General features: G+C 73.8%; 53 protein-coding genes (1 of these 53 only partly in view). 19 read left to right on the top strand and 34 right to left on the bottom strand.

The genetic code is table 11. From position 1 onward, the window contains the following. Together argJ and argC are read right to left on the bottom strand one after the other, a co-directional pair. On the bottom strand, positions 1 to 492 hold the beginning of the coding sequence (gene argJ, locus IF19_RS0111130) for a bifunctional glutamate N-acetyltransferase/amino-acid acetyltransferase ArgJ (protein WP_030114066.1). Its footprint begins 663 nt before the window's first position; the window shows 492 of its 1155 coding nt (coding positions 1-492); the start codon lies at positions 490 to 492; its stop codon lies off the left edge, out of view. Continuing rightward, a complete protein-coding gene (gene argC, locus IF19_RS0111125) occupies positions 489 to 1517 on the bottom strand; it encodes an N-acetyl-gamma-glutamyl-phosphate reductase (RefSeq protein WP_030114067.1) in 1029 nt (342 codons plus the stop codon). Before argC ends, argJ begins: the two co-directional genes overlap by 4 nt. Positions 1518 to 1650: 133 nt before the next feature. Here argC and IF19_RS0111120 point away from each other — a divergent pair, with 133 nt between their 5' ends. The 4 genes from IF19_RS0111120 (at position 1651) to IF19_RS0111105 (ending at position 5987) form a co-directional block, all read left to right on the top strand. Then, positions 1651 to 3039: a Fic family protein gene (locus IF19_RS0111120; protein WP_030120555.1), complete on the top strand. Its 1389-nt coding sequence runs from the start codon at positions 1651 to 1653 to the stop codon at positions 3037 to 3039. A gap of 400 nt (positions 3040 to 3439) precedes the next feature. After that, positions 3440 to 4048 (top strand): GOLPH3/VPS74 family protein, encoded by a 609-nt coding sequence (locus tag IF19_RS0111115; RefSeq protein ID WP_030120554.1) that lies wholly within the window; start codon positions 3440 to 3442, stop codon positions 4046 to 4048. Positions 4049 to 4307: 259 nt separating this feature from the next. Next, entirely contained in the window at positions 4308 to 4988 is a 681-nt protein-coding gene (locus IF19_RS0111110; RefSeq protein WP_030114071.1) for a HEAT repeat domain-containing protein, read from the top strand. A gap of 3 nt (positions 4989 to 4991) precedes the next feature. Beyond that, positions 4992 to 5987 carry a MerR family transcriptional regulator gene (locus IF19_RS0111105; RefSeq protein WP_030114072.1) on the top strand — a complete coding sequence of 332 codons (996 nt, stop codon included), beginning with the start codon at positions 4992 to 4994 and terminating at the stop codon, positions 5985 to 5987. Here IF19_RS0111105 and IF19_RS01000000134650 read toward each other — a convergent pair. Together IF19_RS01000000134650 and IF19_RS0111090 are read right to left on the bottom strand one after the other, a co-directional pair. Beyond that, a complete protein-coding gene (locus tag IF19_RS01000000134650; protein WP_030114073.1) occupies positions 5898 to 7352 on the bottom strand; it encodes a hypothetical protein in 1455 nt (484 codons plus the stop codon). The two genes, IF19_RS0111105 and IF19_RS01000000134650, sit on opposite strands and share 90 nt — an antisense overlap. A 217-nt stretch (positions 7353 to 7569) precedes the next feature. Further along, positions 7570 to 8382: a LysR family substrate-binding domain-containing protein gene (locus IF19_RS0111090; protein ID WP_030114074.1), complete on the bottom strand. Its 813-nt coding sequence runs from the start codon at positions 8380 to 8382 to the stop codon at positions 7570 to 7572. Between the two features lie 58 nt (positions 8383 to 8440). On the opposite strand from IF19_RS0111090, the gene IF19_RS0111085 reads away from it, so the two are divergent. Next, positions 8441 to 8842, top strand: a complete 402-nt coding sequence (locus tag IF19_RS0111085; RefSeq protein ID WP_030114075.1) for a DUF5997 family protein — start codon at positions 8441 to 8443, stop codon at positions 8840 to 8842. A gap of 94 nt (positions 8843 to 8936) precedes the next feature. Here IF19_RS0111085 and IF19_RS0111080 read toward each other — a convergent pair whose 3' ends face one another. The 4 genes from IF19_RS0111080 to IF19_RS0111065 all read right to left on the bottom strand — a co-directional run bounded on the left by IF19_RS0111080 (position 8937) and on the right by IF19_RS0111065 (position 12444). Then, a complete protein-coding gene (locus IF19_RS0111080; protein ID WP_030114076.1) occupies positions 8937 to 9476 on the bottom strand; it encodes a hypothetical protein in 540 nt (179 codons plus the stop codon). A gap of 189 nt (positions 9477 to 9665) precedes the next feature. Beyond that, positions 9666 to 10163: a peptidylprolyl isomerase gene (locus IF19_RS0111075; protein WP_030114077.1), complete on the bottom strand. Its 498-nt coding sequence runs from the start codon at positions 10161 to 10163 to the stop codon at positions 9666 to 9668. A 98-nt stretch (positions 10164 to 10261) separates the two neighbouring features. Next, a complete protein-coding gene (locus IF19_RS0111070; protein WP_030114078.1) occupies positions 10262 to 10837 on the bottom strand; it encodes a histidine phosphatase family protein in 576 nt (191 codons plus the stop codon). Between the two features lie 152 nt (positions 10838 to 10989). Continuing rightward, entirely contained in the window at positions 10990 to 12444 is a 1455-nt protein-coding gene (locus tag IF19_RS0111065) for an aminotransferase-like domain-containing protein (protein ID WP_030277829.1), read from the bottom strand. On the opposite strand from IF19_RS0111065, the gene IF19_RS0111060 reads away from it, so the two are divergent. Next, positions 12443 to 13528: a DMT family transporter gene (locus IF19_RS0111060; protein ID WP_030277827.1), complete on the top strand. Its 1086-nt coding sequence runs from the start codon at positions 12443 to 12445 to the stop codon at positions 13526 to 13528. The genes IF19_RS0111065 and IF19_RS0111060 overlap by 2 nt on opposite strands. A gap of 130 nt (positions 13529 to 13658) precedes the next feature. Further along, entirely contained in the window at positions 13659 to 13874 is a 216-nt protein-coding gene (locus IF19_RS0111055) for a DUF1918 domain-containing protein (protein WP_030114082.1), read from the top strand. A gap of 50 nt (positions 13875 to 13924) precedes the next feature. Here IF19_RS0111055 and IF19_RS0111050 read toward each other — a convergent pair whose 3' ends face one another. Continuing rightward, positions 13925 to 15223, bottom strand: a complete 1299-nt coding sequence (locus tag IF19_RS0111050) for a glycoside hydrolase family 10-like protein (protein ID WP_223857872.1) — start codon at positions 15221 to 15223, stop codon at positions 13925 to 13927. 202 nt (positions 15224 to 15425) lie between these two features. On the opposite strand from IF19_RS0111050, the gene IF19_RS0111045 reads away from it, so the two are divergent. Continuing rightward, positions 15426 to 16283, top strand: coding sequence for a 3-hydroxybutyryl-CoA dehydrogenase (locus IF19_RS0111045; protein ID WP_030114083.1), 858 nt, complete (start codon positions 15426 to 15428; stop codon positions 16281 to 16283). 89 nt (positions 16284 to 16372) lie between these two features. Here the strand turns inward: IF19_RS0111045 and IF19_RS0111040 are convergent, their stop codons facing one another. The 10 genes from IF19_RS0111040 to infC form a co-directional block, all read right to left on the bottom strand. After that, positions 16373 to 16618, bottom strand: a complete 246-nt coding sequence (locus IF19_RS0111040; protein WP_030114084.1) for a hypothetical protein — start codon at positions 16616 to 16618, stop codon at positions 16373 to 16375. Between the two features lie 50 nt (positions 16619 to 16668). Further along, the gene (locus tag IF19_RS0111035; RefSeq protein WP_030277823.1) at positions 16669 to 17199 is read right to left on the bottom strand and encodes an NUDIX domain-containing protein; all 531 of its coding nucleotides are present in this window, start codon (positions 17197 to 17199) and stop codon (positions 16669 to 16671) included. 88 nt (positions 17200 to 17287) lie between these two features. Then, positions 17288 to 18637 carry an NsdA family TPR-like regulatory protein gene (locus IF19_RS0111030; RefSeq protein WP_030114086.1) on the bottom strand — a complete coding sequence of 450 codons (1350 nt, stop codon included), beginning with the start codon at positions 18635 to 18637 and terminating at the stop codon, positions 17288 to 17290. Between the two features lie 417 nt (positions 18638 to 19054). Continuing rightward, a complete protein-coding gene (gene pheT, locus IF19_RS0111020; protein ID WP_030277821.1) occupies positions 19055 to 21568 on the bottom strand; it encodes a phenylalanine--tRNA ligase subunit beta in 2514 nt (837 codons plus the stop codon). Next, positions 21568 to 22707, bottom strand: a complete 1140-nt coding sequence (pheS, locus tag IF19_RS0111015) for a phenylalanine--tRNA ligase subunit alpha (protein ID WP_030114089.1) — start codon at positions 22705 to 22707, stop codon at positions 21568 to 21570. The genes pheT and pheS overlap by 1 nt, the downstream gene beginning before the upstream one ends. A gap of 144 nt (positions 22708 to 22851) precedes the next feature. Next, complete coding sequence (locus IF19_RS0111010) at positions 22852 to 24009, bottom strand: sensor histidine kinase (protein WP_030114090.1); 1158 nt, start codon at positions 24007 to 24009, stop codon at positions 22852 to 22854. Positions 24010 to 24243: 234 nt separating this feature from the next. Next, positions 24244 to 25089 (bottom strand): TrmH family RNA methyltransferase, encoded by an 846-nt coding sequence (locus IF19_RS0111005; protein ID WP_030114091.1) that lies wholly within the window; start codon positions 25087 to 25089, stop codon positions 24244 to 24246. A 130-nt stretch (positions 25090 to 25219) separates the two neighbouring features. After that, positions 25220 to 25603 (bottom strand): 50S ribosomal protein L20, encoded by a 384-nt coding sequence (rplT, locus tag IF19_RS0111000; protein WP_030114092.1) that lies wholly within the window; start codon positions 25601 to 25603, stop codon positions 25220 to 25222. A 107-nt stretch (positions 25604 to 25710) separates the two neighbouring features. Beyond that, entirely contained in the window at positions 25711 to 25905 is a 195-nt protein-coding gene (gene rpmI, locus IF19_RS0110995; RefSeq protein WP_003970213.1) for a 50S ribosomal protein L35, read from the bottom strand. A gap of 121 nt (positions 25906 to 26026) precedes the next feature. Next, positions 26027 to 26686, bottom strand: coding sequence for a translation initiation factor IF-3 (infC, locus tag IF19_RS0110990; RefSeq protein ID WP_050493775.1), 660 nt, complete (start codon positions 26684 to 26686; stop codon positions 26027 to 26029). A gap of 401 nt (positions 26687 to 27087) precedes the next feature. Here infC and IF19_RS0110985 point away from each other — a divergent pair, with 401 nt between their 5' ends. Continuing rightward, the gene (locus IF19_RS0110985; RefSeq protein WP_030114094.1) at positions 27088 to 27450 is read left to right on the top strand and encodes a DUF1844 domain-containing protein; all 363 of its coding nucleotides are present in this window, start codon (positions 27088 to 27090) and stop codon (positions 27448 to 27450) included. Positions 27451 to 27548: 98 nt separating this feature from the next. On the opposite strand, the gene IF19_RS0110980 is transcribed toward IF19_RS0110985, so the two are convergent. The 4 genes from IF19_RS0110980 to IF19_RS0110965 form a co-directional block, all read right to left on the bottom strand. Continuing rightward, the gene (locus tag IF19_RS0110980) at positions 27549 to 28262 is read right to left on the bottom strand and encodes an MIP family channel protein (RefSeq protein WP_030114095.1); all 714 of its coding nucleotides are present in this window, start codon (positions 28260 to 28262) and stop codon (positions 27549 to 27551) included. A 103-nt stretch (positions 28263 to 28365) separates the two neighbouring features. Beyond that, on the bottom strand, positions 28366 to 29139 hold the full coding sequence (locus IF19_RS0110975) for an SseB family protein (RefSeq protein ID WP_030114096.1): 774 nt from the start codon (positions 29137 to 29139) through the stop codon (positions 28366 to 28368). Between the two features lie 338 nt (positions 29140 to 29477). Then, entirely contained in the window at positions 29478 to 30662 is a 1185-nt protein-coding gene (gene mycP / locus IF19_RS0110970; RefSeq protein ID WP_030114097.1) for a type VII secretion-associated serine protease mycosin, read from the bottom strand. Continuing rightward, the gene (locus tag IF19_RS0110965; RefSeq protein WP_050493774.1) at positions 30659 to 31480 is read right to left on the bottom strand and encodes a hypothetical protein; all 822 of its coding nucleotides are present in this window, start codon (positions 31478 to 31480) and stop codon (positions 30659 to 30661) included. Before IF19_RS0110965 ends, mycP begins: the two co-directional genes overlap by 4 nt. Before the next feature lie 849 nt (positions 31481 to 32329). On the opposite strand from IF19_RS0110965, the gene IF19_RS0110960 reads away from it, so the two are divergent. Continuing rightward, positions 32330 to 33532 carry an amino acid deaminase/aldolase gene (locus IF19_RS0110960; protein WP_030114099.1) on the top strand — a complete coding sequence of 401 codons (1203 nt, stop codon included), beginning with the start codon at positions 32330 to 32332 and terminating at the stop codon, positions 33530 to 33532. A 45-nt stretch (positions 33533 to 33577) separates the two neighbouring features. Here IF19_RS0110960 and IF19_RS0110955 read toward each other — a convergent pair whose 3' ends face one another. Then, positions 33578 to 34531 carry a DUF2510 domain-containing protein gene (locus tag IF19_RS0110955; protein ID WP_030120544.1) on the bottom strand — a complete coding sequence of 318 codons (954 nt, stop codon included), beginning with the start codon at positions 34529 to 34531 and terminating at the stop codon, positions 33578 to 33580. 163 nt (positions 34532 to 34694) lie between these two features. Beyond that, on the bottom strand, positions 34695 to 35627 hold the full coding sequence (locus tag IF19_RS0110950) for a LysR family transcriptional regulator (RefSeq protein WP_030278040.1): 933 nt from the start codon (positions 35625 to 35627) through the stop codon (positions 34695 to 34697). Between the two features lie 70 nt (positions 35628 to 35697). On the opposite strand from IF19_RS0110950, the gene IF19_RS0110945 reads away from it, so the two are divergent. Beyond that, complete coding sequence (locus IF19_RS0110945) at positions 35698 to 36972, top strand: TDT family transporter (RefSeq protein ID WP_234310463.1); 1275 nt, start codon at positions 35698 to 35700, stop codon at positions 36970 to 36972. Here the strand turns inward: IF19_RS0110945 and IF19_RS0110940 are convergent. The 4 genes from IF19_RS0110940 to IF19_RS0110925 all read right to left on the bottom strand — a co-directional run bounded on the left by IF19_RS0110940 (position 36911) and on the right by IF19_RS0110925 (position 42036). After that, on the bottom strand, positions 36911 to 37621 hold the full coding sequence (locus tag IF19_RS0110940; RefSeq protein WP_030114104.1) for a helical backbone metal receptor: 711 nt from the start codon (positions 37619 to 37621) through the stop codon (positions 36911 to 36913). The two genes, IF19_RS0110945 and IF19_RS0110940, sit on opposite strands and share 62 nt — an antisense overlap. A 15-nt stretch (positions 37622 to 37636) precedes the next feature. Beyond that, entirely contained in the window at positions 37637 to 38182 is a 546-nt protein-coding gene (locus IF19_RS0110935; protein ID WP_030114105.1) for a helix-turn-helix domain-containing protein, read from the bottom strand. Between the two features lie 163 nt (positions 38183 to 38345). Beyond that, a complete protein-coding gene (locus IF19_RS0110930) occupies positions 38346 to 40970 on the bottom strand; it encodes an ABC transporter permease/substrate binding protein (protein ID WP_030114106.1) in 2625 nt (874 codons plus the stop codon). Further along, the gene (locus tag IF19_RS0110925) at positions 40963 to 42036 is read right to left on the bottom strand and encodes a quaternary amine ABC transporter ATP-binding protein (protein ID WP_030114107.1); all 1074 of its coding nucleotides are present in this window, start codon (positions 42034 to 42036) and stop codon (positions 40963 to 40965) included. The genes IF19_RS0110930 and IF19_RS0110925 overlap by 8 nt, the downstream gene beginning before the upstream one ends. A 320-nt stretch (positions 42037 to 42356) precedes the next feature. On the opposite strand from IF19_RS0110925, the gene IF19_RS0110920 reads away from it, so the two are divergent. The 5 genes from IF19_RS0110920 (at position 42357) to IF19_RS0110900 (ending at position 47336) form a co-directional block, all read left to right on the top strand. After that, on the top strand, positions 42357 to 43265 hold the full coding sequence (locus IF19_RS0110920; protein ID WP_030114108.1) for a 5'-3' exonuclease: 909 nt from the start codon (positions 42357 to 42359) through the stop codon (positions 43263 to 43265). A 53-nt stretch (positions 43266 to 43318) separates the two neighbouring features. Further along, positions 43319 to 44170: a siderophore-interacting protein gene (locus tag IF19_RS0110915; RefSeq protein WP_030114109.1), complete on the top strand. Its 852-nt coding sequence runs from the start codon at positions 43319 to 43321 to the stop codon at positions 44168 to 44170. A 382-nt stretch (positions 44171 to 44552) separates the two neighbouring features. Continuing rightward, on the top strand, positions 44553 to 45137 hold the full coding sequence (locus IF19_RS0110910; protein WP_030114110.1) for a sigma-70 family RNA polymerase sigma factor: 585 nt from the start codon (positions 44553 to 44555) through the stop codon (positions 45135 to 45137). Continuing rightward, a complete protein-coding gene (locus IF19_RS0110905) occupies positions 45134 to 45886 on the top strand; it encodes an anti-sigma factor (protein WP_030114111.1) in 753 nt (250 codons plus the stop codon). The genes IF19_RS0110910 and IF19_RS0110905 overlap by 4 nt, the downstream gene beginning before the upstream one ends. An 82-nt stretch (positions 45887 to 45968) precedes the next feature. Next, complete coding sequence (locus tag IF19_RS0110900; protein ID WP_030114112.1) at positions 45969 to 47336, top strand: cryptochrome/photolyase family protein; 1368 nt, start codon at positions 45969 to 45971, stop codon at positions 47334 to 47336. A 61-nt stretch (positions 47337 to 47397) separates the two neighbouring features. Here IF19_RS0110900 and IF19_RS0110895 read toward each other — a convergent pair whose 3' ends face one another. From IF19_RS0110895 to IF19_RS0110875, 5 genes are read right to left on the bottom strand one after another with little or no spacing between them, the layout of a single operon-like run. Then, positions 47398 to 48201 (bottom strand): DUF1295 domain-containing protein, encoded by an 804-nt coding sequence (locus tag IF19_RS0110895; protein ID WP_030191925.1) that lies wholly within the window; start codon positions 48199 to 48201, stop codon positions 47398 to 47400. Beyond that, positions 48198 to 49550, bottom strand: a complete 1353-nt coding sequence (locus IF19_RS0110890; protein ID WP_030120537.1) for an SAM-dependent methyltransferase — start codon at positions 49548 to 49550, stop codon at positions 48198 to 48200. The genes IF19_RS0110895 and IF19_RS0110890 overlap by 4 nt, the downstream gene beginning before the upstream one ends. Further along, a complete protein-coding gene (locus IF19_RS0110885; protein ID WP_030114117.1) occupies positions 49547 to 50812 on the bottom strand; it encodes an SAM-dependent methyltransferase in 1266 nt (421 codons plus the stop codon). The genes IF19_RS0110890 and IF19_RS0110885 overlap by 4 nt, the downstream gene beginning before the upstream one ends. Continuing rightward, complete coding sequence (locus IF19_RS0110880) at positions 50809 to 51534, bottom strand: DUF1365 domain-containing protein (protein ID WP_030114118.1); 726 nt, start codon at positions 51532 to 51534, stop codon at positions 50809 to 50811. The genes IF19_RS0110885 and IF19_RS0110880 overlap by 4 nt, the downstream gene beginning before the upstream one ends. Then, entirely contained in the window at positions 51528 to 52799 is a 1272-nt protein-coding gene (locus IF19_RS0110875) for an NAD(P)/FAD-dependent oxidoreductase (protein WP_030114119.1), read from the bottom strand. Before IF19_RS0110875 ends, IF19_RS0110880 begins: the two co-directional genes overlap by 7 nt. A gap of 493 nt (positions 52800 to 53292) precedes the next feature. Between IF19_RS0110875 and IF19_RS0110870 the strand changes: the two genes are divergently transcribed. From IF19_RS0110870 to IF19_RS0110860, 3 genes are all read left to right on the top strand, one after another. After that, positions 53293 to 53940 carry a fasciclin domain-containing protein gene (locus IF19_RS0110870; RefSeq protein WP_030114120.1) on the top strand — a complete coding sequence of 216 codons (648 nt, stop codon included), beginning with the start codon at positions 53293 to 53295 and terminating at the stop codon, positions 53938 to 53940. 92 nt (positions 53941 to 54032) lie between these two features. Further along, positions 54033 to 54992, top strand: coding sequence for an ADP-ribosylglycohydrolase family protein (locus IF19_RS0110865; RefSeq protein WP_030278039.1), 960 nt, complete (start codon positions 54033 to 54035; stop codon positions 54990 to 54992). Between the two features lie 161 nt (positions 54993 to 55153). Further along, the gene (locus IF19_RS0110860) at positions 55154 to 55591 is read left to right on the top strand and encodes an SPW repeat protein (RefSeq protein WP_030114123.1); all 438 of its coding nucleotides are present in this window, start codon (positions 55154 to 55156) and stop codon (positions 55589 to 55591) included. Positions 55592 to 55941 lie beyond the last annotated feature (350 nt).

Here is a 55941-nt window from a genome sequence, read left to right as displayed (position 1 = left end):
GACGGTCCAGCCCTCGCCGCCCGCGACGGCCGTCTTGTGCACGGTGTCGGTGGTCTTGATGGCGATGGCGGCCTTCTCGCCGCCGTGCTCGCTGAGGGCGGCGGCGGCCTGCTCGATGCCGGGGAGCAGCTTGTCCATGGGGAGCGGGATGCCGATGAGGCCGGTGGAGGCGACGGCGATCTCGCCCGCGCTGTGGCCCTCCAGCACCTCGGCGGCCTTCTCGGCGGTGGCGTGGGTGTCCTGGAAGCCCTGGGGGCCCGTACAGGCGTTGGCGCCACCGGAGTTGAGGACGACGGCGGTGACCTCGCCGCCCTTGAGGACCTGCTCGGACCAGAGGACGGGGGCGGCCTTGACGCGGTTGGAGGTGAAGACGCCCGCGGCGGCGCGGCGCGGCCCGTGGTTGACCACGAGGGCCAGGTCCGGGTTTCCGCTCTCCTTGATTCCGGCGGCGATGCCCGCCGCCGAGAACCCTTGTGCTGCCGTGACGCTCACGGTGCGACTCCGATCGTCGAAAGTCCGGTGTCCTCGGGGAGTCCGAGGGCGATGTTCATGCTCTGGAGGGCGCCGCCCGCGGTGCCCTTGGCGAGATTGTCGATGGCGCAGACGACGACGATCCGGCCGGCGGCGGGATCGTGGGCGACCTGGACCTGTACGGCGTTGGAGCCGTACACCGCGGCGGTGGCGGGCCACTGCCCCTCGGGCAGCAGGTCGACGAACGGCTCGTCCGCGAACGCCTTCCCGTAGACCGCGCGCAGACTGTCGGAGCTGACGCCGGGCCGCGCCTTCGCGCTGCACGTGGCGAGGATGCCGCGGGGCATGGGGGCGAGGGTGGGCGTGAAGGAGACGGTGACCCGCTCCCCGGCGGCGGCGCTGAGGTTCTGGATCATCTCGGGCGTGTGGCGGTGCCCGCCACCGACGCCGTACGGGGTCATGTTGCCCATCACCTCGGAGCCGAGGAGGTGCGGTTTGACCGCCTTGCCCGCGCCCGAGGTGCCCGAAGCGGCGACGACGACGGCCTCCGGCTCGGCGATGCCGGCCTCGTACGCCGGGAAGAGCGCGAGGGACACGGCGGTCGGGTAGCACCCCGGCACGGCGATCCGCTTCACCCCGGCGAGCGCGGCCCGCGCGCCCGGCAGCTCGGGCAGCCCGTAGGGCCAGGTCCCGGCGTGCGGGGACCCGTAGAAGGCCTCCCAGTCCCCGGCGTCCTTCAGCCGGAAGTCGGCCCCCATGTCCACGACGAGGACGTCGTCCCCGAGCTGCTCGGCGACGGCGGCGGACTGCCCGTGCGGCAGCGCGAGGAAGACGACGTCGTGCCCGGCGAGCGCCTCGGCGGTGGTGGGTTCCAGCACCCGGTCCGCCAGGGGCCGCAGGTGCGGCTGGAGCGACCCGAGGGCCTGCCCGGCGTTGGAGTGCCCGGTCAGCGCGCCGATCTCGACGCCGGGGTGCGCCAGCAGCAGACGGAGCAGCTCCCCGCCGGCGTATCCGCTCGCCCCTGCCACTGCTGCTCGTACCACCATCGGTGAACCCTCCTGATCGATGGCATGACTATACGCATGCATGCAGTTTTATGCAAAGGTCGGTGGGCCGCTCCCCGGTCGCAGAGGAAAAAAACCGGTGGGGCGCGCCCGAGGAGGGTGGCAGGCTGGCGCGGTGATACCGGACTTCGTTCCTGGCACCCTGAACTGGGGCGATGTGAACCCCGCCCTGCATCCCCTCGACGAGGCGGCGCTGGCGGACACGGTGCGCTCCCTCGGACCTGCCCGGTGTGTGCCCACCCGCCCGGACATCCCCTTCGCCGACCCCGCGATGAGCGAGTGGAGCCACGGGGAGGCGCGGTCCTGGGCCGACGCCATGTCGTACGCCCTGGTCGACCGGTACGGGCCGTGGACCCTCGGCTGGCGCTGGGCTCACGACGAGGGGGACTTCGACGGCGGACCGGTCGGGCACTGGTGCTGTCCGCGCGATTCGGTCACGACGCCGGACGAGACGCTGGACCGGGTGGAGGCGGCCCTGCGGGAGTGGCGCGAGTGGCTGGAGTTCCTGGCCCGCTGCTTCGACACGTACCCGCTCGAACTGGCCGACGTCGACGAGCAGCGCATCCTGTGGGAACGCACGGCGAGAAGCCTCATCCTGCACGTCGTCGACCGCACCGGGTGCGGCAGCGGCTGGTACGGGCACTGCCGTCAGGTGCTCACCTGGTTCCTCGACCACCGGGGAGTCGCGCCCGATGTGGCCGGGGACCTGGTCGACCAGGCGATCGACGGCCGGTTCCACAGCTGGACCGGTCCCAGGACCCCGGTGGTCGACGACATCGCGGAGCGGCTGGCGCTCTCCCTGGAGCCGGCCGACGCCCGTGTGCCCGCGCTCGCGGCGGCGCCCCCGGACCACCTGCGGCGCTGGCTCGATCTGCGCGCGTCGGTGGCCTGGGACGGCGTCCCCGACAGCGGTGCGCCGGGGCCGTTGGTCCCCCTCCGCGACGGTGCGGCGGAGGACTTCCGGGACTACGACGCCGCCATCGACCCGGCGCGGGCCGAGGGGCTGCTCCGCGCCCTGGACCTGCTCCGCGCCGACGCGAAACGCGGGGCACGGCTCGACTTCGCCCTGCTCAGCGGTTGGCAGCGGCACGTTCTCGACACCCCCGGGCCACCGCCGTTCCGGGACGCTCCCGCCTTCGCGAAGGGAGGCCGGGAACGCTACGGCATCGAACCGGACACCCGGGCCCGTCTCGACGCGTGCCTCGCCGGGAGCGCGCCCGACGCCGGACGGCCGCTCGGCCTGACCGCGCGCGCCGCGCGCGCCTACCTGGACGTCTGCTTCTTCCACCCCTTCGACGACGGCAACGCCCGGTCCGCGTTCCTCGCCCTGGTCTTCGTCCTCGCCCGGGAGGACGTCGCACTCGACTCGACCACCCTGCTGCGCCGCGTCGGCTTCGAAGCCGACAACCCCGAGGACCCGCTGACGCTGGTCCGCTGGCTCAACCTCCACCTCGACGAGGCCCGTCGCCGCGCCGAGGAGGCGACGGACCGGACGACGGGGTGACCGGCTCCGGCCGACGGCGGGCCGGACGCGGTGGCTGCCGGCCCCGGCACTCCAGTCCCCCGTGCCTCACGCCCCGCACATCACGTCTCGCGCCCGGTCTCCCCGTACAGCCCCTCCACCTCCGCGCAGGCTCCCCGGTCGTGACCGTCCTCCGCGTCCGTGAACCGGTACCGCCCCCGGCCTCGCCCGGCCTTCTCCCCGTGCTCGCGCGTACGGCCGTCATGTCGCGCCGGGCACGGCCCGAGAAGCGGGTTCCGGGCCTGTGGCGGGCGCCGGTCCGGCGGGGGTGAAGGCGATACTGGTCGTAGCAGTCGCCCGCCACCCGCCACGCCCCGTCCGGGGCGGCCCGGTAGCGGTCCGGCCGCACCGGTTGCGTCGATGCCTTCGAGGGGAGCCGTTCATGACCACGGCGAGAGACCTGTTCATCATCGCGATGGACCCGGCGCCGGAGCGGACGGTGGGGCAGGGCGACCTGTCCCTCGCGCTCGCCGGCGCCGAACTGCTCGACCTCCTGGACGCGGGGGCCGTCACCGTGGACGGCGACCTCGTCGTACCGGGCGGGTCGTCCGTGCCGGACGACCGGCTGCTCGCCGCGGCCGCGGCGGAGATCACCCGGCAGCCGCCGCACGAGCGGGTCGAGGACTGGCTGTGGCGCCGGGGCCGGGACCTCGCCGCCGCCTACCAGGACGCGTTGGAGGAGGACGGTGAGCTGACGCGGAAGCGGAGCGGGCTGCTGCCCTTCGGCCCGAAGGAGGTGGAGCTGGTGGACACGCCCGCCCGCCGCCGCGCCACGGCCCGCCGGGAGCAGGGTGATCCGGTGCTGGCCTCCCTCGCGTCGGCCGTGGGGCTCGACGGCGAGCGGCCGGAGGGCGAGGAGCCCGGCCTCGGCGACGAGACGGTGACCACGGTGGTCGCCACCGTCCACGAGGCGGTGATGGAGCTGGAGGCCGTACGGCAGCGGCGGACCATCGAGAACACCGCCTTCGCCAACGTCTGGCGCGGGCCCTGAGCCGGCTCAGCGGTCGATCGCTGAGCCGAGGCACGGTCACCCGGTGAGCCGGGGCGCGGCCTCGGGGTGAGCCGGGGCGCGGTCGTCCGGGCGGGTCCGGGCCGGACCCAGCGTGGGAGCGGCCCGTGGCCCCGGCCTGGCGCCGCCACGACCCCGTCCGTACTCGTCCGCGGCCCCGTCCAGGCCCGGCCGCCACGGCTCCCGGTTTGACCTTGACACGGTGGCAAGCTCTTCACTGCCCGTCGAGGAGGTGGTCTCGATGACGGTCACGGGACGACGGAAAACGGACGGGGCGCGAGCGCTGGAGGCGCTGCGGGACGAGAGCGCGTCGGTACGGCTGCGCGCCGCTCTGGCGGTCGGCTCGGCACCGGACCCGCGCTTCGTGGCGGAGCTGGTCGAGCGGTGCGCGGTCGAGCCGGAGTTCTTCGTCCGCGACATGCTGACCTGGGCGCTCACCCGGCATCCGGTCGCCGACACCCTGCCACTGCTGCTCGACGAGGCCCGCTCGGAGCGCGCGCAGGCACGGAGCCAGGCGCTGCACTCCCTGTCCAAGGTCGGGGACCCCCGGGGGTGGCGGGCGGTCACCCGGGGCGTGCTGACCGATGCCGACGACGAGGTGGCGCGGAGCGCCTGGCGGGCGTCGGTCCTGCTCGTACCTGAAGAGGAGGAGGCCGCGTTGGCGGCGGTACTGGTGACGCAGCTCGGGCGCGGCGGGCACGCGACGCAGCTCAGCCTGAGCCGGGCCCTGATCGCGCTGGGGGACGCGACGGCACCGGCCCTGGACCTCGCGAAGCGGGCCGCCGACCCGGTCGTGCGCGCGCACGCGCTCGTCACCGAACGGCTGCGGCACGACCCGGACACCGGGTTCGCGTTCGCCCTGGAGGAGGCCAAGCGCACGGTGGCCCTCGGCCCGGCGGCCGACGGCGCGGGAGGGACGTGAGACGTGCTGATCGGTGAGGTCGCGCGGCGGTCCGGCGTCAGCGCCCGCATGCTCCGGCACTACGAGTCGCTCGGCCTGGTGCGGCCCTCCGGCCGTACCGGCTCGGGCTACCGCGAGTACGCGGGCGAGGACATCCGGCGGATCTTCCACATCGAGAGCCTGCGGGCGATGGGGCTCTCCCTGCGGGAGATCGGACGCGCCCTCGACGACCCCGGTTTCGCGCCGTCGGCGCTCGTCGACGACCTCATCCGCCGCACCCGCGAACGCATCGCGGCGGAGACCGAACTGCTCACCCGGCTGCACCGGGTGCACGCCCGGGAGCCGGCCGGCTGGGAGGAGGTGCTCCAGGTCCTCGCCCTGCTGCGGGGCCTCGGCGACGATGACGCCGCCGCCCGCCACCGGGCGGCCCTGGCGTCGGTGGACGAGGTCCCGGCCGAGGCGTTGGCCGAGGCGGCGCTCGGCGAGAGCGATCCGTATGTAGCGGGGGCCCTGCGGTGGGCGCTGGCGCGGTCGGGCGGCGGTACGGCGGCGCTGGCGGAGGGGCTCGGCTCGCCGGACGCGGCCGTACGGGACCGCGCCGTACGGGCTCTCGCCGAGCTGCCCGGCGGCGAGGCGGACGCCCTGCTGCGGGACGCCCTCGCGAGCCCCGACGCCGTGGTCCGGGGCCGGGCGGCCCTGACGCTGGGAACGCGGGGCGAGGCGGACGCGGCCCCGGCCCTGGTCGATCTGGTGGTGGCCGGGCGGAACGACACCGACGCGGCCGACGCGCTGGGCGTCCTGGCCGGTGACGACGGAGCGGCGGACCGGATCGCGTCCCTCCTCGTCGGCCGCCTGGCCGACGAGGCCACCGGGGCTTCCGCGCGCGGGCGGCTGACCCAGGCGCTGGCGGGCATCCCGGGGGCTACGGCCTCACGTGCCCTCACCGGCCTGCTGGACGACCCGGACCGTGCCGTCGCGCTGACCGCCGCCTACCTTCTTCGGCTGCGCGGGGAGCGGTGAGGGGCCCCCGGGCCGCGGCCGGTCCAGGAGCAGCGGCACCGCGAGGACGGGCAGCAGCCAGACGAACACGATGAGGCGGTGGCCCAGCAGCTGGTCCAGGTTCGGGTGGCCCGCCTGGTTGAGGAGGCCCGCCACTCCCGCCCCGAGGGCCACCGGCAGTACGGCGGAGCGCCGTTTCCCCAGGGCCAGGGCCGAGAGGGCGAGCAGGACGGGCAGGAACGGATACGTCGCCTGGCGCTTGAGCCACGCCCACCAGAAGACCCGTTCCCGGGCGAAGAACTCGGGCCAGGGGTCGGGCCGGTCGGGGCGCTGGTAGTGGTGGGTCAGCAGGTCCTGGGCGCTGTCCTGCCCCATCGGCCAGGACAGCAGGTGCGCCCCCGCGTAGACGAGCGCGGCCAGCAGAGCGCACAGCCCGGCCGCCCGGAGTACGGGAGTCGACCGGCGCCCCTTCCGGTGCGACCAGGCGGCCCGGACGGCGAGGACGCCCGCGAGCGCCGCCGCCAGCAGCAGGGCCTGGGAGTAGCGGACGAGGAACATCAGGGCGAGCCCGCCCACGACGAGGGCCGCGCCGGTACGGGTCCCGGCCGCGTCCGCCCATCGCCCCGCGCCGACCCGGGGCCCGGCGGCCTCCGCCCATCTCCCCGCGCGCGTACGGGTTCCGGCGGCCTCCGCCCCTCGCCCGGCACCCGCGCCGGACGTGTCGGAGGGCCGTTCCCGCAGCAGCAGCGTGCAGCCGAGGACGACCACGGTGCCGAGCGCCAGGGAGAGCCCGTCGCTCAGCGGGTTCATCGCGACGGTGCCGGTCGGTAGGGCCAGGTAGAGCGCCGCTCCCGCCAGGCCGGCGCGCCGGGACGCACCCGCCGCGCGGAGGGTGAGCAGGACGCAGACGGCGCCGGCCAGCGCGACGAGGAGCCCGGCCAGCCAGAGGCCCCACACCGCGCCGAACGCGGTCACGAAGGGGACCAGGAACAGCGGATAGCCCGGCCTGGCCTCGAAGATGGCCATGAACCGCTGGTTGGCGAACGGCGCCGTCATCCCGGACGTGTTGCCGTTCCGGGTCCAGTAAGCGACCGAGTCGGTGAGCCGGCGTACGCACTGCGCCTCAGTCTCCCCCGCCGCCTTCCTGCTGGTCCAGGGGATGGTGTCCAAGGGTGCGTGCTGCCCGCTCTCGCACGAGTACGCGATCGCGCGGCGGCCCGCCTCGGCGCGGCTCTCACCGCTGAGGCTGAGGGCGTAGGAGAGGTAGTTCTTGGAGTCGGGCGAGGCCCGTCCGGTGACCGCCGTCAACTGGAGTGCGGTGAAGGCGACGGCGATGACCAGCAGGCCGGCGAGGCCGAGGTGCTGGGTTCTGCGGATGTGCGGCATCGGACGGGCGCTCCCCTGCGGACGGCGGTTGCCCGGTCAACGAGCGAACCGGCGCGGGGTGGCGTTCACGGTTCAGCGCGTGCCGTGCGTCCGAAAACGCCGGATGCTCCGGATGCTCCGGATACCGCTGGATGCCGCTGGATGCCGCTGGATGCCGCTGGATGCCGCTGGATGCCGCTGGATGCCGCTGGATGCCGCTGGATGCCGCTGGGCGGGCCTACCGGCCGCGCGGCTTTCCGCGCTTGCCGCTCTGGCCGCCCGCGCGCTTGCCACCCTGACCGCCCTGGCCGCCGGCGCGCTTGCCGGGCCGGGCGCCCTGCGCGGGCTTCTGGCGGGCGCCGCCCGCGCCACCTGCCCGCTGCTTGCCCTTGGCCTTCTCCTTGGCCTTGTCCGTGGGCCGCTGCTGCGCGGCGGCCACGCGGCCCCGGGTGCTGTTGACCGTGCGCCCCCGGACGATCCCGATGAACTCCTCCACCAGGTCCGGGGTCTCCTCCGCCGTGGGCCAGGACAGCGCGACCCGGGACTCGGGGGCCTCCCGGACCGGCCGGTAGGTGAGGTCCTTGCGGTGGTGCAGCCGGGCCAGGGACTGCGGGACCAGCAGGACGCCCACGCCCGCCGCCACCAGCTCGATCGCGTCCGCCGTGGTCTCCGGGCGCTCGAACGCCGGTCGGCCGGGCAGGGCCTCCCAGCCGAGGACGTCGTCCAGCGGGTGCAGCACGATCTCGTCGGCCAGCTCGGCCGGCGCCACCTCGTCGGCGGCGGTGGCCACATGGTCCTTGGGGATCACGACGACGGTCGTCTCGGTGTAGAGGGGGATCGCGCTCAGGACGTCGCGGTCGACCGGCAGCCGTACGAGACCGGCGTCGGCGCCGCCGTCCACCAGCAGCCCCGGGGCGTCGGCCGCGGTGGCCTGGACGAGTTCCAGGGGGGTGTGGGGCAGCCGCTCGTGCCAGACCCTCACCCACTTGGTGGGCGTCACGCCGGGGACGTACGCGAGCCTGAAGGATGAGGGAATGTCCGAGCCTGTCACGGGGCCAGGCTACCGGTCGGTGGTCGGAGGTATGTCCTGTGGTCGATACCCTGGACCCATGACGTCGCACAAGACCGCCCAGACCATGAAGCCCGCCACCGCGGCGAAGAAGCTGGGTGTGTACCTCCAGGCCACCCCCGCCGAGTTCCAGGAGGGTGCCGTCTCCCGCACCGAGCTGAACACCCTCCAGACCGATCCGCCGGCCTGGCTCGTGGAGCTGCGCCGGACCGGTCCGCACCCCCGCCCGGTCGTCGCCGCGAGGCTCGGCGTCTCCATCGCGGGGCTGGCCCGCGGCGGGGTCACCGAGCCGCTCACCACCGAGCAGATCGACGCGCTGAAGGACGAGATGCCCGAGTGGCTGCGCAAGGAGCGCGAGACGCAGGCGGAGGTGCGCAAGGAGGCCGCCCGCATCAAGGAGCGCAACGCCGAGCGGGCCGCGCGCGCCGCCGGCCAGGAGTAGCGACCCGGGGCCAGGAGCAGGGGCCCGGCAGGGCGGTACGCCCGCGGGGGCGTCGAACCCCTCCGGTCGGGCGGTCCGTCCCGGCGGCCGACCGTCAGGGTCGGCGCCCCCGGCCCCTCGGCAGCTCGCCCAGGTGCACGGCGCGATGGATCGTCTCGGCCAGCTCCTTCGCGTCCTCGGTGAACGTGTCCACCCGGAGGCCGCGACCGTCGCGCAGGGCGATGGTGTAGCGCAGCCCCATCCCTCGCGCCTCGGCCAGCAGGCGGCCGTCGTCGGCCGTGACGGCGCCGATGCCCTCGATGTCCGTCCAGGGGATGAGGGTGGCGTGTCCCGCGACCCGGTGGGTCAGCCCCCGCTCGTGGACGTCGAAGCACTGCTCGCGGGTGCGGAGCGCCTGCGTCAGCCGCCACACCCCGAGCCCCAGTCCGATCAGCCCCACGCCGAGCAGCAGGCCCGCCAGCTCCGGCGCCCCGTCGGTGGTGCCGATCGAGGCGACCGTCACCGGGATGCCGAAGGCCAGGCCGACGACGCCGGTGACCAGCAGGGCTCCGGCCGTCCGCAGCCTTCTGCCGCCGTCGGTGCGGTGTTCGCGGACGAACCCGCCCAGTTCCCGTGCCGCCTCGGTGCGCCGCATCGCCGTATCCCCCCGTCGCCGCCCCTCGATTCTGCCCGAACGAGGGCCCGGTGTCAGGGAGTTGGGGTGGACGCATACCGCGGGCCCGCGGCCGGTCCGCCCCCTCGCGCATACGCGTACGCGTGAGGGAAACGGTCCTGCCACGGGCCCGGGGAAGACCTGACCGGCCAGGGCCGGCCGGAGGCGGGGTCAGAGAACGCCGGACTCGGCGATGGTGACCTTGGCGCGGGTGCGGCCGCTGGAGGAGCCGAGCGCCTCGATCTTGCGGACGAGCTTCATGCTGTCCTCGTCGGCGACCTCGCCGAAGACGACGTGCTTGCCGTCCAGCCACGGGGTGAGCACCGTGGTGATGAAGAACTGCGAGCCGTTGGTGTTCGGGCCGGCGTTGGCCATCGAGAGCAGGCCCACGCGGTCGTGCTTGAGCTTGAAGTTCTCGTCGGCGAACTTCTCGCCGTAGATGCTCTTGCCGCCGGTGCCGTCACCGCGGGTGAAGTCGCCGCCCTGGAGCATGAAGTCCGTGATGACGCGGTGGAAGGACGAGCCGGCGTAGCCGAAGCCCTTCTCGCCGGTGGCGAGCGCGCGGAAGTTCTCCGTCGTCTTGGGGACGACGTCGTCGAACAGGTTGAACGAGATCCGCCCTGCGGGCGCGTCGTCGATGGTGATGTCGAAGTAGACCTTGGTTGTCATGGTGACATCCTCACATTCCTGGCAACCGCAGGCGAAACCCGGGTTGGGTCGGCACGCCGGACGAACGGCTTCCGCCGCCCTCCCGTCCGCCTCCCGGCTCAGCGGCCGCCCGCCTCCAGGCACAGGCTCCAGCGGCCCGGCAGGCCGGTCAGCGTGACGGTGGACAGCGGGCGCACGTCCACGTTCCAGTACGCGGAGGGCGGGGCGCTCAGGGCGTAGACGAGAGCGGCCCGGATCACGGCGGGTTCGGCGACGGCGACGGCGAGGATGTCGTCGACGGGGCGGGTGTCGAGCCAGCCTCCGACCCGTCCGATGAAGTCGAGCATGGTCTCGCCCCCGTGCGGGGCGCTGCGCGGATCGGAGAGCCAGAGGTCGACGGCGGCGGGCTCCCGGGCGGTCACCTCGCCCAGGGTCATCCCGCGCCAGCGCCCCATGTCCCAGTCACGCAGGGCCGGTTGGGCCATCGGGCCGAAGCCGAGGGCGTTCCCGGTGGCCCGGCTGCGCGGCGTGGGCGAGCAGTAGCGCAGCTCGGCCGCGCCGAGCGGGACGAGTGCGTGGGCGACGAACCGCACCTCGTCCCGGCCGGCCGCGTCGAGCGGCCGGTCGTCGTCGAAGCGTTCGGCCTGCCGTAAGGAACCGCGTGCCGCTGCGACCAGAGTGACCCGAAGCGTCATGGCGGGATCGTGGGGCCGAACGCCTGTTTGGTCAAGAGGGCCTGCGCCCCGGGAAGGCTCCCCCGGCGCCGGGGAGCCGGCCCCTCCGAGCCGAGGAGCCGCCGCCCGCGCACCGGAGAGCCGGCCTCTCAGCGGCCCCGCCCGTCGCCCCTTCAGCGCCCGAGGAGCCGGTCGAAGGCGGTACGGAGGCGGCGGACGCCCTCCGCGATCTCGGCGGCCCCGGAGACGGCGGCGAAACTCAGGCGGACGTGTCCGGCCGGGGGCTCGGCGCAGAAATAGGGGCGGCCGGGGGCGACGGCGACCGAGGCGCCCAGGGCGGCCGAGACGACACCGGCCTCGTCGGCGTCCGTCCCCGTGCCGCCGCCGGGCAGCCGGAGCCAGAGGCTGCCGCCGCCCGCCGGGAGGTGCGGCAGCGTCAGCTCCGGGAGGTCGGCGGCCAGCGCGGTCGCCATGGCCGTACGGCGGTGGCGCAGCTCCGTGGCGACGGCGGCCAGGTGGCGGCCCCAGGACGGGGAGCCGACGAGCTCCAGCGCGGCTTCCTGGAGCGGCCGGGGCACGAAGAAGCTGTCGACGACCTGGATGCCCCGCAGGCGTTCCAGCACGGGCCCCCGGGCGGCCAGCGCGCCGACCCGCAGGCTGGGCGAGGCGACCTTGGTCAGCGAGCAGACGTGGACGACGACGCCGTCGGGGTCGTCGGCGGCCAGCGGCGGGGGCAGCGGTCCGGCGTCGTCGTGGACGAGCCTGCGGGCGAAGTCGTCCTCGATCACGAACGCCCCGGCCGCGCGGGCGATGGCCAGCACCTCCGGGCGGCGGGCCGGGGCGAGGACGGCCCCGGTGGGGTTCTGGAAGAGCGGCTGGGTGACGAGGACCCGGGCGCCGGTGGCCCGGAAGGCGTCGGCGAGCAGCTCCGGGCGGATCCCGTCGGCGTCCACCGGGACGGGTACGGGGCGCAGTCCGGTGGCGCGGGCGGCGGCGAGCATGCCGGGGTAGGTGGGCGACTCCACCAGGACCGGCGCGCCGGGCGGGGCGAGCGCGCGCAGGGCGGTGGCCAGCGCGCTCTGGCCGCCCGCGGTGATCAGGACGTCGGCGCCGGAGAGGGCGGGCCCGATCTCGCGGGCGAACCAGGACCGCAGCTCGGGCAGTCCGTCCGTCGGGGGGCGGCCCCAGGCGCCCGGCCTGCGGCCGGCGCGGGCCAGCGCGGCGGAGAGGGCCCGCTCGGGCTGGAGCGAGGCGTGGAGGTAGCCGCCGTTGAACTCGATGACGCCGGGCGGCGGGGCGGCGAGGGTGACCAGCACCCCGGAGGCGTCGACCGTACGCGGCACCACCTCGGGCCCGCCGTCGCCGCTCAGCGACACCTCTTGCCAGGACGTGTCGCCGGGGGCGGGCAGCGCGGTGCGGGGGCGGGCGCGGAAGGCGCCGGAGCCGGGGCGGGTGGTGACGAGCCCTTCGGCGGCGAGCTGGGCGATGGCGCGGGAGACGGTGACGGGGCTGACCCGGAACCGTTCGACGAGAGCCCGGCTCGACGGGAGCTTTCCACCCGGTGAGTAGCGGTCGAGCTCGGCCCGCAGGGAAGTGACCAGTTCGGCGACGCTGCTACGCTCTTGCATGAGAGCACAGGATAGCGCTACCGCATCTTCTCCGATAGCGGTCGCCGAGCCGCCCGCCACCTCGCCCACCGCTTCGGCGGCCTCGCGGACGGAGGCGCCGGCCGCTGCCGCACACGGGCCCGCCGCCGCCTCGCCCGCGCACCAGCCCCCCGCCGCCGCCCCCTCGCCCGGGCCCGCCCCCGGCCGGAGCGGCACCGTGCTCGCCGGGCTCGGGGTCGTCGCGTTCTCGCTCACCTTCCCCGCCACGGCCTGGGGGCTGGAGAGCTTCGGCCCCTGGTCCCTGGTGGCCCTGCGCAGCGTGCTCGCCGCACTGGTCGCGGGCGGGGTGCTGCTGGCCGCCCGGGTACCGCTGCCCGCGCGCCGCCACTGGGCGGGGCTCGCGGTGGTCGGGGGCGGGGTCGTGGTGGGCTTCCCGCTGCTGACGACGCTGGCCCTGCAGACCTCCACCACCTCGCACGCGGCCGTGGTCGTGGGCCTGCTGCCGTTGACCACGGCGGTACTGGGGTCCCTGCGGACCGGCGAACGGCCCTCGCGCCTGTTCTGGGGCGCGGCGCTGGCCGGTGCGGCCGTGGTGATCGTGTTCACCGTGCGGGAGAGCGGCGGGGCCCTCGCGGCCGGCGATCTGTATCTGTTCGGCGCGCTGCTGGTGTGCGCGGCCGGGTACACCGAGGGCGGCCGGCTGGCCCGGGTGATGCCGGGGTGGCAGGTGATCGGCTGGGCGCTGGTCCTGTGCCTGCCCCTCGCGGTCGCGGGCAGCCTGGTCGCGCTGCCCCTCGAACCGGTCCGCCTGACCGCGCACGGCGTCGTCGGCCTGGTCTGGGTCGCCGCCGGGTCGACCTTCCTCGGGCTGTACGTCTGGTACCGGGGCATGGCCGCGATCGGTGTCGCCCGCGCCAGTCAGCTCCAGCTCGCCCAGCCGCTGCTGACGCTCGTGTGGTCCTTCCTGCTGCTCGGCGAGGAGATCTCGGCCGCGGCCCCGGTCGCGGCGGTGGCGGTACTCGTCTGCATCGCCGCCACCCAGCGGGCCGGCCGCCGCGGGGCGCGCACCTCCCGGGCCGTACGGACGCCGGCCCGGCGGCCGTAGCGGAGCGGAGGCCCGGGACGTCCGGTCGCGGCGGCGCGGGAAGCCCGGCCCGTACGGTCATAGACTTGTCGACAAGGGGACGCCGTCACCCGACGGGCCCCGGCCACCCGTTGCGAGGAGGTCGCTCCCGATGGAGGCACGCAAGGGCGACCGGCTGCTGACACACGGCAGGACCGTGGGACAGCACGACCGGGTCGCGGAGATCGTCGAAGTGCTCGGTGACGGGGGCGCTCCCCCGTACCGGCTCCGTTTCGACGACGGCCATGAATCCCTGATGTCACCCGGCCCCGACAGCGTCGTCCGGCACCGCGGCACGGCGGAGGACGAGCGGCGGCAGGACCGGTGACGCCGGGGGCGGGCCCGGAGCGCGAGCCCCCGGACCCGCCCCGGGTACGTCTACCACCTGCCCCTGCGCGGATACGCGCCGTCCCGGTCCGGGTGGCGGCGGGCGCGGTCCGTGTAGTGGTCGGCCACCACGCGCCGCATCGCGCCGATCCGGTCCGCCAGCACGCTCTTGCCGGAGAAGTAGATGTGGCCGCCCACCTCCCGGTACTTCTCGCCGAGGGTGAGGTGGCGGGACAGCTCGGCCGGGTCCTGCCACGCCTGCGCCTGGGCGGGGTCGCCCGCCTTGTACAGCGCCTCGCCCACGTACAGCTCGACGCCGGTGCCCCGGACCGTCCGGCTCCACCAGTCGAGGACCTTGGCGTAGTCGGCGGCGCTCTGTCCGATGTGCCAGTAGATCTGCGGGCAGATGTAGTCGATCCACCCCTTCTTAACCCACGCGCGGGTGTCGGCGTACAGGTCGTCGTAGGTCTGCACGCCCGCCCGGGTGTCCGAGCCCTTGGGGTCGGTGGCCGCGTTGCGCCAGACCGCGAAGGGGCTGACGCCGAAGCGGACGCGCGGCTTGAGCGCCCGGATGCGCTCGCCGGTCTCGCGGACGAGCCGGTCGATGTTGTCGCGCCGCCACGCCGCCCGGTCGGCGAAAGCGCCGCCGTACCGCTCGAACTCCGCGTCGTCGTCGAAGGACTGCCCGGCCACCGGGTAGGGGTAGAAGTAGTCGTCCCAGTGGACCGCGTCGATGTCGTACCGGCGTACGGCGTCCAGCATCGCGTCCTGGACGAAGCGGCGGACCTCCGGCAGCCCCGGGTTGTAGTAGAGCTTCCCGCCGTACGGCACGACCCAGTCGGGGTGCTTCCTGGCGGGGTGGGAGGCGACCAGCCGGGACGGGTCCGTGTGGTTGGCCACCCGGTAGGGGTTGAACCAGGCGTGCAGCTCCAGGCCCCGGCCGTGCGCCTCGCGGACCGCCGTGCCCAGCGGGTCCCAGCCCGGGTCCTTGCCCTGGGTGCCGGTGAGGCACTCGGCCCACGGCTCGTGGGGCGAGGGCCACAGGGCGTCGGCGGTCGGCCGTACCTGGAACACCACCGTGTTGAGCCGCAGCTCGACCGCCCGGTCCAGGTACGCGAGCAGTTCCGACTTCTGGCGGGCCGCCGTCAGCCCCGGCTTGGACGGCCAGTCGATGTTGGCGACCGTGGCGATCCACATGCCGCGGAGCTGATCGGCCGCCGCCTCCGGACGGCCGCCGCCTCTCCTTCTCCCCGCCGGGGCGGCCGCCGCGTCACCGCCCGTCGTCACCGCCGCCAGCAGTCCGGCCGCGCTCAGCACGAACGCCCTCCTCGCCAAGCCCGTTCGCCGCATCCTGGCCCACCTCTCCTCGCCGTGATCCCGCACCTGACCGAACTCGCTCCACGTAACCGCATCCTTCCCATCCGTAGCCGTCGTGACCCGCGGGCCGTTCGGGTCGGCATGCGGAGTAACGTCGTGGGGTCGAGGCGGGCACCGGAATCACACGGGACCCTGCGATACGGAGAACAGCGAAAGGCACGAGGTGACGGACCTTATGGCCGACATTGCACGCGTCGGAGTGGTGGGCTGTGGCCAGATGGGCGCAGGTATCGCGGAGGTGTGCGCGCGCAGCGGCCTCGAAGTGAAGGTCGCCGAGACCACGGGCGAGGCACTGGAGATCGGCCGCACCCGCCTGCACAACTCCCTCTCGAAGGCCGCCGAACGCGGCAAGATCACGGCGGAGGAGCGGGACGAGACGCTGGGCCGGCTGACCTTCACCACGGACCTCGGGGAGTTCGCCGACCGCGATCTCGTCATCGAGGCCGTCGTGGAGAACGAGCAGGTCAAGACCGAGATCTTCCAGGTGCTCGACCAGGTGGTGACCCGGCAGGACGCGATCCTGGCCTCCAACACCTCCTCGATCCCGCTGGTGAAGCTGGCCGTCGCCACCTCGCGGCCGGACCAGGTCATCGGCATCCACTTCTTCAACCCGGCCCCGGTGCAGAAGCTCGTCGAGCTGATCCCGGCGCTGACCACCTCGGACGAGACGATCGCGCGCGCCGAGGCCGTCGTGCAGGACGTGCTCGGCAAGCACCCGATCCGCGCCCAGGACCGGTCCGGCTTCGTCGTGAACGCGCTGCTGATCCCGTACCTGCTCTCCGCGATCCGGATGTTCGAGTCGGGCATCGCCAGCCGCGAGGACATCGACAACGGCATGGAGATGGGCTGCGCCCACCCGATGGGCCCGCTGAAGCTGGCGGACCTGATCGGCCTGGACACCGTGGCCTCGGTCGCGGACTCGATGTACGCCGAGTACAAGGAGCCGCTGTACGCCGCTCCCCCGCTGCTCCAGCGCATGGTCGACGCGGGCCGGCTGGGCCGCAAGACGGGGTCGGGCTTCTACGCCTACTGAGCCGCCCCATCGTCGGGCCCGGCGCTTGAGCCGCCGGGCCCGACAGTGCGTTCGTGGCGGTCAGGGCCCGAGTACGGCCGAGGCGTCGTTCACCGTGCCTCGCCGCCCGAGTCGGGGCCGACGTAGATCTCCGTTCCGTCGGATGCCCAGACGCGGGTGTACCCGCCGCTCGGGGCCGACACGACGAGGTCCCCCCGCTCCAGCGAGACCATCCCGTCGCTCTTCTCGGCGAACCACTCCACGGTGAGGGTCTCGCCCGGCCGCAGAGAGACCTCCTCCGCCGTGGGCTCGAACACCACGGTCATGTCACGGTCGGCACGGACAAGGAATCGCATCGTCCTCCTCGGAGGCGGCCACGCACGGGGGCTTCGTCAGGGGGCCGGGCTCAGCCCAGTCTCAGATGGTGCAGCATCAGCAGCGCGGCCGCCATGTTTGCGGCGGGAACCTCGCCCCGGGCGATCATGTCCGGGACCACCTTGAGCGGTATCCACTCGCGGCGGGACGACTCGAAGGCGTCCTGCGGCTGGCCCGTCCAGTGCGCGTCCTCGGACCAGTACAGGTGGTGGCGGGCGTCGGTGAGGCCGTTCGACGGTTCCACCGTGAGCAGCGGATGCAGCGCGCCGGGGCGCCAGCCGGTCTCCTCCTCCATCTCCCGGGCGGCGGCCGCCGCGATGTCCTCACCGTCCTCGACGACGCCCGCGGCCAGCTCCCACCCCCAGCTGTCGGTGATGAACCGGTGGCGCCAGAGCAGCAGCACCTCGTTCGCCTCGTTGACGGCGGTGGCGGCCGCGACGGGGCGCTGCCGGATGACGAAGTGGTCGAGGCGGCTGCCGTCGGGCAGCCGCACGTCCGCCAGGTTCACCCGGAACCACGGGTTCTGGTACACGTTCCGTTCGTTCAGGTTCGTCCACTGCACGGGGGCGCCGCCTTTCGACATGTCGGGGCCAACATGTCAACAGGCTCGGCTGCCGGGAGGAACGAGCGGCGGGGGGCGGCGCCGGAGCTCACAGAGGCACGCGGAGCGCCTCGTCGATGAGATCGGTGGTCCGTACGGCCTCGGCGCAGCCGCTCGCGGCCAGCCCGCGCCGGACCCCGCGCAGCCGGTCGCGCAGCCGCTGGGACTCCGTGCCCCGGGCCCTGGCCGCCATCTCGGCAGCGGTGACGGCCGCCCGGTCCGCCTCGCCCTGGAGCAGCTCGATATGGCTGAGCATGGCGAGTCGGTGCACGCGCCCCCGGTCGTGCGCCGGGGCGCGTACGGCGGAGTCCGCGTGCGCCCGTGCGGCGGGCAGGTCGCCGAGGCCGAGCAGGGCCTCCGCCACCTGGACGTCGACCAGCCCCGGCTGGATGTACCCCGTCTCGTCCGGCTCCCGCCCGGTGTGGACGCGGCCGGCCTGGGCCTCGGCCCGCCCGATGCAGGCGCGGGCGCTCGCCGCGTCCCCGAGCCGGGCGTACGCCTTGGCCTGCATGGCGTGCAGATCGGCGGCGAGGGCCGGGGTGATGTGGTCGCCCGCGGCCCGCAGCGCGGCCTCGGCGAAGGCGATGGAGCGGCGGTGCTCGCCCAGGAACAGCGACTGGGTGACCAGGAGCGCGATCACATAGCCGCCGAGCCCCCGGTCGCCGCTGGACTTGGCGAGCCGCAGCGCCTGGTGGAAGTAGCGCTGGGCGAGCCCGTGGGCGTCGGAGTCGTACGCGCAGATGCCGGCGACCGCCACCAGCCCGGCGGTCGCGCGGTGCAGGCCGCGGCCGAGGGCGTCGCTGTAGCCGCCGCGCAGCAGCGGCGCGGCCTCCGCGTCGAGGAAGCGCACGATCCGGGACCTGGTCGCGACCCCGCCCGCCTTGCGGTACATCTGCTCGTAGTGGTCGCGGGCCGCCTTGAGCATCGCTATGTCCGTCTCGCTCACCCGGACCGGCCCCGGGCGCGAGACGTCCACGTCCTCCGGGGGGTTCTCCCACTCCCAGACCGGCATCACCGCCGAGGTCCCCGTGACGGCGGGCACGGCGGCCAGGCCGGGGCGGTGCTGTTCGTCCGAGCGCCACAGGGCGGTGGCCCGCTCGACGAACCCGGAGAGGGCGGCCCCCTCCGCGCCGGTCTCCGTCCCGGACGCGGCGAAGGCGCCCATCCCGATGTCGTCGAGCCCGACGGGCCGCCCGAGCCGGCCGGCCAGCACCTCGCAGATCAGGTCGGGCACCTGGCCGCGCGGGCGCTGGCCCTTGAGCCAGCGGGAGACCGCCGTGTGCTCGTACCGCAGGCCCAGCCCGCGGGTGAGGCCCGCCCGGTTGACATGGCCCGCGAGGCCCGCGCGGGAGACACCGGCCTCCTCGATCAGGGCTTCGAGCAGGACATTGGGCTCCATCGTCCCCCCAGGTGCGTGTCGCGATCAGCCTAGTGGAGCACGATTCACACGGGGTGTGAACGGAATGCCCGAACCGTCCCGCCGTGCACTCTGCCGCGCAGGTCCCCGGGGTCGGTTGAATGAACTCCCTCGCAAGAGGCGGCCGGGTCGTCGGCTCCCCCTCGTAACGGCTGACGACCCGCACCCGCGCCGTCCGCACTGCCGCCCTGCCCGACACTCCGAGGCAGCGCGGACGGCGCCCGGACCGCACGGCCCACTGACCGACGACGAAGGAGGGTGGCTGCGGGCGGCGGCCGGAACCGCGTTCCTCCCGGTTCCCGCTTCCGCTCCCCGTGTGTGGTCCTCCGCCGCCCGGCGGGGACGGGAAAGGGGCGTATCCGGTGGCCGGATACGCCCCTTCTCGATGCCCAGGGGGTGCTACGCCCCGCGCAGCACCGCGCCCGTGCGCTCGGCGGCCAGGGCCACCGCGCTGTCGCGGGCGGCCGACGCCTCCTCGACGGTCAGCGTGCGGTCGGCGGCGCGGAAGCGCAGCGCGTAGGCCAGGGACTTGTTGCCCCCGCCGATCTGCTCGCCGGTGAACACGTCGAACAGCCGCAGCGATTCCAGGAGTTCACCCGCGCCCTCGCGCAGCGCCCGCTCCACGTCGGCGGCCGGGACGTCCTCGGCGACGACGAGCGCGACGTCCTGGGTCGCCACCGGGAAGGTGGAGATCCGGGGCGCCTGGAGCGCTCCGTCGACGGCCCGCTCCAGCACGTCCAGCTCGACCTCGGCGGCGCAGGTCCGCTCGGGCAGGTGGAGCGCCTTGATCACGCGCGGGTGCAGTTCGCCCGCGTGTCCGAAGAGCGTCTCCTCGCCGTTCACGGTGACGTAGAGCGCGGCGCAGCGGCCCGGGTGCCACGGAGCGTGCTGGTCGGCGCGGACGGTGACCTCCACCCCGGCCTCGGCGGCGATGGACCGGGCCGCCTCGACGGCGTCCGCCCAGGTGGCCGGGGTGCCCTTGCCCCACCAGCCGGCCTGCTCGCGGGCGCCCGCGAGGACGACGGCGGCGCGGCGCGGCTGGCGCGGCAGGGCCGCGTTCAGTCCGGCGATCTCCTCGTCGGTGGGCCGGCGGTCGACCGGGAGGCGGACGGCGGCCGTCTCCTCGCCCGTGGGCCGGAACACGAGGCCGGTCTCGAAGAGCGCCAGGTCGTGGCTGCCGCGCCCGTCGTTGCGCCGCAGGGCGCCGAGGAGGCCCGGCAGCAGCGTGGTGCGCAGCGCCGGCTCCTCGTCGGAGAGCGGGTTGACCAGCGTGACCGTGCGGCGGCGGTCGTCGTCCGCCTCCAGGCCGAGCTGGTCCAGGACCGCGTCGCCGATGAACGGGTAGCTCAGCGCCTCGACGTAGCCGGCTCCGGCGAGCACCCGGCCGATGCGGCGGTGCAGCCGCTGGCGCTCGGTGAGGCCGCGCCCGGAGGGGGGCGTCGGCAGGGTGGAGGGCAGGTTCTCGTAGCCCTCCAGCCGGATGACCTCTTCGGCCAGGTCGTTCGGCTCGTTCAGGTCGGGCCGCCAGGACGGGACGGTGACGATGAGTTCGTCCTGCCCGTAGACGTCGCAGCCGACCTGCTGGAGGCGGCGGACGACGGTCTCCCGGCCGTACCCGACGCCGGCCACCTTGTCCGGGTGGTCGGCCGGCATCGCGATGGTGCGCGGGGCGGAGGGCGAGCTGATCTCGGTGACCCCGGCCTCGGCGGTGCCGCCCGCGAGCAGGACCAGCAGGTCGACCGTGCGCTGCGCGGCAGCGGCGGCGGCCTGCGGGTCGACGCCGCGCTCGAAGCGCTTGGACGCCTCGGAGGACAGCCTGTGGCGGCGTGCGGTGCGGGCGATCGAGATCGCGTCGAAGTGCGCGGCCTCGATGACGACCTCGGTGGTGAGCGCGTGCTCGCCGTCCGCGTCGGCGATCTCGGTGTTGGCGCCGCCCATGACGCCCGCGAGGCCGATCGGCCCGCGGTCGTCGGTGATGACGAGGTCCTCGGCGTCCAGCACGCGCACGGTGCCGTCCAGGGTGGTGAGCTTCTCGCCCTGCGTGGCGCGGCGTACGCCGATGGCGCCCTGGACCCGGTTGCGGTCGTAGGCGTGCAGCGGCTGGCCGAGCTCCAGCATCACGTAGTTGGTGATGTCGACGGCCAGCGAGATGGGCCGCATCCCGGCCTTCTGGAGGCGGCGCTGCATCCAGATCGGCGAGCGGGCCTCGGGCTGGAGGCCGGTGACGGTGCGCGCGGTGAACCGGTCGCAGCCGATCGGGTCGGAGATCTTGACCGGGTAGCCGTACGCGTTCGGCGCGGGCACGTCCAGGAGCGCCGGGTCGCGCAGCGGCAGCCCGTAGGCGGTGGCGGTCTCGCGGGCGACGCCGCGCATCGAGAGGCAGTAGCCCCGGTCCGGCGTGACGGCGATGTCCAGGACCTCGTCGACGAGCTGGAGCAGCTCGATGGCGTCGGTGCCCACCTCGTGCTCCGGGGGCAGCACGATGATGCCGTGCGTGCCGTCGTCGCCCATGCCGAGCTCGTCGGTGGAGCAGATCATGCCGTGCGAGGTCTTGCCGTACGTCTTGCGGGCGGCGATCGCGAAGTCGCCGGGCAGGACCGCGCCCGGGAGGACCACGACGACCTTGTCGCCGACGGAGAAGTTGCGGGCGCCGCAGACGATCTCCTGCGGCTCGCCGGTGCCGTTGGCGGCGCCGACGTCGACGGTGCAGAAGCGGATGGGCTTCTTGAACCCCTCCAGCTCCTCGATGGTCAGGACCTGTCCGACGACCAGGGGGCCCTTGAGGCCCGCGCCGATCTGCTCGACGGTCTCGACCTCCAGACCCACGGAGACGAGCTTGGCCTGTACGTCACGGCCGGTCTCCGTCTCCGGCAGGTCGACGTACTCCCGCAGCCAGGAAAGCGGGACGCGCATCAGATCTCCATCCCGAACGGCCGGGTGAACCGGACGTCACCCTCGACCATGTCTCGCATGTCTTCGACGTTGTGGCGGAACATCAGCATCCGTTCGATGCCGAACCCGAAGGCGAATCCGCTGTACTTCTGGGGGTCGACACCGCAGGCGACGAGCACCTTGGGGTTGACCATGCCGCAGCCGCCCAGCTCGATCCAGCCCTCGCTGCCGCAGGTGCGGCAGCGGCGGTCCGGGTTGCCGACGGACTCGCCGCGGCAGACGTAGCAGACCATGTCCATCTCGGCGGACGGCTCGGTGAACGGGAAGAAGTTCGGCCGCAGCCGGGTCTTCATGTCCGGCCCGAAGAGCGCCTGGACCATGTGGTCGAGGGTGCCCTTGAGGTCGGCCATGGTCAGGCCCTCGTCGATGGCGAGCAGCTCGATCTGGTGGAAGACCGGGGTGTGCGTGGCGTCCAGCTCGTCGGTGCGGTAGACCCGGCCGGGGCAGACCACGTAGACGGGGGGCGTGCGCTCCAGGAGCGAACGGGCCTGGACCGGGGAGGTGTGCGTACGCAGCACGACGCCGGACTCGTCGCCCTCGGTGGCCTTGCCGTCCGCGGTGGTGCCCCGGACGAAGAAGGTGTCCTGCATCTGGCGGGCCGGGTGGTCGGGCACGAAGTTCAGGGCGTCGAAGTTGAACCACTCCGCCTCGACCTCGGGGCCCTCGGCGACCTCGTAGCCCATGGCCACGAAGACGTCCGCGACGCGCTCCATGAGGGTCGTCAGGGGGTGGCGGGCGCCGGCCGGGACACGGTCGTAGGGCAGCGTGACGTCCACGGCCTCCTCGACGAGCACCCGGGCGTCCCGCTCGGCCTCCAGTTCGGCCTGGCGGGCGGCGAGCGCCTTGGAGACGGCGCCGCGGGCCTGGCCCACGCGCTTGCCCGCCTCGGCCTTGGCCTGCGGGGGCAGGGCGCCGATCTCGCGGTTGGCGAGGGACAGCGGCGAGGTACCTCCGGTGTGCGCGGTCTTCGCCTGGGCGAGCGCGTCGAGGTCGCCGGCGGCGGCGAAGGCGGCGAACGCCTCGTCCCGCATGCGTTCGATCTCTTCCGGTTTCAGTGCCTCGACCTCGACTGGGTCGTACGACTTGTTCGGTGCCGACATCTCTTCCCGTGCTTCCGATTGGCTGATACTGCGCTGAACCGGGGAAAACCCCGGACCCCGTGACCCGGCTCGAGACCGTTGGACGCAAAGGTGCCAAAGGTCGAGTCTAAAGGCCGTAGGACGGTCGGGGCGCCTGTGGGCCGCTCACACCAGGTAGGCGGGCATGCTCACAGGCAGAATAAATCGGAACTCGGCTCCGCCGCCGGGTCCCCGGTCGACGGTGATGGTGCCGCCGTGGGCCTCGACGATGCCCTTGACGATGTAGAGGCCCAGCCCCGTGCCGCCGCGCTTGCTGCCCCGCCAGAAGCGGGTGAAGACGCGGCTCATCGACTCCTCGGGGATGCCGGGTCCTTCATCGCTCACGGTGACAGCCGTTCCCGTCTCGTCGCACGCTCCCGGCGCGGGTGCCGGGGCGATATCGATGGTGACGGTTCCCTCGCCGTGGCGCACCGCGTTTTCCAGGAGGTTGCCGAGGACCTGGTCGACCTTGTCGGGATCGGCCCACAGGTCGGGCAGCGGTCCGCGGGTGCGGACGAGGAAACGGTCGGCGGCCTGGCCCGCGGTGATGAGCGCCTGGATGTGCCGGGCCACGGCGGCGGCGATGTCGACGGGCTGGCGGCGCAGCTCCAGGCGGCCGGAGTCGATCCGGGAGATGTCGAGCAGCTCGGCGATGAGCCGGGTGACCCGGCCCGCGTCCGCGTCGACGGTCTCCAGCATCAGCCGCTTCTGGTCGTCGGTGAACCGCTCCCACTTGGCGAGCAGCGTGGCGGTGAACCCCTTGACCGAGGTGAGCGGGGAGCGCAGCTCGTGGGCGACGGTGGCGATCAGCTCGGCGTGGCTGCGTTCGGTACGGCGCCGGGCCTCGGTCCCCCGCAGGCAGACGACGACGCGCCGCACCGGTCCGGTCGGGTGCTCGCGTACATAGCGCGCGGAGACCAGCACCTCGCGGCCCCCGGGCAGCAGCAGATTGCGCTCGGGCTGGCCGTTGCGGGTGGCGAGGCCGTTGTACGGGTCGGTCAGCGGCCACCAGCGTTTGCCCTTGAGGTCCTCCAGCGGGAGGACCGTCTCCAGGGGGCGGCCGATCGCGTCGGCGCGGTCGGTGGCGGTGATGCGGGCGGCGGCGGCGTTGAAGCAGACGACGTGTCCGCTCGCGTCGGCGACGACGAGACCGTCGGGGAGGTCATCGGGGTCGAGGCTTGCACCGAGGGCGTCCGGACCGGTCGGGGGCCCGTCCGGTTCCCCGTCCGCAGCGTGCGGCGCGGCGGTGCGCGCAGGTCGCGGCGAGCTCATGCCGACAGCCATGTTCCCGTATCCCACCTCTCGAACCGGTGCAGTGGGCCCCCGAGTTCGTCACCCTACTAGCCGTCGGCGAGACGGCGACACCCCGCGGGGGCGCGGAGGGGAGCGCAACGGCGGACGGGGCGCGGGTTCGGCCGGATCGTGCGCTGACGCCGGCCGGGCGCGCGGCGGCGCCTGACGCCTGCCGGGTTCCGGGGCGGCGCGGGCCGGCGGGGTCATGACCGGCCGGACACGTTCCTACGCGTCGGGGGCGCGTCGGGGGCGCTGGGCGCGGGCGGAGGCGTAGAGGCAGACGGCGGCGGCGGTGGCGAGGTTGAGGCTCTCCGCCTTGCCGTGGATGGGGACGCGGACGACGGCGTCGGCGAGCGCCCTCGTCTCCTCGGGGAGCCCCCACGCCTCGTTGCCGAAGACCCAGGCGGTGGGGCCGCCCATGGTGCCGGCGTCCAGTTCGTCGTCGAGGTCGTCCGATCCGGCCCCGTCGGCGGCGAGGATCCGCACCCCGGCCGCCCGCAGGCCCTGGACGGCCTGTTCGACGGGGACGCCGACGGCGACGGGCAGGTGGAAGAGCGAACCGACCGAGGCGCGGACGGACTTGGGGTTGTAGAGGTCGACCGAGGCGTCGGTCAGGACCACCGCGTCCGCGCCGGCCGCGTCCGCGCAGCGCAGGACCGTGCCGGCGTTGCCGGGGTCGCGGACGTTGGCCAGAACGGCCACCAGGGCGGGCTTCGCGTCCAGGATCTCCTGGAAGGGCGAGTCGAGGAAGCGGCAGACGCCGATGAGGCCCTGCGGGGTGACGGTCTGCGAGACGTCGGCGAGGACGTCGGCGTCGGCCAGGTGGACCCAAGCGCCGGCGGCGTGGGCCGCCTCGACGATGTCGGCGTACCGGTCGGCGGCCTCGGGGGTGGCGAACAGCTCGATGAGGGTCGGTTCGCCGTCGCCGCCCCGGTGGGCGGCGGCCTCGCGTACGGCCTGGGGCCCCTCGGCGATGAACCTGCGCTCCTTGCCGCGGAAGTTGCGGCGGGCCAGCCGGCGGGCGGCGGCGACACGGGGGGAACGCGGGGAGATCAGTTCGGGGGTGCCCATGGTCGGCGGCGAGCCTCTCTGCGTACGGCTGTGGCGATGGGGGGTGTCGGCGGGCGGGGGCAACGCACCGGACCCGCAGGCGGCGTGCGCCTGCGGGTCCGGTTCACGTCCCTGGAAGGGTGCGCCTGGCTCAGGCGGCCTTCGGGGCGTTGACGTCGCTCGGGAGGGCCTTCTGGGCGACCTCGACGAGGGCGGCGAACGCGCCCGCGTCGTTGACCGCGAGCTCGGCCAGGATCTTGCGGTCCACCTCGATGTTGGCGGCCTTCAGACCCTGGATGAGGCGGTTGTACGTCATACCGTTCTGGCGGGCAGCGGCGTTGATGCGCTGGATCCACAGCTGACGGAAGTCGCCCTTGCGCTTCTTGCGGTCGTTGTAGTTGTAGACCAGGGAGTGGGTGACCTGCTCCTTGGCCTTGCGGTACAGGCGCGAACGCTGACCGCGGTAGCCGCTGGCGGCTTCGAGGATCGCCCGGCGCTTCTTGTGGGCGTTGACCGCCCGCTTGACGCGTGCCACTTGTTAACTCCTTGCAGCGGGGCCGTGGGTATCGGCACACGGCCCGGAAACGAATTGGTCCCGGTGTGATCGAGGTCGTGCCTCCGGAGCGGTCCGGAGGGCGGGCCTCACTTGCCGAGAAGCTTCTTGATCTTCTTGGCGTCGGCCGGAGCCACGACGACCGTGCCGGTCAGCGAGCGGGTCTTCTTGGACGACTTGTGCTCGAGCAGGTGGCGCTTGCCGGCCCTCTCGCGGAGCACCTTGCCGGAGCCGGTGATCTTGAAGCGCTTGCTGGCACCGCTGTGCGTCTTGTTCTTCGGCATCGCGCCGTTCTCTCCTCGTCAGTGGCGCCCCTCACGGTGCGGGCACCGGACTGCAGGGGCGTCAGATCTCTATGGGGTTCCGGGGAGACCCTGGGGGCGCCTGGGTGGCGGCCCCCGAAGGTCACGCCTCGGAAGGTGTCTCGGCCGGAGCCTCGGCCGCCGCGGCCGGAGCCTCAGCGGTGTCACCCTCGGACGGTGCGTCGGTCGTGCCCTGACGCTCCGCCTTGCGGGCGGCCTGGGCCTCACGGGCTTCGGCCATGGCTTCGGTCTTCTTCTTGTGCGGGCCCAGAACCATGATCATGTTCCGGCCGTCCTGCTTCGGGTTGGACTCGATGAAGCCCAGGTCCTCGACGTCCGAAGCGAGACGCTGGAGCAGTCGGAAGCCCAGCTCGGGGCGGGACTGCTCACGACCACGGAACATGATCGTGATCTTGACCTTGTCGCCCTGCTTGAGGAACCGGACGACATGACCCTTCTTGGTGTCATAGTCGTGCGGGTCGATCTTCGGCCGGAGCTTCATCTCCTTGATGACCGTGTGCGCCTGGTTCTTGCGCGCCTCACGGGCCTTCATGGCCGACTCGTACTTGAACTTCCCGTAGTCCATGAGCTTGCACACGGGCGGACGGGCTGTCGCCGCCACCTCGACCAGGTCGAGGTCGTACTCCTGTGCGAGCTCCAGGGCCTTGGCAAGCGGAACAATCCCGACCTGCTCGCCACTGGGACCGACAAGTCGGACCTCGGGAACGCGAATCCGGTCGTTGATGCGGGGCTCGGCGCTGATGGATCCTCCTCGGTAGCACCACGCGACCGCCTGGCGGACAGCCGCGTAACGTCTTGTAACGTCAAGACCAACCGCGCCGGGAAGCAGAAAATGCCCCGGACGGGACACAGGCGGGGCTCCAGGAACTACCGGAACACCGCCGCGGTCAACCGCGGGGCGCATCGGACGGCTCCATCGTCCGTACGGAACGATGGGGGCCGTCTGACCGGTGACCCGCCGTCCGCGAGGACGGTCAGGTGGGAGATCGGAGCCTCCACTTGCGGGCCGGGCACACACGTGTCCGGCCGGTCGTTACACAAGGTTAGCAGCCCGGTGGCGGCGGCGCTAATCGCGCCTCCCGGCCGCTCGCGGGGCCTCCCCCGGGGGACGGGGAGGCGGGCGCCGGGCCGTATCGTGTGGGCATGAGCGACGCGACCCCCAGCAGTGAGAACCCCGGCTTCGACGACATGGCCCGCGACATCGCGGAGGTCCCCGCCGTCGAGGTCATCGTGACGGTCGCCGTCAACCTGATGAGCGCCGCCGCGGTGAAGCTCGGTCTCACCGAGGAGGGCGAGGACCACAAGGACCTCGACGAGGCCCGCAAGCTGGTGCAGGCCCTGGCCGGGCTGCTGGACGCGAGCGCCACGGAGATCAGCACCTTCCACGCCTCGCCGCTGCGCGACGGCCTGAAGTCCCTCCAGCTCGCCTTCCGCGAGGCGTCGCTGGTGCCGGACGAGCCGGGCCACGGCCCCGGCGAGAAGTACACCGGCCCGGTCTACGGCTGACCGCGTCCGGGCCCTTCCCCTCTCCCCCCGTACGTCACGGAGCCCGCCGTCCCCCCGTGGGACGGCGGGCTCCGGTGCGTGCGGGCCGGGGCCGCGGTTCAGATGGCGTCCTCGGGCTCCGCCGGCAGGACGTTGGGGTAGGGGTGGGTGAGCCGGTGGGCGTAGGCGGCGATCGCCCCGCCGACCAGCGGCGCGATGATGAACAGCCAGAGCTGGGTCAGGGCCGCGCCGCCCGCGAAGAGCGCCGGGCCGAGGCTGCGCGCCGGGTTGACCGAGGTGCCGGTCAGCGGGATGCCCACCAGGTGGATCGCGGCGAGCGCCAGGCCGATGGGCAGCCCGTCGAAGCCGACCACCGCCACCTTGTGCGTCACCGCGAGGACCACGTAGACGAGCAGGAACGTCAGCACCACCTCGGCGAGGAAGGCGCCGCCGATGTTGATGCCGACGGCCGAGCGGTCCTCGTAGCCGTTGGTGCCGAACTCCCCGCTGGTCTCCAGGCCGGGGATCTGGTGGGCCAGCAGGAACAGCAGGGCCGCGCCGACGATCGCGCCGAGGAACTGGGCGATCCAGCGCTCGACGGCCGACCGGATGTCGATCCGGCCCGCCACGAACATGCCCAGCGTCACCGCCGGGTTGACGTGGCAGCCCGAGATCGGGCCGAGCGCGTAGGCGAGCGCGAGCAGGGTGAAACCGAAGGTGAGGGCGATGCCCACCGTGCCGAGGTATTCGACGGCGACCACCGCGGACCCCACGGCGAAGAACACCAGCAGCAGGGTGCCGAGGAATTCTGACGCCACGATCCGCTTCTGCATGGAACCACCTCGCGAGTAGGCCGGTATGTCGGATTTCTCCGATGTACCGATTCATTCTCGGCGCGGGGTGCGGTTCGCGCGCGTCGGGCCGGGGCGGCCTGCCTCAGCGGGCGAAGAGGGGCTCCCCGGGTGTGGGCGTGCCGGCCGGGAGGAGGGCGAGGTCCAGCCCCTTCACCAGCCGGGCCCGCAGGACGTCGCTGGCGGCCAGTGCCCCGGCGACGCGGCGGGCCGCCTCGGCGGGCACCGCGTCCGGCGCGAGGACGAGCGCCAGGGTGCCGTCCGCGCTGCCCGGCCCGAGGTGGGCGCGGACGACGGCGGGGTCGGCGGAGACGATCTCCCGTACGGCCTCGGCGACGGCCGGGTCCTGGAGCGGGTCGATGCTGGTGCGGTTCTCCGCGAGCGCCAGCAGCGCCTGGCCGCTCAGCTCGAAGGCGACGGGCCCGGCGAGGTCGAGCACGAGGGTGTCGGCCTTCTCGTGGGCGGCGGCCTGGAGCGCCAGGTGGAGCGGTACGGCGACGGGACGCGCCTGGGGGTCCCAGAGGGCCAGCGAGGCGGTCGAGGTGAAGGCGGGGAGCGCACGCCGGTCGCCGGCGCTGAGGGTGGGCACGGCCATGTCGCTGGTCTTCTCGCGCCGCAGCCCGGCCCCTCGCTTCCCGCCGCCCCGCTCATGGGCGTCGTGCCCCTCCGGACCGCCCTCCTCGACCTCGCCGAGCACGGCGACGACGGGGACCAGGAGCCGGGCGTCGCGCAGGGCCGTGAGCACCGGGCCGACGGCGCTCCGGTCGCGCGACCACGCGTCCAGTGCGGCGGACAGGGCGGGCGACGCCGAGCCGTCGTCGTCGGGGAAACCGGGGTCCGGAATGTTCTTGAGCTCCACGGGACGAGCGTAGTGCCTGGCCGCCGGCGGCCCGCCCGCAGGTGGCCCTCGGGCATCCCGGCGGGGCGGGTGGGGCCGAACGGGTGACGACGGGCCGCCGGAGCGGGTGGGCGGAGAGCGGACGTGGCAGGGCGGGCGCGGTGGAGTGCGGGCAAGGTGCGCGGGGTGGGAAGGGCCGGGTCGCAGACGGCTTCCGGCGGGCCGCCGGAGCGGGTGGGCGGAGAGCGGACGTGGCAGGGCGGGCGCGGTGGAGTGCGGGCATGGTGCGCGGGGTGGGAAGGGCCGGGTCGCAGACGAACGGCTTCCGGCGGGCCCCGGGGTGTGGGCGGGCGCGGTGGTCAGCGGCGGCCGGGGGCGGGGGCGCGGCCGCGCCACAGGACGACGGCGGCGGCCAGCAGCGCCGCGCCGAGGCCGCCGGCGAGCGGGGCGGCCCAGTTGGCCGTCCCCTCGTCGGTACGGGCCGGGGTGGGGCCGTCGCCGAAGTACCGCCCCCGGTGTCCCGCCGGGGCCGCTTTGGCGCTCATGTCCTCCGGCCGCAGCAGGCCCCCCGCGTCGATGGCCTCGGCGGGGTCGACGATCCCGTACCCCCGGGCGTCGTCACGTCCTTCGGCGGGGGCGTCGCGGGCGGTGTCGGCCAGCAGCTTCTTGATCTGGGCCGGGTCGAGTCCGGGGTGGGCGGCGCGGACCAGGGCGACCGCGCCGGAGACGAAGGCCGCGGCGGCGGAGGTGCCCCACTCGATGTAGTAGTGCCCGTCCGGGTTGGCGACCACGATGTCGACGCCGGGGGCGCTGACGGTGGCGTACCAGCGGCGGGTGGAGAACGAGGCGTGCGTCCCGTACTCGTCGACCGCGGCGACCGCGATCACCCCGGGGTAGGCGGCGGGGTAGGAGATCCGGTCCCCCTTCTCGCCGCCGTTGCCGGCCGACGCGACCACGGGGATGCCCTTGGAGAGCGCGTACTGGATGGCCGAGTCCTCGCCCGGGTCCGGATGGGCGGACTCGCTGTCGTCGCCGAGGGAGAGGTTGATGACGTCGGCCCCGTTGTCGGCGGCCCACCGGATGCCCTTCGCGAGGGCGGCGCCCCGGGACTTGCGGGCCTTGGCGCGGGCCGGGTCCTTGGACTCCAGGATGACCCGGACCGGCAGGACGCGGGCCTCGGGGGCGACGCCGAGGATGCCGTCGGTGCGCCCGGGGCCGTTGCCGCGGCCGGCGATGATCCCGGCCATCGCGGTGCCGTGCAGGGCCCAGGAGGAGTCGCCGCGGCCCGCGCCGAAGCCGATGAGGTCCTTGCCGGGGAGTACCTGGCCCGCCAGGTCGGGGTGGGCGTCGTCCACCCCGGTGTCCAGCACGGCGACGGTGACGCCCCCGCCCCGGGTGGTCTGCCACGCCCGGTCCGTGTGCAGGGCGTCCAGGGCCCACTGCTGGTCGCGGATGGCGTCCGCGTGCGCGGGTGCGGCGGACACGAGGGCGAGCACGGCGGCGGCGCAGACCGCGGCGAGGGCGCGGTGGGGTCGTCGGGTCATCCGGGCTGCTCCGTGAGGTCGGCGACGGCGGCGCGCAGTCCGCGCTCCACCCGGTCCGCGACGCCCTTCGCCTCGTGGCCGAGTCCGGCCTGGGCGATGTCCGTGGCGGCCCCGGACGCCATGGCGTCGGCGGCGGGCTGCGGCTCGGCGACGGCGCGCCCGTCCGCGAAGCCGGAGACGGCGAGGACGACGACCGGGAATTCGGTGAGCGGGTCGACCGTCCAGCTGGCCCGCTGCCCGGCGCCGAAGGAGGCGGCGGGGGTGCCCTCGGGGGCGTACGTACGGGGCATGAGGTCCTTGCGCGCGCCGAGCTTCTGCTCGGTGAAGCGGGTGCGCAGGGCCTGCATGCCGGCGGCGTCGGCCTCGGTGAAGACCAGGCCGACGGTGGTCACAGCGGAGCGGGTGGCGTCGGTGTAGGTGGCGCGCACCAGCCGTTCGCAGCCGACGGACCGGAGGGTGGTGAGGAGCAGCGGGTCGAGCCCGTCGGCGCAGGGGGAGTCGGCGGCGACGGCGATCCGGGTCCAGGTGCGGTGGGTGCCGCCGGGACCGGCGCCCCTGCCCTCCAGGGTGCGCGGGAACAGCGTGTCGACGGGGACGCTGTGCCAGGCCGCGCGTGCGGCGGTGTAGGGGCTCTTCGTGGTCTCGGCCGAGGAGTCGCCGGTCAGCCAGGCGCCGGTGGCCGCCCCGCCGATCAGCCCGAGGCCGAGCACGACGCAGGCGGCGGCCGTGACGGTGCGCCACCGCTGCCGGGGCCGGACGGGCCGCAGCCGGGTGGTGGTCTCGGCGGGGGCCTCCGGGACGTCGTGGCGGAGGGGGATCCGGGGGGCGCCCGGAGGCGGCGGGTAGAGGCCCGGCGCGGGCGGGCTGCCGACGGGCGCGACGGGCCCGCGCCGTGCGGTGGGCGGCGGCGCGAGGGGCGCGCCCGGTGGTACGCCGGGGGGCGCGGGGGGCGTCCGGGAAGCGGGTGGGACGGCCTCGGCCGGGGCAGGGGTGGCCGCCGGGGCGGCCTGCGGGGCCGGGGCAGGGGTGGCCGCCGCCGATGCCGTCCGAGCCGGGGCCGGGGTCGCCTGAGGCGGGGAGGTCCGAGCCGGGGCTGTCGCCGGGGGGCGCGGGGCGTTCAGCGTGAACGAGGCGGGCGGGGCCACGCCGGAGGGCGTGGGCGACGGTGCCGGGGCGGCCGGGGCCTGTCGGTCCGCCGTCGGGATCGAGCGCGTCATCCCGGGCGGGGCCGGGTTCGAGGCCGTCGTCCCGGGCGTGGCGGGGGCTCCGTCGGACGGAGGCACGCGGGGCGCGGACGGCGGCGCGGCAGGCGCGGACGGTGACACGCGGGGCACGGACGGCGGTACGCGGGGCGCGGACGGCGGCGCCGGAGGCGTGGAGGCCGGGGCTCCGATGGGCGGCGGCGCAGGCGTGGCGGGCGGCTTCGGCGGGGTGGTCGGGCGGGGCGGCACAGGGGGGCGCCGCGCTTCGGTACTCATCCGGCCCCCTGCATACACATCCTCGTACCGACCACGGATCACCGCCGCTGACGGGCCCGTTGACGCTCGCGTGCACGTCACTCTACGGGCTGCGGGCGGACGGCGGGCAACGGGACGTCCGGGTCGGCGGGGGATCTGTCCCGATCATCCCCCTACCCAGCGGTAGCGGCTCTCTGGCAAGCTGCGGCCATGACTGCCCGTGCCGCTGACCGGACCCGTTACAACCGGGCCACCGCCCATCTCGACGCCCCGATCGCGATCGTCGATCTGGAGGCGTTCGACGCCAACGCCGAGGACCTGGTGCGACGGGCGGCCGGAAAGCCGATCCGGGTCGCGAGCAAGTCGGTGCGGTGCCGGACCCTGCTGGAGCGGGTACTCGCGCGACCCGGGTTCGCCGGGATCATGTCGTTCACGCTGGCGGAGTCGCTGTGGCTGGCGCGGGCCGGGTTCGACGACGTGCTGCTGGCCTATCCCTCGGCCGACCGCTCCGCCTTCGCCGAGCTGGCCGCCGATCCGAAGCTCGCCGCCGCCGTGACGGTGATGGTCGACGACCACGCCCAGTTGGAGCTGATCGACGCGTCCCGGGCGGGCGGGAGGGAGGAGATCCGGATCTGCCTGGAGCTCGACACCTCGCTGCGGATGCTGGGCGGCCGGGTGCGCGTCGGGGCGCTGCGCTCCCCCTTGCGCTCCCCCGCACAGCTGGCGGAGCTGGCCCGCTCGGTGGCCCGGAGGCCGGGGTTCCGGCTGGTGGGGCTGATGGCGTACGAGGGCCATGTGGCCGGGGTCGGGGACGCCGTGGCCGGGCGGCCGCTGCGGTCCCGGGCGATCCGGCTGATGCAGGCGGCCGCCCGCAAGGAGCTGGCCGCGCGCCGGGCCGAGGTGGTGCGGGCGGTCCGGGCGGTCGTGCCGGACCTGGAGTTCGTCAACGGCGGCGGCACGGGCAGCGTGCAGCACACGGCGGCCGAGGACGCGGTCACGGAGATCGCCGCCGGTTCGGGGCTGTACGTGCCCCGGCTGTTCGACAACTACACGTCGTTCACCGGCCGCCCGGCCGCCCTGTTCGCGCAGCCCGTGGTGCGCCGGCCCGGCGTCGGCGTGGTGACGGTGCTCGGCGGCGGCTATCCGGCCTCCGGCGCGGCCGGGGCGGACCGTTCGCCGGTGCCGTACCTGCCGGAGGGGCTGCGCTACGACCCGCAGGAGGGCGCGGGCGAGGTGCAGACGCCGCTGCTGGGCTCCCCCGCCGACGACCTGCTGATCGGTGACAAGGTCTGGTTCCGGCACGCCAAGGCCGGGGAGCTGTGCGAGCGCTTCGACGCGCTCCAGCTGATCGAGGGCGACCGGGTCACGGCGACCGTTCCGACCTACCGGGGCGAGGGGCGGACCTTCCTCTGAGGCGGATTCCCGGACCGATCGGGGGTCCGGGACGCGCCCGGTCGCTCAGGGGCCGACCGACGCGCCCACGCCCCCGCTGGTCGCGCTGTCCCCGACCGGGCGGATGCCCCGGGTGATCGTGTCCATCAGGGAGAGCGGCAGGTCCGGCACGCCCGCGTCGAAGGCGAACCGGACGATCACCGGGGCCCCCGAGCCCACCGAGGAGGGGAAGGCGAGGGACTGCACGTATCCCCCGGGCCCCCTGCCGGTGGTGACCTGCCAGCGCACCAGGTAGCCGGTGCGTCCGGCGACGGCCGTCTCCCGGGCTTCGAGCACCTTGTGGGTCCGGATGCCGCCGTGGAGGCGGCGGCCGATGCCGTCCTCCTCGTAGGCCAGGTCCGCCGCGGTGGCGATGTCGGCCTCGGCGATTTCCTCGGGGGTGTCGCCGCCTGCGGCGGTGTGGGTGCTGATCGTGCCGTGGTAGCAGAACGACGAGCCTCCGGGGCAGTCGTAGGACTGCTCGGTGCGGATGGTGGGAACGCGTGCGGAGCTGGTCTCCGGCCTCTCCCAGCCCTCGGGGACGGGCAGGGTGATCCCGTTGAGCTGGTCGACGAGGACGGCCGGGTCGGCGTCCGGGGCGGGCGCGCCGCCGGAGGTGGCGGAGGGGGCGGGGCTGGTGGCGGGGGCCTGGGCCGAGGTGGTGGTCGTCGGGGCCGCCGTCGTGCCGTCGTCGTCGCGGCCGAGCAGGATCACTCCGGCGACGGCCGCGCCCAGGACCAGCGCGCCGGAGAGCGTGACCGCCAGGATCCTGGTCCGGTTGCCGCCCGTGGGACCGTCGTGGGGCCCGCGCCGGTGCGGGAGCGGCGCCGAGGGCGGCCCGAACCCCGCCGGCGGGGGCGGCGCCTGAGGGGCGGCGGCGAGCGGGCGGGTGTGCGCGGTCCAGGCCGTGCCGTCCCACCAGCGTTCGAGACCGGGTGCGCCCGTGTCCGGATACCAGCCGGGCGGCGTCGCGTAACTCATGCGCCCACCATAGAGACCGGCTCCGGCGCGGTCGCGGGGGCCGCGGGGCTCACCACGTACGGAATGCCCGGGTCCGCGCCCGCGCACGGAAGGCCGGAACACTCGGGGCCGCACCCGCGGACGCGCTCACCCCGGCCTCGGCCGTGCACGGCGCCCTGGGGCCTCAGCCGCCGCGGCCGGTCAGGGACAGCAGATCGCGCGCGGGTCCGGTGGGGCGGTGGCCCCCGGGCCAGACCGCGCGCAGTTGGCGGCGCAGCCGTACGCCCGCGACCGGGACCTGCACGAGCCGGCGGGCGGACAGCTCCTCCCCCAGGGCCAGTTCGCTCAGGACGCACGGCCCGGCGCCGCTCTCCGCCGCGCCCTTGACCGCCGTGGTGGAGGAGAGCTCCAGCAGCGGCTGGGCCAGTCCGCCGTGGACGGCGAGCGCGGCGTCCAGGACCTGGCGGGTGCCGGAGCCGTGTTCGCGCAGGATCAGCGGGGTGGCGGCGAGTTCGCCCGGCAGCAGCGGGGTGCGGCGGCGGGCCCACGGGTGGCCGGGGGCGACCACGACGACGAGCCGGTCGTGGGCGATGACGGTGCCGTCGAGGCCCTCCGGTATCGACAGCCCCTCGACGAAGCCGAGGTCGGCCTCGCCGGTGACCAGGCGGCGGGCGACGGCGGCGGAGTTGCCCGCGAGGAGCGAGACGGCGGTGTCGGGGCGCTCCTCGCGCAGGGCGATCAGCCAGCCCGGCAGCAGGTATTCGGCGATCGTCATGCTGGCGGCGACCCGCAGCCGGGAGTCGCGGCGGTCGCGCAGCGCCTGGGCGCCCGCGTCGAACGCCTCCGCGGCGTCGACGACCCTGCGGGCCCAGTCGGTGACGAGCGCGCCCGCCTCCGTGAGCCGGGAACCGCGCGGTGAGCGGTCCAGCAGGGCGACGCCGAGCTGCCGTTCCATGGACCGGACGCGGCTGGAGGCGGCGGGCTGGGTGATGCCGACGTCCCGGGCGGCCCGCCCGAGGCTGCCGTGGCGGGCGACGGCGAGCAGCAGCTCCAGCGCCCCGAGGTCGGGGACCCGGTGGGCGAGGGGGGTGCGGGGTACGTCGTCATTGCCGGTCATAAAGTCAGCTTATGACCTCATAGGGGTGGGGTCCCTGGTGGGGCGGCGCCCGCACGCGAAGAATCGTGGCATGGCCATCTTTCCGCAGACCCGCTCCACCGCCCCACCGCCCCGCCCCGCAGAGACCGCCCCGGCGGCGGACCGGCGGACAGCGGACCGGCCGACTGCGGACCGCTCGGTGGATGACCGGCCGGCGGAGGCGGGGTCCCCGGAGCCCCCTTCCGCCGAGGCTCCCGGCGCGTCCGTCCGGCTGCCGTCGCTGCGGCACATCGGCCCGAACTGGTACGCCTGTGTCATGGGCACCGCGATCGTCGCCTCCGCCGGGGCGGGGCTGCCCGTGGACGCTCCCGGGCCGCGGGCGGCGTTCGTCCTCGTGTGGGCGCTCTCGGCGGTCCTCCTCCTGGCCGTTCTCGCCGCGCGGGCCGGGCACTGGCTCCACCACCGCGACCAGGCCCGCGCCCATCTGCTGGACCCGGCGGTCGCCCCGTTCTACGGCTGCCTGTCGATGGCTCTGACGGCGGTCGGCGGCGCCACCCTGACGGTCGGCGCGGACGTGGTGGGCGCGAGGGCGGCGCTCGCCGCGGACGTCGTGCTGTACGTCGCGGGCACGCTGGTCGGCCTGGTGGCCGCGGTCGCGGTCCCGTACCTGATGGTCGTACGCCACCGTCCCGCGCCGGGGACCGCGTCGCCGGTCTGGCTGCTGCCGCTGGTGGCCCCGATGGTGTCGGCCACCCAGGGCGCGCTGCTGGTGCCCCACCTCGCCCCGGGGCAGGGGCGCGAGGCGCTGCTGCTGGCCTGCTACGCGATGTTCGGCCTGTCGCTGCTGGCCACGCTGGTGATGCTGCCGCTGGTCTTCGCCCGGCTGGTCCACCACGGTCCGCTGCCGCTCGCGCTCACCCCGACGCTGTTCCTGGTGCTGGGGCCGCTCGGCCAGTCGACGACCGCCGTGAACCAGCTGGCCGACGTGGCCCCGGGGGCGGTCGGGGACCCGTACGCCGCCGCGTTCGGCGCGTTCGCCGTGCTATACGGGGTGCCGGTGATGGGCTTCGCGCTGCTGTGGCTGGCCCTGGCGATCGCGATGGTGGTGCGGGCGGCGCGGAACGGGATGGGCTTCGCGATGACGTGGTGGGCGTTCACCTTCCCCGTCGGCACGTGCGTGACGGGGGCCGCCGGGCTGGCCCGGCACACAGGCCTGTCCGCACTGACCTGGCTGTCCGTGGCGCTGTACGTGTTCCTGGTCGTGGCGTGGGCGGCGGCCGGCGCGCACACCGTGCGCGGGGTGGTCAGCGGAGCGCTGACGGCAGCACCCGTGCCGCCTCGGCCAGCGACGGCCCGTACCACGTGAGCAGCCGCCCGTCGACGAGCGCGGCGGGCAGCCCGGGGAACGCCTCGGGCCCGTCGGCGGCGGTGAACCGGTAGGGCTCGTCGGGCAGCACGACCAGCTCGGCCCCGGAGGCGTTCAGCTCCTCGACGGTGACGCGCGGATAGCGCTCGGGGTGGCCGGCGTACACGTTGCGGACGCCGAGACGGGCGAGGAGGTCCCCGGCGAAGGTGTCGCGGCCGAGCACCATCCAGGGCCTGCGCCAGATCGGTACGGCGGCGGGGCGCGGGGGCCCTGAGGGTGCGGGAAGGGCGGCCCAGGCGGCCTCGGCCTCGTCCAGCCAGCGGGGGCGGGCGAGCCCGCAGCCGTCCACGAGGACGCGGTGCAGTTCGGTGAACGCCTGGTCCAGGGTGCGGATCTCGGTGACGAGGACGTCGAGCCCGGCTCCCCGCAGCGCGTCGAGGTCGGGGGCCCGGTTCTCCTCATCGTTGGCGATCACCAGGTCGGGGGCGAGGGCGGCGATCGCGGCCACGTCCGGGTTCTTCGTGCCGCCGATCCGGGCGGCGGCGAGTCCGGCGGGGTGCGTGCACCAGTCGGTGGCGCCGGCCAGCAGCCCGGGGGCGCTGACGGCGACGGCCTCGGTGAGCGAGGGGACCAGGGAGACGACGCGCACGGGCCCTCCAGCCGCTCAGCGACGCGAGTCGAACGTGGCGTCGATGTGCTCCGCCACCGAGACCACCAGGAGCCGGGTGCCGGGCACCGTGGCGCGCCAGCGGTGGCGGACGCCGCCGGAGAGGAAGAGGCTGTCGCCGCGTTCCAGTCGGTGCGCCCGGCCCTCGGCCTCGATGTCGACGGCACCCTCGACGACGTACATCAGCTCGTCGTTGCGGTGCTGGAACTCGCGCCCGAGGTCCGGTTCGCCGCTGAACTCCAGGGCGCTGAGCTGGTGCCGGCCGCGCACCAGCCGCCGGACGCCCTCGCCGCCCCCGGCCCGTACGACGTCCACGGCGCGCGCGGAGTCGGCGGCGGCGTGAAGCTTCTTGGTGGTGGTCTCCAGCGCTTCGGCGACCCGGTCGAGGGAGCGGGCGCTGGGGCGGGCCCGTTCGTTCTCGATCTGGCTGAGGAAGGGCACGGAGAGCCCGCTGCGCTCGGCGACCGCGGCCAGCGTGAGGCCCAGGGTTCTGCGCCGTCGGCGGACGGCGGCGCCCACCCGCGGTGTGTCCTTGTCGTCCATGTCCCAGCTCCCTCCCACCCACGCCATCCTCGCGGTTGCCAGCACCATACGCACATGGTCGCGCACGACGTCCGGCGAACGAACCCCGGGCAGCCGGAAGGGGTGGCCCCGCCCGAAGGCGGGTGCCACCCCTTGCGACCTGTGCTTTCGTGCCCGTGGGCCCCTACTGGGGTGCCATGGTGTCCGCGATGCCCGGGTTGTCGTCCATCCAGGCCTTCACGGCTTCCTCCTCGTGGCCCGCGCCGCGCTTCTGGATCTCGTTCTCCAGTCCGCCGAGCTGCTTCTCGGTGAGCTTGAAGTCCTTGAACCACTTCGTCAGCTGCGGGTACTGCTTCGGGAACTCCTTGGAGGCGATGGTGTGCAGCCGGTCGCCGTCACCGAACACCTTCTCGGGGTCCGCGAGCTTGGTGAGCTTGTACTCGTTGTACGACCAGTGCGGGGTCCACAGCAGGACGGCGATGGGCTCCTTCTTGGCGTACGCGCGCTTCAGCTCGGCCAGCATCCCGGGCGTGGAGGAGTCGACGACCTCGTACTCGCCGTCCAGGCCGTACTCGGGCAGCACGTTCTTCTTGAGGTTCTCCATGACCGCGGTGCCCGGCTCGATGCCGACGATCCGGCCCTTGAAGTCGGAGCCCTTGCCCTTGAGGTCCGCGAGGCTCTTGACGTCCTTGACGTAGTCCGGGACGGCGACCTCGACGGAGGTGGGCCCGTACCAGGATCCGATGTCCGTCAGCTTGTCCTTGTACTTGTCCCAGTAATTCTTCTGGGTGTACGGGAGCCAGCCGTCGAACTGGACGTCGATCTGACCGCGCGACATCGCGGCGTACATCGGGCCGATCTCGAACTGCTTCAGGTTGATCTTGTAGCCGCGCTCCTCCAGGACCGCCTTCCACAGGTACGTGGCGGCGATGTCCTCCTCCCAGGGGAACCAGGCGACCTCGACCGGGCGCTTGCGCTCGTCGTCACCGCCGGCGGCCTGGGCGCTCTTCGGCGCGGGGGCCCACTTGTCGACGACGTCGGAGTTGCTCTTCAGCCAGGTGCGGACGGCGTCCTGCTCCTTGCCGGAGCCGGCCTTCTGGATCTCGGCTTCGAGGCTGGTGAGCTGCTCCTCGGTCATCTCGAAGTCCTTGAGCCACTTGCCGACCTCGGGGTTCTCCTTCGAGAAGCCCTTGCGCGCCAGGGTGTGGATCCCGTCGCCCTTGCCCCACAGGCCCTTGGGGTCCTTGAGCTTGGTGAGGTCGAACTGGTTGTACGCCCAGTGCGGCGACCAGAGCGGAACGACGATCGGTTCCTTCTTGGCGTACGCGCGCTTCAGCTCGGCGAGCATGGACGGCGTGGAGCCGTCGATGAGCTTGTACTCCTTGTCGAGACCGTAGCCCGGCAGGAGCTTGTCCTTGAGCAGGCCCATCTCACCGGCGCTCGGCTCGATGCCGACGATGCGGCCCTTGAACTCGGAGGCCCGGCCCTTCAGGTCCTCCATCGACCGGACGTCCTTCATGTACGCGGGGACGGCCAGCTCCAGCGAGGTGGGGCCGTACCACGAGCCCATGTCCTCCAGGCGGTCCGCGTACTTCTTCCAGTAGCTGGCGTGGGTGACCGGCAGCCACGAGTCGGTCTGGAAGTCGATCTGGCCGTTGGCCAGGCCGGTGTACAGCGCCCCGGCCTCGTACTGCTTGACGTCGACCTCGAAGCCGCGCTGCTCCAGCATCTCCTTCCAGAGGAAGGTGGAGGCGATGCCCTCGTCCCACGGGATGTAGCCGATGGAGATCTTCTTGCCGTCGCCGATCTTCGCGCCGGCGCCGGCGGTGTCGTCCTTGGAGCCGCCGCCGAAGACGCTCATGCCGCCGGCCACGAGGGCGAGGGCGACGATGGCCGCGACCGCGACCACGGGCTGCGGGCGGTAGGTCCAGATCTTCCAGCCCTCGGCCATCGCGCGGGCCTTGGCGACCGCGCGGCGGCCCAGCGGGGAGACCACGGTGCCGAGCGCGCCGGTCATCCGGTCCAGGTACATGGCGAGGATGACGATGGAGATGCCCGCCTCGAAGCCGAGACCGACGTCGACGTTGCCGATGGCGCGGTAGACGGAGCCGCCGAGGCCGCCGCCGCCGACCATGCCCGCGATGACGACCATGGAGAGGCCGAGCATGATGACCTGGTTGATGCCGGCCATGATCGTGGGCAGGGCGAGCGGCAGCTGGACGCGCAGCAGGGTGTTGCGCGAGGTGGTGCCGAACGCCTCGGCCGCCTCGACGAGTTCGCCGTCGACCTGGCGGATGCCGAGTTCGGTCATCCGGACGCCCGGGGGCAGCGCGAAGATGATCGTGGCGATGATGCCGGGGACCACGCCGACGCCGAAGAAGATGACGCCGGGGATCAGGTAGACCATGGCGGGCATGGTCTGCATGAAGTCCAGGACCGGCCGGATCACCGCGCTGACGGTCTTGGACCGGGAGGCCCAGATGCCCAGCGGTACGGCGATGACCAGGGTGACGAGGGTCGCGACGAGCACCAGGGTGAGGGTGTCCATCGCCTCGTCCCACAGTTCGACGGAGTCGATGAGGGCGAATCCGGCGAAGGTGAGCAGGGCGGCGGGCAGGCCGCGCAGCCACCAGGCGATGACGGCGACGATGCCTGCGAAGAGCAGGGGCGCGGGGGCGGACAGGACGGCGGCTATGCCGTCGAACATGCCGCTGACGAGGGAGCTGATGGCGTCGAAGAGCCAGGCGAGGTGGGTCTGCAGCCACTCGACCGCGGAGTCGACCCACTCACCGAGGGGGAGCCTAAACACCGGCCACCTTCTTCGTGTCGGCGGTCGCCGGCTCGGCGTCGCGGGGGGTTTCCGCGGGCGTCATCGGCTCGCCGAGGACGGCGAGCAGCCGGGAGCCGGGCACGACGCCGACGAGCTTGCCCTTGGCGTCGGTCACGGCGACCGGGTTCGCGCTCTGCGCGCAGGGCGTGAACAGGTCGATGATCGGCGTGGACTCCTCGACCGCGGCGGGGGCGGCGGCGAGGACGTCCTGCGGGGTGCGCAGCTCCGTGCCGTCCGCCGCCCTGGTGCCCATGACCGTGTGCGGTTCGGCCATGATCGCGCTCGCGGTGAGGACCCGGGAGCGGTCGACGTCCTGGGTGAAGGAGGCGACGTAGTCGTTGGCCGGGGTGACGAGGATGTCCTCGGCGGTGCCGAGCTGGACGATCTCGCCGTCGCGCATCACGGCGATGCGGTCGCCGAGGCGCATGGCCTCGTTGAGGTCGTGGGTGATGAAGACGATGGTCTTCTTCAGGCGCTTCTGGAGCTCCAGGAGCTGGTCCTGCATGTCACGGCGGATCAGCGGGTCGAGCGCGCTGAAGGACTCGTCCATGAGCAGCAGGTCGGCGTCGGTGGCCAGGGCGCGGGCGAGGCCGACGCGCTGCTGCATACCGCCGGACAGCTCGTCGGGCCAGGAGCGCTCCCAGCCTTCGAGGCCGGTGAGCCGCAGGGCCTCGGCGGCGCGCACCTCGCGCTCCTCGCGCGAGACGCCCTGCACCTCCAGGCCGTAGGCGGCGTTCTCCAGGACGCTCCGGTGGGGGAAGAGCGCGAAGTGCTGGAACACCATGCTGATCTTGGTGGAGCGGACGTCCCGCAGCTCACGGGGGCTCAGGGCGGTCAGATCCTGGCCGTCGAACAGGACGCGGCCCGCGGTGGGTTCGAGGAGGCCGTTGAGCATGCGCAGCAGGGTGGACTTGCCGGAGCCGGACAACCCCATGACGACGAAGATCTGCCCCGGCTCCACGGTGAACGAGGCGTCGATCACCGCGGCCGTCGTTCCGTCGGCGCGCAACTCTTCGCGGTCGGAGCCGCTCTCGAGCTTCCGCACGGCTTCATCGGGTCGTCTGCCGAACACTTTGTACAAGTGCTCGGCTTGCAGCCTGGACACATACACCTCACGCGTTGAACCGAAAAACGGTCTGCCACCCCCTCCGGCAGACCGTGGAGCGATGCGGATTCCGTCCGCGTGGCACATGCACTAGTTGAAAATGCGACGTGGTTCGCTCCGATGGCGCGCCTGCCCGTACTTACACGACTCAAACAAGAGAGTGATCCAGCTCACTGGCCAGCCACGGAGCGGTAGTAAGCGGTTACCGACGGCGACTGTCGGCGCGGTGGGGCATGATCGGAGCCGTGACGCGACGCCTGATGCTCCTCGACACCGCCTCCCTGTACTTCCGCGCCTACTTCGGGGTGCCCGACTCGGTGCGCGCGCCGGACGGGACGCCCGTGAACGCCGTGCGCGGACTCCTCGACTTCATCGGCCGGCTGGTGCAGGACCACCGGCCGGACGACCTGGTCGCCTGCTGGGACAACGACTGGCGCCCGCAGTGGCGGGTCGATCTGATCCCGACGTACAAGGCGCACCGGGTCGCCGAGGAGACGCCCGCCGGGCAGACCGACGAGGAGGAGGTCCCCGACACGCTCTCCCCGCAGGTCCCGATCATCGAGGACGTGCTGGCGGCCCTCGGGATCGCCCGCGTCGGCGCCACGCCGTACGAGGCGGACGACGTCATCGGGACCTTGACGGCGCGGGCGGCCGGCCCGGTGGACATCGTCACCGGCGACCGCGATCTGTACCAGCTCGTCGACGACGCCCGCGAGGTGCGCGTGCTGTATCCGCTCAAGGGCGTCGGCACGCTCCAGATGACCGACGAGGCGTGGCTCCGCGAGAAGTACGGCGTGGACGGCGCGGGCTACGTCGATCTGGCGCTGCTGCGCGGCGACCCGAGCGACGGACTCCCGGGCGTCCCCGGGATCGGCGAGAAGACGGCGGCAAAGCTGCTGGACGCGTTCGGCGATCTCGACGGGATCATGGCGGCGGTGGACGACCCGAAGGCGAAGCTGACCCCCTCACAGCGCAAGCGGCTGGACGAGTCGCGCGCGTACGTGGCCGTGGCGCCGAAGGTCGTCCGGGTGGCCGACGACGTCCCCCTGCCCGATTTCGACCCGGCGCTGCCGCGTGAGCCGCGCGATCCGGCCGCCCTGGAGGCGCTGGCCGGGCGGTGGGGACTGGGCGGCGCGGTGTCACGCCTCCTGACCGCTCTTCAGCACTGACCCCCGAGGTGTTAGCTTAGGTATGCCTAAGTAATCGAACCAGGGAGAACCTCGTGGCAGAGCGGCCGGCCCGTCAGGGACCCAAGGCCCAGGGGGCGCAGGTCGTGCGCACCGAGCAGATCACCCCGCACATGGTGCGGGTGGTCCTCGGCGGTGAAGGTCTCGCCGACTTCGCCCTCTCCGGCTTCACCGACCATTACATCAAGCTGTGCTTCGCACCGGAGGGCGCGGACTACGCCCACCCGTTCGACATGGCCGCGATCCGGGAGAGCCACCCGCGCGAGCTGTGGCCCACCACCCGTACGTACACCGTGCGTTCGTGGGACCCGGACGCCAAGGAGATGGCCGTCGACTTCGTCGTGCACGGCGACGAGGGCCTCGCGGGGCCGTGGGCCCAGCGGGCGCGGGTGGGCGAGCAGGTGACCTTCCTCGGCCCCGGCGGCGGTTACGGCCCGGACGCGTCGGCGGACTGGCACCTGATGGCCGGCGACGAGAGCGCGCTGCCGGCCATCGCGGCGGCGCTGGAGCAGATGCCCGTGGGCGCGCTGGTGCACGCCTTCGTCGAGGTGCCGGACGCCTCGGAGGAGCAGAAGATCGTGACGCCGGACGGGGTGGCCGTGACCTGGCTGCACCGCGGCGACCGCCCCGTCGGCGAGCTGCTGACCGCGGCCGTGAAGGGGCTGGACTTCCCCGAGGGCCGTATCCAGGCGTTCGTGCACGGGGAGGCGGGCTTCGTGAAGGAGATCCGCCGCTACCTGCGGGTGGAGCGGCAGATCCCGCTGGCGCAGCTGTCGATCTCGGGCTACTGGCGGCTCGGCCAGAACGACGACGCCTGGCGCGCCGTCAAGCGCGAGTGGAACGAGCAGGTGGAGCGCGAGCAGGAGAGCGGCACGGCCGCCGCGTAGCGGCCGGTCGCGCTCAGCGGACGATCGCGCTCAGCGGACGGGGCCTTCCGCCCGCCCGCCCCGGACCTTCGGACCCCGTCCGCCGCATCGCGCGGCGGGCGGGGTCCGCGCATGCCGGGAGGGGTGCGGGCAGCGGCGGGACGCACCCGGCGCCCGCTGCCACTCCGGGCGGAGGTGTCAGGGACCGCCGCGTGTGCCGGGCCGCCGGATGTGCCGGGCCTCCGCTCCCCCCGGCGGGCGGCGGCGCGAAACGCCCGCCGGGGCCGGGGCGCGCGCACCCTCGCGGGCCCGTTCTGGAAAGATCGCGGAATCCGACCAATCCGTACGGTCGCCGGCTCCGAATAACTGCCGGAAGCCACGATCGTCCCGGGAGGAAACCCGCGTGAAGGAAGCCGTACACATCAGTGGGGTGCCCTTGCCGGGTCCCGATCTCCAGGAGCTTCTGGTGCGGGTCGCCCGGGGCGACCAGGACGCGTTCGCCGCGGTGTACGACGCGGTGAGCCGCCCGGTGCTGGGTCTGGTGCGCAGTGTGCTGCGCGACCCGGCCCAGTCGGAGGAGGTCGCCCAGGAGGTGCTGGTGGAGGTGTGGCGCACCGCGCCCCGCTACCAGCCCTCCCGGGGCAGCGCGATGAACTGGGTGCTGACGCTGGCGCACCACCGGGCCGTCGACCGGGTCCGCTCCGCCGAGGCCGCCGCCGCCCGGGAGCACAAGGCGGCGCTGCTGGAGAGGACGCCCGCCTTCGACGAGGTGACCGAACAGGTCGAGAGCAGGCTGGAGAGGGAACAGGTGCGGCGCTGTCTGCGCACCCTGTCCGAGTTGCAGCGGGAGTCGGTGACGCTCGCCTACTACCGGGGCCTGACCTACCGTGAGGTCTCCGAACTGCTCTCCGTGCCGCTGGGCACCATCAAGACACGGCTCCGCGACGGGCTCATCCGGCTGCGGGACTGCCTGGGGGTGAGCGCATGAGCACGGCCGAACTGCACACGCTGACCGGGGCCTACGCCCTGCACGCGCTGCCGGACACCGAACTGCGCGACTTCGAACGCCATCTGGCGGACTGCGAGGCGTGCACCCAGGAGGTACGGGAGCTGTCGGCCACCGCCGCACGGCTCGGCCTCGCCGTGGCCGAGACCCCGCCCCGCGAGATGCGTGACCGGGTGCTGCGGGAGATCACGACCGTACGCCAGGAGGCGCCGGCGCACGGCAGACCGGAACGGACCGGCGGCTCCGGGCGCACCGGACGGTGGTACGCCTACGCGCTCGCGGCCTGTGTCGCGGCTGCCGCCGCGTTCGGCGGCGTCGCGGTCTGGCAGAACCAGGTGGCGCAGGACGCCCGCCAGGAGGCCGACCGGGCGCAGCGGCAGAGCGAGGAGCTGGCGCAGGTGATCTCGGCCCCGGACGCCAAGACGTCGTCGGGTGAGCTGACCGGCGGGGCGCACGGCACGGTCGTGGTCTCGCAGAGCCGCAATCGGGCGGTGTTCCTGGCCTCGGGCATGGAACGGCCGCCGAGCGGCAAGGTCTACCAGCTCTGGTTCAACGACGCGGGCACGATGCGTTCGGCCGGCCTGATGGACCCGAAGGCGAGTGACGACGCGGTGCTGCTGGACGGACCGGTGGACCGGGCGTCCGGGATGGGGATCACGGTCGAGCCGGCCGGGGGCTCCGCCGAACCGACCTCGTCCCCGGTGGCGCTGATGGACTTCCCGACCGCCTGACGTCCCCGGCGCCTGACCGCCCGGTCACCGTCCGACCGCCCGACCCGCACGATCACGTACAACGCAAGGGAGCCGGTGTTCCATGAGTGTCGCGGTGGTGCTGTTCACCTCCGATCTGCGTCTGCACGACAATCCGGTGCTGCGTGCCGCCCTGCGGGACGCGGACGAGGTCGTCCCGCTGTTCGTCCGGGACGACGCCGTCCACCGCGCCGGATTCGACGCGCCCAACCGGCTGGCGTTCCTCGCGGACTGCCTGGCGGACCTGGACGCGGGGCTCCGGGAGCGGGGCGGCCGGCTGGTCGTCCGCCGGGGCGACGCGGCCCGTGAGGTGAAACGGGTGGTCGAGCGGACCGGGGCGGCCTCCGTGCACATCGCGGCCGGGGTCAGCGGGTACGCGGCCAAGCGCGAGGAACGCGTCCGGGAGGCCCTGGAGGGCACCGGCTGCGAACTGCGCGCCCATGACGCGGTGGTCACCGCGCTCGCTCCGGGCCGGGTGGTCCCGACGGGCGGCAAGGACCACTTCGCGGTGTTCACCCCGTACTTCCGCCGTTGGGAGGCGGAGGGAGTACGGGGCACACTGACCGCTCCCCGCACGGTGCGGGTCCCGGACGACGTATCCGGCGACGAGCTCCCCGACCGGGACGCGATCAAGAACCTCTCCCCCGGGCTGGCCAGGGGCGGCGAGATCGCGGGCCGCAAGCTGGTGACGTCCTGGGTGAACGGTCCGATGGCCGACTACGAGGACGGCCACGACGACCTGGCCGGCGACGCGACGTCCCGGCTCTCCCCCCATCTGCACTTCGGCACGGTCTCCGCCGCCGAACTGGCCAACCGCGCGCGGGAGAAGGGCGGTTCCGGCGGCGAGGCCTTCGTCCGCCAGCTGGCCTGGCGCGACTTCCACCACCAGGTCCTCGCGGCCCGCCCGGACGCCTCCTGGTCCGACTACCGGGCGCGCCACGACCGCTGGCGCTCCGACGAGGACGAGATCGACGCCTGGAAGTCCGGGCGGACGGGCTACCCGCTGGTCGACGCGGCGATGCGGCAGCTCGCTCACGAGGGCTGGATGCACAACCGCGCCCGGATGCTGGCCGCGAGCTTCCTCACCAAGACGCTGTACGTGGACTGGCGGGTGGGCGCTCGCCACTTCCTGGACCTGCTGGTCGACGGCGACGTGGCGAACAACCAGCTCAACTGGCAGTGGGTGGCGGGCACCGGCACGGACACCCGCCCCAACCGGGTGCTGAACCCGGTGATCCAGGGCAAGCGCTTCGACCCCCGGGGCGACTACGTACGGCGGTGGGTGCCGGAGCTGGCGGAACTGGACGGCGCGGCGATCCACGAACCCTGGAAGGCGGAGGGCCTGGACCGGGCGGGCCTGGACTACCCCGACCCGCTGGTGGACCTGGCGGAGGCGCGGGCCCGCTTCGAACGGGCCCGCGGCCTGGACTGACCCGTACGGCCGGAGGGAAGGGCCTGTTCCGCGCGGCCGCGGCGCAGGCCCTTCCCCGTGCTCACGCCCGGCGGGGCGGCCTCGGGAAGAAGCCGCTGGTGCGGGCCCGGTACTCGGCGAAGCCCGGGCGGTCGGCCATGTGCCGCTCCAGCAGGGCCGCGCCGCTGCCCTTCGTCAGCAGGAAGCTCATCACCAGCGGCGCGACGACGGTGGCGCCGGCGGCGGCCGGAGCCTGGCAGACGAAGAGGAACAGGCCCCACCAGACGCAGAAGTCGCCGAAGTAGTTGGGATGGCGGGTCCAGGACCACAGCCCCCGGTCCATGATCTTCCCCCGGTTGGCGGGGTCGGCCTTGAACCGGGCGAGCTGGGCGTCCCCGACCGCCTCGAAGGCGAGCCCGACCGCCCACAGCAGCGCCCCCGCCCAGGCCCACCAGGCCAGGGGCGCGGTCAGGTACTGCGCGGCCTGCACCGGGAGCGAGACGAGCCAGACCAGCGCGCCCTGGAGCAGGTACACCTTGCGCAGGGCGTACCACTTGGGGTCGCCGGGGGCCTTGGCCAGCATCTTCGCGTAGCGCGGGTCCTCGCCGTGCCCCTTGCCGCGCCGGCCGATGTGCACGGCGAGCCGCAGCCCCCAGATCACGGTCAGCGCGGTGACCAGCAGCCGGCGGGCGTCGTCGCCGGTGCCCGCCGAGAGGCCGTACGACACCAGGGCGACGGCGGCGAAACCGACGCCCCAGGCGACGTCGACGATGCGGTGCACGCCCTTCTTCAGGGCGATCGCGAAGGTGACGAGCATGACGGCGAGGGCGGCGCCGGCCGCGCCCGCGAGCCCGCTCGCGAACGCGGCCCAGGCGAAGCCGCTCACCGCTCCTCCCCCGGCCGGGCCGGGGCGTACCAGTCGCGCCGGGTGGGGGGCATCGCGGCGGAACCGACCGCGTCCGGCCGGACGGAGAGGATCTGGTCGACGCCCATCCGCCGCTCCTCGAAGGCGAGCGCGCCGCCGACGAGGTAGAGCCGCCACACCCGCGCGGTCTCCTCCCCCACCAGCGCCGTGAACTCCGCCCAGCGCTCCTCCAGGGTGCGCCGCCACGCCTCGACGGTCAGGACGTAGTGCTCGCGCAGCGACTCGACGTCCCGCACCTCGAATCCGGCCCCCTCCAGCAGACTGACCGTCTCGCCGACCGGCCGCATGTGCATGTCGGGGGCGATGTAGGACTCGATGAACGCGCCGCCGCCCGGGGCGTTCGCGCCCCGGGACATCTGCTGGACCAGGGCCCGGCCCCGGGGCCGCAGCGCGTCGTGCAGGATCGCCGTGAACGCGGGGTACTCGGCGTCCCCGACGTGCTCGCCCATCTCGACGGTGGACACGGCGTCGTACGCCCCCCGCGTCCCGGGGCGCCCCGGGATGTCCCGGTAGTCGATGTTCAGCACCTCGACGAGGTCGTCCAGCCCGCGTTCCGCGACCTGTCGCCGTACGTACGCGGCCTGTTCGGCAGCGAGGGTGACGGCGGTGACGTGGACGCCGTGGCGCTCGGCCGCGTACAGGGTCAGCGAGCCCCAGCCGCAGCCGATGTCCAGCAGCCGGGCGCCGGGCTCCAGTCCGAGCTTGCGGCAGATCAGCTCCAGCTTGTCGCGCTGGGCGTCGGCGGAGCCGTAGTCGGCGCCGTCGCCGGTCCAGTAGCCGCAGGAGTACGCCATCGTCTCGTCGAGGAGCAGGGCGTAGAAGGCGTTGGACAGGTCGTAGTGGTGGCTGATCGCCGCCCGGTCGCGGGCCTTGCTGTGCAGGGCGCCGCGCAGTCCGGCGCGGGCGGCCGGGACCGGGGGCCGGGGGCCGACCGCGCCGAGGCGCAGCGCGAGGCCGGCCGCTCCGATCCGGTCGGCGACGGTGGGGGCGGGCGCGGTCAGGCCGCGTTCGCGGACGGCGCGGCGCACGGCGCGCAGCCCGTCGCCGAGGTCGGCGTCGAGGTCGATGTCGCCGGTGATGTACGCCTCGGCGAGGCCGAGTTCGCCCGGCTGCCAGAGCAGGCGGCGCAGCGCTCTGCGGGTGCGCACGTGGACGGTGGGGGCGTCAAAGGGCCCGGCCTCGCTGCCGTCCCACATGCGCAGCCGGACCGGCAGGGCGCCGCCGAGGAACCGTTCGATCACCGGTACGACGCGCTGGGCGGCCCCGGTGGGGGTGCGCCGGGCGGGGGGCCTGGTGTCGGTGGTGCTCACGCGGTCTCCTCGCGGGTCAGCAGCAGTTGCTGCACATCGAGATAGCCGGAGCGGAAGCCCGCTTCGGAGTAGGCCAGGTAGAAGGTCCACATCCGGCGGAAGACGGCGTCGAAGCCGAGGGCGTCGACCTCCGCGGCCCGCTCGGTGAACCGCTCGCGCCACAGCCGGAGCGTCTCGGCGTAGTGCGCGCCGAAGCCGACGCGCTGCGCGGTGCGCAGGCCGGTGTGGCCGGTGGTGATCCGCTCGATGGCCTCGGTGGAGGGCAGCAGACCGCCGGGGAAGATGTACTTCTGTATCCAGGTGTACGTGGAGCGGCTGGCGCGCAGCCGGTCGTCGGGCATGGTGATGGCCTGGAGGGCGACCCGGCCGCCGGGGGCGAGCAGACGGTCCAGGGTCCGGAAGTAGACGGGCCAGAACTCGGCGCCGACCGCCTCGATCATCTCGACGCTGACGATGGCGTCGAAGGCTCCGTCGACCTGGCGGTAGTCGCTCAGCCGTACCTCCACGCGGTCCTCGAACCCGGCCGCGCGGATGCGGGCGCGGGCGAGGTCGCGCTGTTCGGCGGAGAGGGTGACGGTGAGCACCCGGGCGCCGCGGGCGGCGGCGCGGACGGCCAGCTCGCCCCATCCGGTGCCAATCTCCAGGAGCCGGGTGCCCTCGGTGACCCCGGCGGTGTCCAGCAGCCGGTCGATCTTGCGGTGCTGGGCGGCGGGCAGCAGGTCGTACTCGGCGGGGAAGCCGCGGAAGACGGCGGAGGAGTAGGAGAGCGTCTCGTCGAGGAAGAGGGCGAACAGCTCGTTGGACAGGTCGTAGTGGTGGCTGATGTTGTCCCGGGAGCCCTCGGGGGTGTTGAGCTGCGCCGCGGGCCTGCGCAGCGCCCAGAGACCGCGCAGCCGCTGCAGGGAGCGGGGCACGAGGTCGGCGGCGTTGTCGGCGAGCACGGTCAGCACGCCGACGAGGTCGGGTGCGTCCCACTCCCCGGCCATGTAGGACTCGCCGAAGCCGATGAGCCCGCTCGCGCCGATCCGCCGGAAGAAGGCGTCGGGGTCGCGGACGTCCATGAGCGGCCCGCCGAGGCCGATGTCCTCGGCGCCCGCGAGGCGGGCGCGCAGGGGGAGCCGGCCGAGGGCGCGGCGGACGACGCGTTCGGCGACGGCGGTCCGGGCGCGGGAGGCCCGGGGCGGGGTGGCGACGTCGGGCCAGCGTTCCGGGTCGGGCCCGGAGGTGTGGTCTGCCGACAGCGCCGAGGTGGGAGCGGTCACTGCATGCCTTCCTGGGTGCGGTGAGGGGGGCGGGGCCGTACGGGGAGCCCGCGCAGGTAGAGCCGGATGCCGTGCAGGCGGATCGCGGCGGAGACGACGAGGGGGGACAGCGGGTGGCGCAGGGCGAGCCGCACCAGGGCGCCGGGCGTGGCGCGGCGCCGCTCGCCGCGTACGGTCGCGGTGAACGGGCGGCCTCCGTCGCGCTCCAGGTGGACGGTCAGGTCGAGCGCGGCCCCGGGCTCGGGCAGCCGCATCCGGTAGCCCCCGTCCACGGGGAAGAACGGTGAGACGTAGAACTCCTTGGCGGCGGTGGCCCGGTCGTTCTCGTCCGGGCGCAGCAGATAGCCGTGGCGTCCGCCGTAGGTGTTGTGGACTTCGGCGACGGCGCAGAGGGGGCCGCCGTCGGGGCGGTGGCACCAGTAGACGGTGATCGGGTTGAAGACGTGTCCGAACACCCGGGCCTGGGTGAGCATGGTGACGGCGCCGTCGCCGAGTTCGACGCCCCGGGCCCGCAGGAAGCGCTCCAGACCCTCGCGGACGGTGGGGGCGGTGCCGCCGAAATGGTCGCGGGGATCGAACCGGGCCAGCGGGCGCAGGACGCGGGGCAGCCGGGGCGGCCGGTCGGGGTCGATCAGCCACAGGTAGGTGCGGTGCCGGAAGGCGTACCGCGTGGGCCGGTTCCGTACGTGGGTGATGGTGCACGGGTAGAGGGCGTTCACCAGGCCACCCCCAGGGCGGCGGCGGCCTCGACCCCCGAACGGCAGCCGTCCTCGTGGAACCCCCAGCCGTGGTACGCCCCCGCGTAGGCGGTGACGGGGCCGGTGAGGGCGGGCAGCCGGGCCTGGGCCGCGACGGATTCGGGCGTGTAGACGGGGTGTTCGTAGACCATCCGGGCCCGTACCGAGGCGGGGTCGACCCGGTCGGAGCCGTTCAGGGTGACGACGAAGGAGTCGGGCGCGTCAAGCCGCTGGAGCCGGTTCATGTCGTAGCTGACGGTGACGTGGTCGGCGTCGGCGGCGCAGGACGGCATCAGGTAGTTCCACGAGGCCCTGGCGCCCCGGGCGCGCGGCAGCAGGGTGGTGTCCGTGTGCAGCAGGGTCGGGTTGCGCGAGTACCGGAACGCGCCGAGCACGGTGCGCTCGGCGTCGGTCGGGTCGGCGAGCAGGCGCAGCGCCTGGTCGGGGTGGGTGGCGATGACGACGGAGTCGTACGAGGCCGTCGTGCCGTCCCGCGTGGTGATCGTGACGCCGTCCGGGTGCCGGGCGACGGCGCGCACCGGGGTCGCGGTGTGCACGGCGGAGAGTTGCTTGACGATCAGGTCGACGTAGCTGCGGGAGCCGCCGGTGACGGTGCGCCAGACCGGGGAGCCGCCGATGGAGAGCATCCCGTGGTGGTCGAGGAACCGGAAGAGGTAGCGGGCCGGGTAGCTCAGCGCGGTGACCGGGTCGCAGGACCAGACGGCGGAGACGACGGGCGTCAGGAAGTGGGCGCGGAAGTACGGCGAGAAGCGGCCGCGCCGGGCGAACTCCCCCAGTGTCATCTCGCTCGCGCCGCCCTCCGGCAGCGCCAGCAGCGCGCGGGCCGCGCGGTGGAAGCGCGGTACGTCGGCGAGCATCCGCAGGTAGGGGCCGCGCAGGGCGGAACGCGGCTGTGCGAAGAGCCCGGACGGGCCGCGCGCGCCGGCGTATTCGAGGCCGCATCCCTCGCACCGTACGGACATGGACATCTCGGACTCCTGGGTGGCGACGCCGAGTTCGTCGAAGAGCCGCAGCAGGTTCGGGTAGGTCCGCCGGTTGTGCACGATGAATCCGGAGTCGACGCTGTGCACCCGGCCGTCGGAGGCGTCGAGTTCGTGCGTGTGGGCGTGGCCGCCGACGCGGTCGTCCGCCTCGTACAGGGTCACCTCGTGCGCGTCCCGGAGCACATGCGCGGCGGTCAGTCCCGCCACGCCCGCCCCCACCACGGCCGTCCGCCGTCGCCCTGCCATTTCCCGGCTCCCTCCGGTCGTCCCGCACCTGCCGGAGCGCTGGTGAAGCACCCCTTCACCAGTGGTTCGTGGCTGCCGTCCCGAAGGATTGGTCGATGATCGGCTTACCCCCGAACGGGTGAATGCGGAGATCCGACCAATCCGCCGGGGGCCGGGCGCCGAACCCCTTGCGTGAGAACAGACCGGAACGACGCGCGGACGAACGGCACACGCCTCTCCCTGCGGTCCCGCTCGGTGGGTGCCGAGCTCACCGCGACGGGCGGCAGCACTGCCGGTCGCGGGGACGCCGCCGCGCCGTCCCGGTCTTGCGGTCCGTCTCCCGCGGCTGGGAGACGGACCGCACGCCACCTCGCGCGCTGAGTGGGCGGCACTCCTCCATCGCGCCGGGGGCGAACACCGCTTATCTCTTTGTCTCTTTGTCCCCACGCATCACTCGACTCTCATCACCCGACACTCTCCGCACTTCCGACACCATCGACTCAGGAGAAACACCATGAACTCGCACCTCTTCCGCCGCGCTGCTCTCGCCGTCTCCGTGGCCGCCGTGCTGCCGCTGACGCTGAGCGCCTGCTCGTCGGACGACTCCTCCAAGGACTCCGCCTCGGGCTCGACGGCCAGCGCGTCGGCGCCGGCCAGCCCCTCGGCCGACGACTCGATGACCATGGACAAGCCGTTCGGTCCGGCCTGTTCGTCGGTGCCGAAGGAGGGCGCGGGCTCGTTCGACGGCATGGCGCAGGACCCGGTCGCCACGGCCGCGTCCAACAACAAGGAGCTGTCCACGCTGGTGGCCGCCGTGAAGCAGGCCGGCCTGGTGGACACGCTCAACAACGCGCAGAACATCACGGTGTTCGCCCCGACCAACGACGCGTTCTCGAAGATCCCGAAGGCCGACCTGGACGCGCTGCTGGCGAACAAGGCCGAACTCACCAAGGTGCTCACCTACCACGTGGTCGGTGAGAAGCTGACGCCGAAGCAGCTGGAGAAGGGGTCGTTCGACACCCTGGAGAAGAGCAAGGTGACGACGGCCGGCTCCGGCATGGAGTACACCGTGAACGACTCCTCGAAGGTCGTCTGCGGCAACGTCCCGACCGCCAACGCGACGGTGTACATCGTCGACACGGTCCTGATGCCCCCGAAGTAGTCCGCACCGGACCCCCATCGACGAGGGGCGGGGCCGCGCACGCCGCGACCCCGCCCCTCGTCGTGCGCGACGGCGGCTCATACGCTGACGGCATGACGCAGCGAACATCCGCGGACCGCGACGAGCGCGTGGCCGGAGCCGTGGTGGGCTCCGCGGTCGGGGACGCGCTCGGCGCACCCTTCGAGTTCGGCCTCGCCGGGGTGTTCACGGCCCGTTTCCCGGACGGCGTCGGCACCATGTGCGGGGGCGGCGGCTGGGACCCGGGCGAGGCGACGGACGACACGCAGATGGCCGTGCTGGTCGGGGAGTCGCTGCTGGAGCGCGCCGGCCTGGACCTGCCGGATCTGTTCGACCGCTTCCGGCGGTGGGCGGCGGGCGAGCCCAAGGACATCGGCCTGCAGACCGAGGACGTGCTGACCGGCGGCGAGCCGTGGGACCGCGCCGCGGCCCTGCACTTCCAGGTCAACGGGCGGGCCGCGGGCAATGGTTCACTGATGCGGGCCGCCACGTCGGCGGTGTACTTCGCGCGCTCCGGACGCACGCCGACGATGGCGGCGGCCCGCCGGATCGCCGCTCTGACCCATGGCGACCGGGCCGCCTGGGAGGGCACGGCGGTGCTCCACGAGCTGGTCCGGGTCGCGCTGGCGGGCGGCGACCCGCTCGCCGCCGTGCCGAAGGCGCTGGCCGAGGTGCACGCCGACCACCGGGACCGCTGGGCGACGGTGCTGGCCCCCGACTGGCGCCCGGACCTCGCGACCGAGTTCAACGGTGCGGTCTGGCCCTGTCTGGGCACGGCCCTGTGGGCGCTGCGGACGACCGACGGCTTCGAGCGGGCGCTGGCGGCGGCCGTCGACGTGGGCGGGGACACGGACACGGTGGCGGCGGTGACGGGCGGCCTGGCCGGAGCGGTGTACGGGATCGGCGCGGTGCCGGCCCGGTGGACCGAGCCCCTGCACGTACCGCTCCCCGGCTGGGCGGGCCGCCGCCTGGACACGGCGGACCTGACCGCCCTGGCGGAACGTCTGGATGCCGAGGGCCCTCGGCCGGTATGAGGGGTCTGGTCGATCCCCCTGAGGGGCTTGACCGATCCCCCGAAGAACCCTGCCCGAAATGTTCACATAAGCACTGGATAAGCGCACTATGGGAGTACGGGCACCTGCCGCCACCAACCGCACGACGGTAGGGCTCGCAGGACCGAAGGAGACGAGATCTCATGAGCAACGTCTCACACGCGAGGAGTGATCTGTCGGGCCACCCCGACGCCTCCGAGATGCGTGCGCGGTACGACCGGGTGATGGGCGGCCGCGATGTGGCACTGGTGGACGCGCCGGTGTTTCTGGTCGGCCTCTACTGTGCCGTCTCCCCGTGGGTGCTCCACTTCACGGCGAGCCAGCCGGCGCTGGTCACGCACAATCTCGTGATGGGCATCGCGGTAGCGGTACTGGCCCTCGGCTTCACCGTGATGCCGGAGCGCATGTACGGCCTGAGCTGGGCGATCTGCGCGATGGGTGCGTGGATCATCGTGTCGACCTGGGTGGTGGGCAGCAGCCCGGACACCGGAGTCGTGATCAACAACATCATCGTCGGAGGACTGACGGTACTGCTGGGCATGGTCTGCGCGGGAGCGGCGGCCAGAACCCGCAGGACGTAGCCGCCGGCGCTTGAGGAGGCCTTCTCAGCAGCTCCGGCGCCTGAGGAGCCGGCCCCGGGGCCGAACCCTCGATCCCCCAGCCCCTCTGGTGCCTGAGGAGCCGGACCTGGGGCCGAACCCCGCACCCCCCAGCCCCTCCGACGCTTGAGGAGCCGGACCGGGGGCCCAAACCCGCACCGCCCAGCCCCTCCGGCGCTTGAGGACCGGGCACGGCGCCAGAACCCCGAACCCCTCAGCCCCTCCGGCGCTTGAGGAGCCGGGCCCGGGAACGAAACCCCGCACCCCCCAGCCCCTCCGGCGCTTGAGGAGCGGGGTCCGGGGCGGAGCCCCGGTTTCGGGAAGGGGCGGGG

The sequence above is a fragment of the Streptomyces californicus genome (genome assembly GCF_000717645.1).
GTDB classification, from domain to species: domain Bacteria; phylum Actinomycetota; class Actinomycetes; order Streptomycetales; family Streptomycetaceae; genus Streptomyces; species Streptomyces californicus.
Note: the sequence above shows the minus strand (reverse complement) of the source record. Positions and strands in the feature narration are given on the sequence as shown.

Bases quoted from the DNA above. Each gene is read 5' to 3' on its own strand.
- IF19_RS0111075 (WP_030114077.1), bottom strand. From the start codon at position 10,163: ATGACAACCAAGGTCTACTTCGACATCACCATCGACGACGCGCCCGCA.
- IF19_RS0110980 (WP_030114095.1), bottom strand. From the start codon at position 28,262: ATGCAGAAGCGGATCGTGGCGTCAGAATTCCTCGGCACCCTGCTGCTG.
- IF19_RS0110900 (WP_030114112.1), top strand. From the start codon at position 45,969: ATGAGTGTCGCGGTGGTGCTGTTCACCTCCGATCTGCGTCTGCACGAC.
- IF19_RS0111040 (WP_030114084.1), bottom strand. From the start codon at position 16,618: ATGCGATTCCTTGTCCGTGCCGACCGTGACATGACCGTGGTGTTCGAG.
- IF19_RS0110870 (WP_030114120.1), top strand. From the start codon at position 53,293: ATGAACTCGCACCTCTTCCGCCGCGCTGCTCTCGCCGTCTCCGTGGCC.
- IF19_RS0110955 (WP_030120544.1), bottom strand. From the start codon at position 34,531: ATGAGTTACGCGACGCCGCCCGGCTGGTATCCGGACACGGGCGCACCC.
- pheT (WP_030277821.1), bottom strand. From the start codon at position 21,568: ATGCGCGTCCCGCTTTCCTGGCTGCGGGAGTACGTCGACCTGCCGGAG.
- IF19_RS0111060 (WP_030277827.1), top strand. From the start codon at position 12,443: ATGAGAGCACAGGATAGCGCTACCGCATCTTCTCCGATAGCGGTCGCC.
- IF19_RS0111110 (WP_030114071.1), top strand. From the start codon at position 4,308: ATGACGGTCACGGGACGACGGAAAACGGACGGGGCGCGAGCGCTGGAG.
- IF19_RS0111030 (WP_030114086.1), bottom strand. From the start codon at position 18,637: ATGGAGCCCAATGTCCTGCTCGAAGCCCTGATCGAGGAGGCCGGTGTC.
- argC (WP_030114067.1), bottom strand. From the start codon at position 1,517: ATGGTGGTACGAGCAGCAGTGGCAGGGGCGAGCGGATACGCCGGCGGG.
- IF19_RS0110935 (WP_030114105.1), bottom strand. From the start codon at position 38,182: ATGGACGACAAGGACACACCGCGGGTGGGCGCCGCCGTCCGCCGACGG.
- IF19_RS0111005 (WP_030114091.1), bottom strand. From the start codon at position 25,089: ATGGGCACCCCCGAACTGATCTCCCCGCGTTCCCCCCGTGTCGCCGCC.
- mycP (WP_030114097.1), bottom strand. From the start codon at position 30,662: ATGACCCGACGACCCCACCGCGCCCTCGCCGCGGTCTGCGCCGCCGCC.
- IF19_RS0110985 (WP_030114094.1), top strand. From the start codon at position 27,088: ATGAGCGACGCGACCCCCAGCAGTGAGAACCCCGGCTTCGACGACATG.
- IF19_RS0110945 (WP_234310463.1), top strand. From the start codon at position 35,698: ATGGCCATCTTTCCGCAGACCCGCTCCACCGCCCCACCGCCCCGCCCC.
- IF19_RS0110960 (WP_030114099.1), top strand. From the start codon at position 32,330: ATGACTGCCCGTGCCGCTGACCGGACCCGTTACAACCGGGCCACCGCC.
- IF19_RS0111070 (WP_030114078.1), bottom strand. From the start codon at position 10,837: ATGACGCTTCGGGTCACTCTGGTCGCAGCGGCACGCGGTTCCTTACGG.
- IF19_RS0110875 (WP_030114119.1), bottom strand. From the start codon at position 52,799: ATGGCAGGGCGACGGCGGACGGCCGTGGTGGGGGCGGGCGTGGCGGGA.
- IF19_RS0111085 (WP_030114075.1), top strand. From the start codon at position 8,441: ATGACGTCGCACAAGACCGCCCAGACCATGAAGCCCGCCACCGCGGCG.
- IF19_RS0110860 (WP_030114123.1), top strand. From the start codon at position 55,154: ATGAGCAACGTCTCACACGCGAGGAGTGATCTGTCGGGCCACCCCGAC.
- IF19_RS0111055 (WP_030114082.1), top strand. From the start codon at position 13,659: ATGGAGGCACGCAAGGGCGACCGGCTGCTGACACACGGCAGGACCGTG.
- pheS (WP_030114089.1), bottom strand. From the start codon at position 22,707: ATGTCGGCACCGAACAAGTCGTACGACCCAGTCGAGGTCGAGGCACTG.
- IF19_RS01000000134650 (WP_030114073.1), bottom strand. From the start codon at position 7,352: ATGCCGCACATCCGCAGAACCCAGCACCTCGGCCTCGCCGGCCTGCTG.
- rpmI (WP_003970213.1), bottom strand. From the start codon at position 25,905: ATGCCGAAGAACAAGACGCACAGCGGTGCCAGCAAGCGCTTCAAGATC.
- IF19_RS0111010 (WP_030114090.1), bottom strand. From the start codon at position 24,009: ATGGCTGTCGGCATGAGCTCGCCGCGACCTGCGCGCACCGCCGCGCCG.
- IF19_RS0110865 (WP_030278039.1), top strand. From the start codon at position 54,033: ATGACGCAGCGAACATCCGCGGACCGCGACGAGCGCGTGGCCGGAGCC.
- IF19_RS0110905 (WP_030114111.1), top strand. From the start codon at position 45,134: ATGAGCACGGCCGAACTGCACACGCTGACCGGGGCCTACGCCCTGCAC.
- IF19_RS0111115 (WP_030120554.1), top strand. From the start codon at position 3,440: ATGACCACGGCGAGAGACCTGTTCATCATCGCGATGGACCCGGCGCCG.
- IF19_RS0111065 (WP_030277829.1), bottom strand. From the start codon at position 12,444: ATGCAAGAGCGTAGCAGCGTCGCCGAACTGGTCACTTCCCTGCGGGCC.
- IF19_RS0111080 (WP_030114076.1), bottom strand. From the start codon at position 9,476: ATGCGGCGCACCGAGGCGGCACGGGAACTGGGCGGGTTCGTCCGCGAA.
- IF19_RS0111045 (WP_030114083.1), top strand. From the start codon at position 15,426: ATGGCCGACATTGCACGCGTCGGAGTGGTGGGCTGTGGCCAGATGGGC.
- IF19_RS0111050 (WP_223857872.1), bottom strand. From the start codon at position 15,223: ATGCGGCGAACGGGCTTGGCGAGGAGGGCGTTCGTGCTGAGCGCGGCC.
- IF19_RS0110950 (WP_030278040.1), bottom strand. From the start codon at position 35,627: ATGACCGGCAATGACGACGTACCCCGCACCCCCCTCGCCCACCGGGTC.
- IF19_RS0110920 (WP_030114108.1), top strand. From the start codon at position 42,357: ATGCTCCTCGACACCGCCTCCCTGTACTTCCGCGCCTACTTCGGGGTG.